The sequence below is a fragment of the Streptomyces sp. NPDC056835 genome (assembly GCF_042789485.1).
GTDB lineage: Bacteria > Actinomycetota > Actinomycetes > Streptomycetales > Streptomycetaceae > Streptomyces.
In genome coordinates this window covers 55,919-111,103 of sequence record NZ_JBHUBB010000016.1, presented here as the reverse complement: position 1 = coordinate 111,103, position 55,185 = coordinate 55,919, and the positions used below count along the sequence as shown (strand labels likewise).

Annotated in this window: 52 protein-coding genes and 5 tRNA genes (2 of these 57 only partly in view); 40 read left to right on the top strand and 17 right to left on the bottom strand. The window is 71.2% G+C overall.

Annotated features, from left to right (window positions below; genetic code table 11):
- Nucleotides 1-479, bottom strand: partial view of a universal stress protein gene (locus ACFRMN_RS20170; protein WP_383021309.1) — the 5' portion only. Its footprint begins 43 nt before the window's first position; the window shows 479 of its 522 coding nt (coding positions 1-479); its start codon is at nt 477-479; the stop codon falls past the left edge of the window.
- Nucleotides 480-769: 290 nt separating this feature from the next.
- Here ACFRMN_RS20170 and ACFRMN_RS20165 point away from each other — a divergent pair, with 290 nt between their 5' ends.
- From ACFRMN_RS20165 to ACFRMN_RS20110, 12 genes are all read left to right on the top strand, one after another.
- A complete protein-coding gene (locus ACFRMN_RS20165) occupies nt 770-1,225 on the top strand; it encodes a hypothetical protein (protein ID WP_383021307.1) in 456 nt (151 codons plus the stop codon).
- A 386-nt stretch (nt 1,226-1,611) separates the two neighbouring features.
- A complete protein-coding gene (locus tag ACFRMN_RS20160; protein WP_383021304.1) occupies nt 1,612-2,832 on the top strand; it encodes a GlxA family transcriptional regulator in 1,221 nt (406 codons plus the stop codon).
- Nucleotides 2,833-2,842: 10 nt separating this feature from the next.
- On the top strand, nt 2,843-3,445 hold the full coding sequence (gene orn, locus ACFRMN_RS20155; protein ID WP_383021301.1) for an oligoribonuclease: 603 nt from the start codon (nt 2,843-2,845) through the stop codon (nt 3,443-3,445).
- Nucleotides 3,446-3,588: 143 nt separating this feature from the next.
- A tRNA-His gene (locus ACFRMN_RS20150) sits at nt 3,589-3,661 on the top strand.
- Nucleotides 3,662-4,028: 367 nt separating this feature from the next.
- The gene (locus ACFRMN_RS20145; protein ID WP_383021298.1) at nt 4,029-4,193 is read left to right on the top strand and encodes a hypothetical protein; all 165 of its coding nucleotides are present in this window, start codon (nt 4,029-4,031) and stop codon (nt 4,191-4,193) included.
- 131 nt (nt 4,194-4,324) lie between these two features.
- A complete protein-coding gene (locus ACFRMN_RS20140) occupies nt 4,325-5,536 on the top strand; it encodes a helix-turn-helix domain-containing protein (RefSeq protein WP_383021296.1) in 1,212 nt (403 codons plus the stop codon).
- A 168-nt stretch (nt 5,537-5,704) separates the two neighbouring features.
- Entirely contained in the window at nt 5,705-6,187 is a 483-nt protein-coding gene (locus tag ACFRMN_RS20135; protein WP_383021294.1) for a hypothetical protein, read from the top strand.
- Nucleotides 6,184-6,549 (top strand): DUF6415 family natural product biosynthesis protein, encoded by a 366-nt coding sequence (locus ACFRMN_RS20130; RefSeq protein WP_383021292.1) that lies wholly within the window; start codon nt 6,184-6,186, stop codon nt 6,547-6,549. The genes ACFRMN_RS20135 and ACFRMN_RS20130 overlap by 4 nt, the downstream gene beginning before the upstream one ends.
- A gap of 191 nt (nt 6,550-6,740) precedes the next feature.
- Nucleotides 6,741-6,866 carry a hypothetical protein gene (locus ACFRMN_RS20125; RefSeq protein WP_383021289.1) on the top strand — a complete coding sequence of 42 codons (126 nt, stop codon included), beginning with the start codon at nt 6,741-6,743 and terminating at the stop codon, nt 6,864-6,866.
- The gene (locus tag ACFRMN_RS20120; RefSeq protein ID WP_383021287.1) at nt 6,863-7,108 is read left to right on the top strand and encodes a hypothetical protein; all 246 of its coding nucleotides are present in this window, start codon (nt 6,863-6,865) and stop codon (nt 7,106-7,108) included. Before ACFRMN_RS20125 ends, ACFRMN_RS20120 begins: the two co-directional genes overlap by 4 nt.
- Nucleotides 7,109-7,275: 167 nt before the next feature.
- Nucleotides 7,276-7,947, top strand: a complete 672-nt coding sequence (locus ACFRMN_RS20115; RefSeq protein ID WP_383021284.1) for a hypothetical protein — start codon at nt 7,276-7,278, stop codon at nt 7,945-7,947.
- A 243-nt stretch (nt 7,948-8,190) separates the two neighbouring features.
- A tRNA-Asp gene (locus ACFRMN_RS20110) sits at nt 8,191-8,267 on the top strand.
- 35 nt (nt 8,268-8,302) lie between these two features.
- Here the strand turns inward: ACFRMN_RS20110 and ACFRMN_RS20105 are convergent.
- Nucleotides 8,303-9,436, bottom strand: coding sequence for a LacI family DNA-binding transcriptional regulator (locus ACFRMN_RS20105; RefSeq protein WP_383021282.1), 1,134 nt, complete (start codon nt 9,434-9,436; stop codon nt 8,303-8,305).
- Nucleotides 9,437-9,645: 209 nt separating this feature from the next.
- Here ACFRMN_RS20105 and ACFRMN_RS20100 point away from each other — a divergent pair, with 209 nt between their 5' ends.
- The 4 genes from ACFRMN_RS20100 to ACFRMN_RS20085 all read left to right on the top strand — a co-directional run bounded on the left by ACFRMN_RS20100 (nt 9,646) and on the right by ACFRMN_RS20085 (nt 14,525).
- Nucleotides 9,646-10,980, top strand: a complete 1,335-nt coding sequence (locus ACFRMN_RS20100) for an ABC transporter substrate-binding protein (RefSeq protein ID WP_383021280.1) — start codon at nt 9,646-9,648, stop codon at nt 10,978-10,980.
- A gap of 3 nt (nt 10,981-10,983) precedes the next feature.
- Nucleotides 10,984-12,003, top strand: a complete 1,020-nt coding sequence (locus ACFRMN_RS20095) for a carbohydrate ABC transporter permease (RefSeq protein WP_383021278.1) — start codon at nt 10,984-10,986, stop codon at nt 12,001-12,003.
- Nucleotides 12,004-12,054: 51 nt separating this feature from the next.
- Nucleotides 12,055-12,945, top strand: coding sequence for a carbohydrate ABC transporter permease (locus ACFRMN_RS20090; RefSeq protein WP_383021430.1), 891 nt, complete (start codon nt 12,055-12,057; stop codon nt 12,943-12,945).
- Nucleotides 12,946-13,106: 161 nt separating this feature from the next.
- The gene (locus tag ACFRMN_RS20085; protein WP_383021275.1) at nt 13,107-14,525 is read left to right on the top strand and encodes a GH1 family beta-glucosidase; all 1,419 of its coding nucleotides are present in this window, start codon (nt 13,107-13,109) and stop codon (nt 14,523-14,525) included.
- A 213-nt stretch (nt 14,526-14,738) separates the two neighbouring features.
- Here the strand turns inward: ACFRMN_RS20085 and ACFRMN_RS20080 are convergent, their stop codons facing one another.
- Entirely contained in the window at nt 14,739-16,154 is a 1,416-nt protein-coding gene (locus ACFRMN_RS20080; RefSeq protein WP_383021272.1) for a sensor histidine kinase, read from the bottom strand.
- Nucleotides 16,151-16,954: a response regulator transcription factor gene (locus ACFRMN_RS20075; RefSeq protein WP_383021269.1), complete on the bottom strand. Its 804-nt coding sequence runs from the start codon at nt 16,952-16,954 to the stop codon at nt 16,151-16,153. Before ACFRMN_RS20075 ends, ACFRMN_RS20080 begins: the two co-directional genes overlap by 4 nt.
- A gap of 112 nt (nt 16,955-17,066) precedes the next feature.
- Here ACFRMN_RS20075 and ACFRMN_RS20070 point away from each other — a divergent pair, with 112 nt between their 5' ends.
- Nucleotides 17,067-17,657, top strand: coding sequence for a hypothetical protein (locus ACFRMN_RS20070; RefSeq protein WP_383021267.1), 591 nt, complete (start codon nt 17,067-17,069; stop codon nt 17,655-17,657).
- Nucleotides 17,658-17,743: 86 nt separating this feature from the next.
- Here the strand turns inward: ACFRMN_RS20070 and ACFRMN_RS20065 are convergent, their stop codons facing one another.
- On the bottom strand, nt 17,744-18,613 hold the full coding sequence (locus ACFRMN_RS20065) for a spermidine synthase (RefSeq protein WP_383021264.1): 870 nt from the start codon (nt 18,611-18,613) through the stop codon (nt 17,744-17,746).
- A 101-nt stretch (nt 18,614-18,714) separates the two neighbouring features.
- Nucleotides 18,715-19,131 carry a hypothetical protein gene (locus ACFRMN_RS20060; protein ID WP_383021428.1) on the bottom strand — a complete coding sequence of 139 codons (417 nt, stop codon included), beginning with the start codon at nt 19,129-19,131 and terminating at the stop codon, nt 18,715-18,717.
- Between the two features lie 304 nt (nt 19,132-19,435).
- On the opposite strand from ACFRMN_RS20060, the gene ACFRMN_RS20055 reads away from it, so the two are divergent.
- Nucleotides 19,436-20,872 (top strand): tetratricopeptide repeat protein, encoded by a 1,437-nt coding sequence (locus ACFRMN_RS20055; protein ID WP_383021262.1) that lies wholly within the window; start codon nt 19,436-19,438, stop codon nt 20,870-20,872.
- Nucleotides 20,873-20,965: 93 nt separating this feature from the next.
- Here the strand turns inward: ACFRMN_RS20055 and ACFRMN_RS20050 are convergent, their stop codons facing one another.
- On the bottom strand, nt 20,966-21,562 hold the full coding sequence (locus ACFRMN_RS20050; protein ID WP_383021259.1) for a histidine phosphatase family protein: 597 nt from the start codon (nt 21,560-21,562) through the stop codon (nt 20,966-20,968).
- A gap of 215 nt (nt 21,563-21,777) precedes the next feature.
- On the opposite strand from ACFRMN_RS20050, the gene ACFRMN_RS20045 reads away from it, so the two are divergent.
- The 7 genes from ACFRMN_RS20045 (at nt 21,778) to ACFRMN_RS20015 (ending at nt 28,535) form a co-directional block, all read left to right on the top strand.
- Nucleotides 21,778-22,785: a phosphatase PAP2 family protein gene (locus ACFRMN_RS20045; protein ID WP_383021256.1), complete on the top strand. Its 1,008-nt coding sequence runs from the start codon at nt 21,778-21,780 to the stop codon at nt 22,783-22,785.
- Entirely contained in the window at nt 22,703-23,980 is a 1,278-nt protein-coding gene (locus tag ACFRMN_RS20040) for a hypothetical protein (RefSeq protein ID WP_383021254.1), read from the top strand. Before ACFRMN_RS20045 ends, ACFRMN_RS20040 begins: the two co-directional genes overlap by 83 nt.
- Entirely contained in the window at nt 23,971-25,614 is a 1,644-nt protein-coding gene (locus ACFRMN_RS20035) for a hypothetical protein (protein WP_383021252.1), read from the top strand. The genes ACFRMN_RS20040 and ACFRMN_RS20035 overlap by 10 nt, the downstream gene beginning before the upstream one ends.
- 113 nt (nt 25,615-25,727) lie before the next feature.
- Nucleotides 25,728-27,011 carry an AAA domain-containing protein gene (locus tag ACFRMN_RS20030; protein ID WP_383021426.1) on the top strand — a complete coding sequence of 428 codons (1,284 nt, stop codon included), beginning with the start codon at nt 25,728-25,730 and terminating at the stop codon, nt 27,009-27,011.
- 89 nt (nt 27,012-27,100) lie between these two features.
- Nucleotides 27,101-27,448 (top strand): hypothetical protein, encoded by a 348-nt coding sequence (locus tag ACFRMN_RS20025; protein ID WP_383021249.1) that lies wholly within the window; start codon nt 27,101-27,103, stop codon nt 27,446-27,448.
- Between the two features lie 280 nt (nt 27,449-27,728).
- Nucleotides 27,729-28,376 (top strand): bifunctional DNA primase/polymerase, encoded by a 648-nt coding sequence (locus ACFRMN_RS20020; RefSeq protein ID WP_383021246.1) that lies wholly within the window; start codon nt 27,729-27,731, stop codon nt 28,374-28,376.
- Nucleotides 28,377-28,461: 85 nt separating this feature from the next.
- Nucleotides 28,462-28,535 (top strand) — tRNA-Lys (locus ACFRMN_RS20015).
- An 87-nt stretch (nt 28,536-28,622) separates the two neighbouring features.
- On the opposite strand, the gene ACFRMN_RS20010 is transcribed toward ACFRMN_RS20015, so the two are convergent.
- Nucleotides 28,623-29,903, bottom strand: coding sequence for a M6 family metalloprotease domain-containing protein (locus tag ACFRMN_RS20010; protein WP_383021243.1), 1,281 nt, complete (start codon nt 29,901-29,903; stop codon nt 28,623-28,625).
- Nucleotides 29,904-30,217: 314 nt separating this feature from the next.
- Between ACFRMN_RS20010 and ACFRMN_RS20005 the strand changes: the two genes are divergently transcribed.
- The 3 genes from ACFRMN_RS20005 to ACFRMN_RS19995 all read left to right on the top strand — a co-directional run bounded on the left by ACFRMN_RS20005 (nt 30,218) and on the right by ACFRMN_RS19995 (nt 33,762).
- The gene (locus ACFRMN_RS20005) at nt 30,218-32,185 is read left to right on the top strand and encodes a putative bifunctional diguanylate cyclase/phosphodiesterase (protein WP_383021240.1); all 1,968 of its coding nucleotides are present in this window, start codon (nt 30,218-30,220) and stop codon (nt 32,183-32,185) included.
- A gap of 223 nt (nt 32,186-32,408) precedes the next feature.
- A complete protein-coding gene (locus tag ACFRMN_RS20000) occupies nt 32,409-32,549 on the top strand; it encodes a hypothetical protein (RefSeq protein ID WP_383021237.1) in 141 nt (46 codons plus the stop codon).
- Nucleotides 32,550-32,553: 4 nt separating this feature from the next.
- On the top strand, nt 32,554-33,762 hold the full coding sequence (locus tag ACFRMN_RS19995) for a methyltransferase domain-containing protein (protein ID WP_383021235.1): 1,209 nt from the start codon (nt 32,554-32,556) through the stop codon (nt 33,760-33,762).
- An 83-nt stretch (nt 33,763-33,845) separates the two neighbouring features.
- Here the strand turns inward: ACFRMN_RS19995 and ACFRMN_RS19990 are convergent, their stop codons facing one another.
- From ACFRMN_RS19990 to ACFRMN_RS19980, 3 genes are all read right to left on the bottom strand, one after another.
- Nucleotides 33,846-34,928 (bottom strand): LLM class flavin-dependent oxidoreductase, encoded by a 1,083-nt coding sequence (locus ACFRMN_RS19990; protein ID WP_383021233.1) that lies wholly within the window; start codon nt 34,926-34,928, stop codon nt 33,846-33,848.
- A 118-nt stretch (nt 34,929-35,046) separates the two neighbouring features.
- Complete coding sequence (locus tag ACFRMN_RS19985; RefSeq protein ID WP_383021230.1) at nt 35,047-35,781, bottom strand: decarboxylase; 735 nt, start codon at nt 35,779-35,781, stop codon at nt 35,047-35,049.
- Nucleotides 35,778-36,680, bottom strand: a complete 903-nt coding sequence (locus ACFRMN_RS19980; RefSeq protein ID WP_383021228.1) for a decarboxylase — start codon at nt 36,678-36,680, stop codon at nt 35,778-35,780. The genes ACFRMN_RS19985 and ACFRMN_RS19980 overlap by 4 nt, the downstream gene beginning before the upstream one ends.
- A gap of 298 nt (nt 36,681-36,978) precedes the next feature.
- On the opposite strand from ACFRMN_RS19980, the gene ACFRMN_RS19975 reads away from it, so the two are divergent.
- Both ACFRMN_RS19975 and ACFRMN_RS19970 read left to right on the top strand, forming a co-directional pair.
- The gene (locus ACFRMN_RS19975; protein ID WP_383021225.1) at nt 36,979-37,929 is read left to right on the top strand and encodes a D-2-hydroxyacid dehydrogenase; all 951 of its coding nucleotides are present in this window, start codon (nt 36,979-36,981) and stop codon (nt 37,927-37,929) included.
- A complete protein-coding gene (locus ACFRMN_RS19970; RefSeq protein ID WP_383021223.1) occupies nt 37,922-39,418 on the top strand; it encodes an amidase in 1,497 nt (498 codons plus the stop codon). Before ACFRMN_RS19975 ends, ACFRMN_RS19970 begins: the two co-directional genes overlap by 8 nt.
- Here the strand turns inward: ACFRMN_RS19970 and ACFRMN_RS19965 are convergent.
- The gene (locus ACFRMN_RS19965) at nt 39,399-39,896 is read right to left on the bottom strand and encodes a DUF3830 family protein (protein WP_383021220.1); all 498 of its coding nucleotides are present in this window, start codon (nt 39,894-39,896) and stop codon (nt 39,399-39,401) included. The two genes, ACFRMN_RS19970 and ACFRMN_RS19965, sit on opposite strands and share 20 nt — an antisense overlap.
- A gap of 119 nt (nt 39,897-40,015) precedes the next feature.
- Between ACFRMN_RS19965 and ehuB the strand changes: the two genes are divergently transcribed.
- From ehuB to ACFRMN_RS19935, 6 genes are all read left to right on the top strand, one after another.
- A complete protein-coding gene (gene ehuB / locus ACFRMN_RS19960; RefSeq protein WP_383021218.1) occupies nt 40,016-40,918 on the top strand; it encodes an ectoine/hydroxyectoine ABC transporter substrate-binding protein EhuB in 903 nt (300 codons plus the stop codon).
- Nucleotides 40,915-41,589 carry an ectoine/hydroxyectoine ABC transporter permease subunit EhuC gene (gene ehuC / locus ACFRMN_RS19955; protein WP_383021215.1) on the top strand — a complete coding sequence of 225 codons (675 nt, stop codon included), beginning with the start codon at nt 40,915-40,917 and terminating at the stop codon, nt 41,587-41,589. The genes ehuB and ehuC overlap by 4 nt, the downstream gene beginning before the upstream one ends.
- Nucleotides 41,586-42,239, top strand: a complete 654-nt coding sequence (gene ehuD, locus ACFRMN_RS19950) for an ectoine/hydroxyectoine ABC transporter permease subunit EhuD (RefSeq protein WP_383021212.1) — start codon at nt 41,586-41,588, stop codon at nt 42,237-42,239. Before ehuC ends, ehuD begins: the two co-directional genes overlap by 4 nt.
- Entirely contained in the window at nt 42,229-43,020 is a 792-nt protein-coding gene (ehuA, locus tag ACFRMN_RS19945) for an ectoine/hydroxyectoine ABC transporter ATP-binding protein EhuA (RefSeq protein ID WP_383021209.1), read from the top strand. The genes ehuD and ehuA overlap by 11 nt, the downstream gene beginning before the upstream one ends.
- A 166-nt stretch (nt 43,021-43,186) precedes the next feature.
- Nucleotides 43,187-43,945, top strand: a complete 759-nt coding sequence (locus ACFRMN_RS19940; RefSeq protein ID WP_383021207.1) for an IclR family transcriptional regulator — start codon at nt 43,187-43,189, stop codon at nt 43,943-43,945.
- 81 nt (nt 43,946-44,026) lie between these two features.
- Nucleotides 44,027-44,100 (top strand) — tRNA-Lys (locus ACFRMN_RS19935).
- 54 nt (nt 44,101-44,154) lie between these two features.
- Here ACFRMN_RS19935 and ACFRMN_RS19930 read toward each other — a convergent pair.
- Both ACFRMN_RS19930 and ACFRMN_RS19925 read right to left on the bottom strand, forming a co-directional pair.
- Complete coding sequence (locus ACFRMN_RS19930; RefSeq protein WP_383021205.1) at nt 44,155-44,643, bottom strand: phospholipase; 489 nt, start codon at nt 44,641-44,643, stop codon at nt 44,155-44,157.
- A gap of 329 nt (nt 44,644-44,972) precedes the next feature.
- Nucleotides 44,973-46,289 (bottom strand): sensor histidine kinase, encoded by a 1,317-nt coding sequence (locus ACFRMN_RS19925; protein ID WP_383021202.1) that lies wholly within the window; start codon nt 46,287-46,289, stop codon nt 44,973-44,975.
- Nucleotides 46,290-46,421: 132 nt separating this feature from the next.
- Between ACFRMN_RS19925 and ACFRMN_RS19920 the strand changes: the two genes are divergently transcribed.
- On the top strand, nt 46,422-47,264 hold the full coding sequence (locus ACFRMN_RS19920) for an ABC transporter ATP-binding protein (protein ID WP_383021199.1): 843 nt from the start codon (nt 46,422-46,424) through the stop codon (nt 47,262-47,264).
- The gene (locus ACFRMN_RS19915) at nt 47,258-49,783 is read left to right on the top strand and encodes an FtsX-like permease family protein (RefSeq protein WP_383021197.1); all 2,526 of its coding nucleotides are present in this window, start codon (nt 47,258-47,260) and stop codon (nt 49,781-49,783) included. Before ACFRMN_RS19920 ends, ACFRMN_RS19915 begins: the two co-directional genes overlap by 7 nt.
- 162 nt (nt 49,784-49,945) lie before the next feature.
- Here ACFRMN_RS19915 and ACFRMN_RS19910 read toward each other — a convergent pair whose 3' ends face one another.
- The 3 genes from ACFRMN_RS19910 to ACFRMN_RS19900 all read right to left on the bottom strand — a co-directional run bounded on the left by ACFRMN_RS19910 (nt 49,946) and on the right by ACFRMN_RS19900 (nt 53,694).
- A complete protein-coding gene (locus ACFRMN_RS19910) occupies nt 49,946-50,533 on the bottom strand; it encodes a lytic polysaccharide monooxygenase (RefSeq protein WP_249949588.1) in 588 nt (195 codons plus the stop codon).
- Between the two features lie 156 nt (nt 50,534-50,689).
- Complete coding sequence (locus tag ACFRMN_RS19905) at nt 50,690-52,258, bottom strand: SPFH domain-containing protein (protein WP_383021194.1); 1,569 nt, start codon at nt 52,256-52,258, stop codon at nt 50,690-50,692.
- Between the two features lie 11 nt (nt 52,259-52,269).
- Nucleotides 52,270-53,694, bottom strand: a complete 1,425-nt coding sequence (locus ACFRMN_RS19900; protein ID WP_383021192.1) for a peptidoglycan-binding protein — start codon at nt 53,692-53,694, stop codon at nt 52,270-52,272.
- Between the two features lie 183 nt (nt 53,695-53,877).
- Here ACFRMN_RS19900 and ACFRMN_RS19895 point away from each other — a divergent pair.
- A tRNA-Lys gene (locus ACFRMN_RS19895) sits at nt 53,878-53,951 on the top strand.
- 580 nt (nt 53,952-54,531) lie between these two features.
- On the top strand, nt 54,532-55,185 hold the 5' end (the start) of the coding sequence (locus ACFRMN_RS19890) for a glycosyltransferase (protein WP_383021189.1). The gene runs 1,341 nt beyond the window's last position; 654 of the gene's 1,995 nt are visible here — the first part of the coding sequence; its start codon is at nt 54,532-54,534; its stop codon lies beyond the right edge, outside the window.

Here is a 55,185-nt window from a genome sequence, read left to right as displayed (position 1 = left end):
CGCCCCGCCACCGAGCCGAAGATCCGCCCGACGATGCCGTGCGTGGATCCGACGACGATCGCGTCGGCGGAGTACTCCTGGCCGACCTCTTCGAGTTCATGGCAGATGTCGCCGCCGCGCTCGACCAGGATCCACGGCACCTCGGCGAGATAGTCCGCGCAGGCCAGTTCGAGGCCGAGCACTTCCGTGCGGTGATCGGGCACGTCCACGAAGACAGGGGGCTCGCAGCCCGCCCAGACCGTGGTGGGCAGCCGGTTGGCGACATGGACGATGATCAGACCCGAGCCCAGCCGTCTGGCCATGCCGATGGCATAGGCGAGGGCCCGCTCACTCGACGTCGAGCCGTCGAAGCCGACAACGACTCCGTGCCGGAAGGCGGGATCGCAGGAAGCGCGCGTCTGTTCCGCCGCTTGCAGGTCCGACAGCGGGTCGGCTACCTGCTCGCGGTCTACGGGTTCTGGCATTTCGTGACCGGCCATGAGTGTCTCGGCGAAGAAAGTCCTCTTGAGAAGGATCAACAGGTGGCGTGACAGGGGGAGCTGTGTCCGGGAATCATCTTCCCAAGCCCATACCCCAAAGGGTACGGCGGCACTCCTCTCCTGCCCAGAGCGCGGCGCCCCACACGCGGCGTTCCAGGGAGCATGCACGAGGGCGCTCCGGATGGCAATGCCGGATGGTCACTACAGCCGTCCCCGCGCGGACCCGGAGTGACCGGACGACTCCGCTCCTCGTTGGCCACCGGCCATGTCCCCGGCCCCAGGGAGGCCCCGTGCCCGCACCACCCGCCGCTCGGGCCCCCGCTGTCGCCGCGGGGCTCGCGCGCCACGGAGCGCACCCCGGGGCGCATCATGGGGCGCACCGCGCGGAGCCGCACCGGCGCCCACCGGCCCCCGTCGCGCCCGCCGCGCGGCCGGCCGCGGAACCGGCGGAACCGGCGGACGAAGTGGTCGGCCGGGCGGCGTTCAGCTGTCCGCTGGTCCGAGTGGTCCTCGCGGTGTACGGCGCGCCCTTCGGCGGCACGGCGGCGGACGCGGCCGGCCTCGTCGCGGTGACCGCGATCCGCCGGCCGCCGCCGCGCCGGTCCGAGCGCGCCGCCACCCGGCGGCGTGCGAAGGAGGCCAGGATGTACGTAACGTACGCAACGTCCGGAAGCCATCACTCCCAAAGTCGCCAAGGGGCGTGCAAGGGCTCGCGCGTACACGGAAGATGTGCGCCGGGAGACTGAGTGCGTCACACCGACGCACCCATCGCTTTTCAGCCAACTTCGCACTTGAGTAGAACCCTTGGTGAAATGGCCTGCCAACCCCCTTGCCACCAGGGAAGAAAGGACCGCACCGGTCCTTGGCACCCTACGGGGACGGGCCATGCATGCGAGGCCCACTTCCACTCTCGGCTTCCGAGTGGAACGCTTCGTGATCGAATGCTTCGCGCCAAGTTGCCTTGTCGACATAGCGCCGGTTGGAGAACTTGTCACGCCGGCACCACGGGACACAGTAGATTCGATCATGAGTATCGAAGGCTGGGGACCCGTGCAAAACCGAGGGGAATCGTGCAGGAGCGAGAGGCCCGACAAGAACGGGGAGACGCGAACACCGAGGGGGGCTTAGCACCATGAGCCAGGACTCCACTGCCGCACCGGAGTCAGTACGCAAACTTTCCGGGAGACGTCGCCGGGAAGTTGTCGCTGTGCTGCTCTTCAGCGGTGGCCCCATCTTCGAGAGCTCCATCCCGCTCTCCGTGTTCGGAATCGACCGCCAGGACGCCGGGGTTCCCCGCTATCGCCTGCTCGTCTGCGGCGGGGAGGACGGGCCGCTGCGCACCACCGGCGGCCTCGAACTCACCGCGCCGTACGGCCTGGAGGCGATCAGCAGGGCCGGCACGGTGGTGGTACCGGCCTGGCGGTCGATCACGTCGCCGCCACCGCCGGAGGCACTGGACGCGTTGCGCCGTGCCCATGAAGAGGGCGCGCGGATCGTCGGTCTGTGCACCGGCGCGTTCGTGCTCGCCGCGGCCGGACTGCTGGACGGCCGGCCGGCCACCACGCACTGGATGTACGCACCGACGCTCGCCAAGCGTTATCCGTCCGTCCATGTGGATCCGAGAGAGCTGTTCGTCGATGACGGCGATGTGCTCACATCCGCGGGGACAGCGGCCGGAATCGATCTGTGTCTGCACATAGTCCGGACGGATCACGGCGCGGAGGCGGCGGGCGCGCTCGCCCGCAGACTGGTCGTACCACCACGGCGCAGCGGCGGCCAGGAGCGCTATCTGGACAGGTCTTTACCAGAAGAAATCGGCTCCGACCCGCTCGCCGAGGTCGTGGCCTGGGCGCTGGAGCATCTGCACGAGCAGTTCGACGTGGAGACGCTCGCGGCCCGCGCGTACATGAGCCGCCGTACGTTCGACCGGCGGTTCCGCTCGCTCACCGGGAGCGCGCCGCTGCAGTGGCTGATCACCCAGCGGGTGCTTCAGGCACAGCGACTGCTTGAGACCTCCGACTACTCGGTCGACGAGGTCGCGGGCCGCTGCGGCTTCCGCTCCCCGGTGGCACTGCGCGGCCACTTCCGGCGCCAGCTGGGTTCGTCCCCGGCGGCCTACCGGTCCGCCTACCGGGCCCGTCGGCCGCAGGGCGATTCCATGCCTCACGGGGTCATGGAGTCGGTCGTCCCCGCCCAGGCGTCCCCGCACTCCAGGCGGGCGGCGGCAGCCGCCAGTACGCCCGGCCAGGCGGCGGCGTCGGCGTCGGTGGCGGAGCATGGAAAGACCGCCTCCGACATGTACGCGACAGGTCCGGGCCGTCCGAGTCTGCCCGGCCAGCGGAGCGCCCCGTAGGGTAAGGCGCATGAACGATCGAATGGTGTGGATCGACTGCGAGATGACCGGGCTCTCGCTGACGGACGACGCACTCATCGAGGTGGCCGCGCTGGTCACCGACTCGGAGCTGAACGTGCTCGGCGAAGGGGTGGACATCGTGATCCGCCCGCCGGACGCGGCGCTGGAGACCATGCCCGAGGTGGTGCGGCAGATGCACACCGCCTCGGGACTCCTCGACGAGCTGGCGGGCGGCACCACGCTCGCCGCCGCCGAGGAGCAGGTCCTCGCGTACGTGCGCAAGCATGTGAAGGAGCCCGGCAAGGCCCCGCTGTGCGGAAACACGGTCGGCACCGACCGCGGCTTCCTGCTCCGCGACATGCCGACGCTGGAGGGCTACCTCCACTACCGCATCGTCGATGTCTCCTCGATCAAGGAGCTGGCCCGCCGCTGGTACCCGCGGGCCTACTTCAACAGCCCGGAGAAGAGCGGCAACCACCGCGCGCTGGCGGACATCCGCGAGTCCATCGCGGAGCTGCGCTACTACCGCGAGGCGGTCTTCGTACCCCAGCCGGGCCCGGACTCGGACACGGCGAAGCAGATCGCCGCGAAGCACGTGCGTCACGGGGAATGACCACCCCCGGGACGGGGTCCGGCCCCGGCCCCGGGTCAGGGCCCCACGCCGGCCCCTGACCCGGCCCCGGAATCCGGGCGCGAGCACCCTCGCGGACCCTGTACACTTTTTCTCGGCCGGTAGGGAACGAAGACCGGCCCTTGGTGGGTATAGCTCAGCTGGTAGAGCACCTGGTTGTGGTCCAGGATGTCGCGGGTTCAAGTCCCGTTACTCACCCTCATTGATCAAGGCCCGACCTGCGGAAAGCAGGCCGGGCCTTTTTCATGCCCGGACAGGGGTACCCCGTTGGGACGAGCCCCGCGCCATCAGTTCCGTCGGCGACACCGGCGCCGCCGCGACGTGTCCCCCCCGCAGCCGCATCACCTGGAACGCGCTGAAGGTCCCGGACATCTGACCCGACCGTGACCTGTGTCGTACACGTCAAGGCCTCTGACCTGCACCGATGAGGAGATTCGTCAACGCCGGAGACGCCACCGTGAGGGTTGGAACGAAGGGACCGGGAGATGCTTACACCAACTTCCGGATCTCGCCCCCCACGATCCCATGCCCCCCTCCGACAGAACGAGATCAGCAGGAGGACAGCATGCAGACACCGACTAAAGCGCCGCTGATCTGCATCGCCGGCAGCCTCGCCGCGGTAGCCGCTGCCACGGTCGCGGCCGGCGCACTGCCGTGTCTCTGCGCGGCCTGGGCGGTACTCGCCGCCGTGACCGCCGTAGTGGCCGCGCTCGACATCCGGCGGGCCTGACGAACACCGCGCCCCCTGCCACTCCCCCGGGAGGGCAGGGGGCGTTTTGATGCGTCCAGGGGATCGCGCCCTCCGCATGCCGACCTTTTCGGCAGTAGCGTGGACCCACAAAACCTTCCGGCGGGGGTCACATGAAAACCGCGTCCATCGGCGACCGCATCAAGGAACTCCGCGAGTTCCGCGACATCACCCAGGAACAACTCGCCGAGCGTGCTCACGTCCACGTTGACACCATCCGCAAGCTGGAACAGAACGTCCGGCGCTCCGCCCGCATCGACACTCTGCGTGCCCTCGCCCGGGCCCTCGACGTGCAGCTTGAGCGTCTACTGGGACAACCGACTGTGACCCAGGAACTTTCCGAGGACGGGGGCCTGATCGCGTTGCGGGATGCCATTCAGGACATCTCCGCTCTGCCCGGCGTCCTCGCAGATGACAACCTTGAGGACCCGCCCCGGGCAGATGCCTGGATCTCCTCGGTGAAGGACGCCACCAGTCGTTACTGGGCGGGGGACTACTCGCAGTTGTCCAGCACGCTGCCGCTCATCCTGCGCGACGGCCGTGCGGTCGCCCGGGAGGCGGGTACCGACCGGGTTTGGCAGCAACTCGCCCTCGCCTACCAGCTCGCCGCCTCCCTCTCCGCGCAAGCAGGACATCCGGACTGGGCATTCGCCGCCGTCGAGAAGCAACTCGCCGCCGCTCAGCGCGCGTCTGATCCACTCATGGAGGGAATGGGGATCTCGACGCTCTCCTGGGTCCTGCTGCGGCAAGGACGCTGGGAGCACGCACAGGACGTCGCCGAGCGAAAGGCCGACGCCCTCGAACCGCCGTCGTTCCGCCGCGCTACCCCGGCGCAGCTCGCTGTGTACGGCAACCTGTTGGTCGCCGCCGCCACTCCAGCTGCACGTCGGGACAATCGTGCCGTCGCGGTGGAGCTTCTGAACGCGGCCGAGACCGCAGCCACCCGATCGGGCCCAGTTCGAGCCTACGGATCGGCGTTCTCCGTGGTCGACGTCCGAACGCAGCAGGTCAACATCGCTCTCGCCGGGCAGGAGCCCGAACCCGCCGAGGCTCTGAAGCTCTCCCGCAAGGTTGACGTGGACGAAATCGCCCGGCCCGTCCACTCCGCCGCCCACCGCGTAGACGTTGCTCAGGCTCGCTACCAAACCGGGGACCACGACGGAGCGTTGGAAAAGCTCCTTGAGGTAGAGAGCGATCAGCCCGAGTGGATCCGATTCCAGACGCTGGCCGCCTCCATGGTGCGCGAAATGCTGGAGGCCGAGCGCAGGCGCAACACCGCTCTACGATCCCTTGCCGCCCGCCTGGGAGTGGACCCGACTCTCTGAACGGGTAGGACAACATGTCCCACCCGGACGATAGTTGATCTGCCGAGTAGGACATTCTGCCACTGGGCTGTAATCACATGGATTCGTAGCGTGATCTGCGTAGGTGGCGCTGTCCAATCCCCTTCAGGAACGGTCGGCGTCGCACCCCCTGCAGCCCAGGAGCCGACCATGCCCACACCGACCGCCATCGAGAGCGCAATCGCCCGGTGGCTCACCTCCTCCAGCCCGCACCGCGCTGTCGCCCACGAGGCGTGGCAGGGCGGCCGCCCTGCGATGCTGCGTACCGGCGGCGCCTACGACGCCGTGAAGATGCCGCTGACGCTGGTCCACGCGGCGGCGGAGAGCAGTGCCCCGGACGTTGTAGCGGGGGTCCTGGCCGAGGTTCTCAACGGGCCGGTGATCTGCCACCCGCGCCACTGGTATTACGCGTTAGTACCACCGGGGACCTGCGAGACCTGGCGGTCGGCGGAGGCCGTGGTCCGCGGCCGAGGTGGCTGGCTCGGGATCCCGAACCCGGACCACACGGAACCGACACCCGTCACCCCGTACTGGGCCGTCCCCGTAGAGCAGGTCGGAAAGCTGTGCACCGCCGAGGCCGTAGCCGAGCTGCTCCGGGTCAGCCGGGCCCGCCTCGAAGGCGCCACGTCGTGACCGCAGACGAAAAGATCCGGCAGACACTCACTCTCAGCGCCGTGCGGGCAACCATCGACCAAGCCGATGCTGCTGGCCGCGGGGTCGGCTCCCGCGCCGACCTGGCGGGTATCGCCGACCAGCTCCGGGCCCACATCGAAGAGCTGCTTCCCATCGGCCGCGCGCACGCCGAGCAAATGTGGCGCGGCGATACCAGCTGGTACAGCCTCACGGCGCGGCTCGACCGGATCCAGAACCAGATCGGCGAAGGCCTCGGGGTGGAAGTGCTCGGCGCGCATGTCCAAGTCCGACTGCTCGCTGTCGACTGCCAATGGCTCCTGGAACGCTACGGCTCGGAACGGGCCGAATCGGAGTCCCGATGAACCTGGTCTGCAACTGGCCGCCCATCGCCGAGGACGACGTCCCCAACCTCGTCGTCCCGTGCGAGCCCTGCCTGCTCGCTCGCGTCTTCGGCGGCGAACACGAATGCGTCAACCCGGGACCGCGCCCCTGCCCATGCCGAAACCCCGACACCCGCACGGGACCAGCGTGCAACAGCGACCGGGAGGGACAAGTGAGCGGACGCACTCAGCAGTTGCTGTACGTCGTCGTCCTTGCCGTGCTCCTGGTCGTGCTCGCGATCGCCATCGGTCACAGCGGCGACTACGGCTCGGCTGGGCCCCGGAGCGATAGGCCGTGAACATCCGACTCTGGATCGACCCGACGGCCGTCGCCACGCTGGGTTTTTGCTTTATGTGCGGGCGCGGCCATCTCGCCGTGGTGGCGGTCGGTGAGATAGCCAGCAATGACGGCCCCGGCCATCAGGCCCTCCAAATCCCTCTGGACGCCTGCCGGCCCTGCGAGGGACGGCTACTGCTGCTGGGCGCCGACGCCCAGCGAAGTTCTGTCCGGCCCTACGTAGCCGCCGGGCACTCCCATTGACTCCCTGTCTGCCCCCCCGTTGGCGGGCAGGGTGCGGGCCCTCGGGCTCGGGCGTGAGCCCGGGGGCCACGCAACCCGATTGATCACCGCTCCGGCCGGCGTATCCCAGCCAGGAGACCGGCCGGAGCGGCTGCACCCCCCATCCACCAGAACAGGAGGCACCACCCATGAGTATCACCACCGAGGCACCCGTCACACGGGACGCCCGCGACCTGCTCACCGCCGAGGAACTTGAGGCCGTCACCGCCACCGTCCAGCTCAACAACCCCAGCATGGCGCTGAGGGTCGCAGAGTCGATCACCCTGGAGGCCCTGAAGTTCGAGGCCGCCTGCGCCTTCAACCCCGGCGCTCGCCTCAAGCCGAGCAGGGTGGTCGATGAGGGCTGGCACTCCCTGATCCTCCACACCCGCATCAAGGCCCGGCTCGCCAAGGCACTGGGCATCTTCGTGCACCACGTACCCGAGGCCCCGGACACCGGCCGCCACGACCCGGACGCGCTGGCCCGCACGCAGAAGGCGATCGAGGCCGCTGGCTACATTCCCCAGCCCGCGATGTGGGTCGGCCCCAGCGACACCAGCATCCCCGTCGCCGCCGGCTGCGAGCACTCCCCGCCGCCGCCCGAGGGCACCTGCACCGGCGACTGCTCCAGCACCGGCCCGAACTACCGTCCGATGGCGCCCTGTTCCCCATCGGCTCTACCGTCAGAGAATGGAGAACAGGCCCATGGGCGAGTGGATCGACCCGCGGTATGCCGAGGTGGTGACCCGCTACCGGACCGCGAGGGCTGCGGCCGGGGAACCGAAGCGGCGCCGAGGATGGCGGAAGCGACCGTACGGTGACGCGTTCGTCATCGTCGTCGACCCTGCGACGCTGACCCCGTACACGACGGGCCGCTGAATGCCGCTCCGGCCGGTGTCACGGCGCCGGCCGGGGCTCTTCTCTCAGGAGATGCGCGAGGGGCACACGCCTTGGTCGTCTCCGGACCTGGGAAACACGGCATCCTCTCCGCATGACCGAGGGCCGAGGGCCGAGGGGGGAAAATACCGCGCCCCGGCCCGCATCGTGTGGATATGATCATCAAAGGTGAGGTCGTAGCACAGAGGTAGTGCGCCTACACGTCATGGAGGAGGACGCCGGTTCGAATCCGGCCGCCCCACCGCGCCCCTGCTCTCCTCCGGGAGGGCAGGGGCCCCCTCAGGACGAGCCCCGCACCACCAGTTCCGTTGGCAGCACCAGCTGTTGCGGGCCTCCCCCGGACCCCGCCTCCACGGCCTCCGCCTCGCCGACCCCCGCCTCCCCGGCCGACCCCGGTGCCCGTCGCGCGATCTCCGACAGGACCACCCGCGCCATCGCCCGGCCCATCTCCTCGATCGGCTGGCGGACGCTCGTCAGCGGCGGGTCCATGTGGCGTGCTATCGCCGAGTCGTCGAAGCCGACCAGCGCCACGTCCTGCGGTATGCGTCGGCCCGCCGCGCGGAGGGTCTGGCGGGCGCCGGCCGCCATGACGTCGGAAGCCGCGAAGACCGCGTCCAGGTCCGGGCTGCGGGCCAGCAGTTCGCGCATCGCGCGCCGGCCGCCCTCCTCCGTGAAGTCGGCCACGGCGATCAGCGACTCGTCCGGCGCGTGGCCGGCCTCGGTGAGGGCGCGGCGGTAGCCGTCGAGGCGGCAGGCCGCGCCGTAGACCTCCAGCCGTCCGGTGATCGTCGCGATCGTACGGCGGCCCCGCGAGAGCAGATGCGTCACCGCCGTACGGGCGCCCCCGGCGTTGTCGGAGTCGACCGAGGGCAGCGACTCGGCCGCCGAGCGGCGTCCGCTGATCACCGTCGGGATGCCTGTCCCGGCCAGCAGGTCAGGCAGCGGATCGTCCGCGCGGACCGAGACCAGCAGCACCCCGTCGACCCGGTGCGCGGCCAGGTACTGGGCCAGTCTGCGGCGTTCGCGCGCGCCGCCCGCGAAGGTGAGCAGCAGCTGCATCCCGGTCTCGGCGAGCGCCTCGCCCACCCCGCTGACGATGTCCGAGAAGTACGGCTCGGCGAAGAACCGCGCCTCCGGCTCGGGCACCACCAGGGCGATCGCGTCGGCGCGGTTCGCGGCGAGCGCGCGGGCCGCGCGGTTCGGTACGTACCCCAGCTCGGCGATCGCCGCCTCCACCGCGGCCCTGGTCCGGTCGCTCACCCGCGGCGAGCCGTTGATCACCCGGGAGACCGTGCCCCGTCCCACCCCGGCGCGCGCGGCCACCTCTTCGAGCGTGGGCGGCTTCCCGCCGCGCGGACGGGCGACAAGGGCCGTACGCGGCGTACGGGCCTCACGGGCCGTACGAGCTGTCATCTCCGCCTCCCAATGAATCCGTCCCGAGTCCAGCCCGGTCCCTTGACACCCCCTACAGGGACCCGCGACGCTTCAACACATCAAAAGTGGGAGCGCTCCCACCGTACCTGACCCATACATGCCCCGCACGTTGCCCGATCACGCCCGACCACGCCCGGCAAGGCCGCGGCGCCGGAGGGCGGACACGGTCGGTGCACTAGGAGGACGTCATGCGTACACGTACTCGCCCGTCCCGGATGGCGGTCCTCGCGACCGTCGCCGCGCTCGCCGCCGGAGTCCTGGCAGGCTGCGCCCAGGACAGCGAAGGCCCCTCCGGCAGCGCCACGGGCGGGGGCGGAGACGGCGGCAAGGGGAAGACCACGCTCACGGTGGGGGTCTTCGGGGCCTTCGGCCTGAAGGAGGCCGGGCTCTACGACCAGTACATGAAGCTCCACCCCGACATCGCCATCAAACAGACATCCATCGAGCGCAACGAGAACTACTACCCCCAGTTGCTCACCCACCTCGGCAGCGGCAGCGGACTCGCCGACATCCAGGCCGTCGAGGTCAACAACATCGCCGAGGTCGCCTCCACCCAGGCGGACAAGCTCGTGGACCTCGGCAGGACCGAGGGCGTACGGCAGGACAGCTTCCTGCCGTGGAAGTGGTCGCAGGCCACCAACAAGGACGGCCGGACCATAGGGCTCGGCACCGATATCGGGCCCCAGGGCATCTGCTACCGCAAGGATCTCTTCGCCGCGGCGGGGCTCCCCACCGACCGCGCGTCGGTCGGCGCGCTGTGGGCGGGTGACTGGCGGAAGTATCTGGACGCCGGGAAGAAGTTCAAGGCCAAGGCGCCCAAGGGAACGGCCTTCGTGGACTCGGCGAGCGGTGTCATGGCCGCCATCACCGGCAGCGAGGCGAACCGGTTCTACGACAAGGACGGCAAGGTCGTCTACAAGACCAATCCGGCCGTACGGAACGCGTGGGACATCGCCGCGGAGTTCGCCGGGGCGGGACTGACCGCCAAACTCCAGCAGTTCACCCCGGCCTGGGACCAGGGATACGCGAACGCCGGCTTCGCCACCATCTCCTGCCCGGCCTGGATGCTCGGCTATATCCAGGACAAGTCCGGCGCCGCGGGCAAGGGCAAGTGGGACGTGGCCGCCGCGCCGAAGCCCAGCAACTGGGGCGGATCCTTCCTGGTGGTGCCCGAGGCGGGCAAGAACAAGAAGGAGGCGGCCGAACTCGTCGCCTGGCTGACCGCGCCCGAACAGCAGGCCACGCTCTTCGCGAAGCGCGGCAGCTTCCCCAGCTCCCAGGCGGCGTACGCGCTGCCCGCAGTGTCGGGTGCCAAGCACGAGTACTTCGACAACGCCCCCATCGGAGAGATCTTCTCCGCCGCCGCCCAGGGCGTGCCGGTCCAGATCGTCGGCCCGAAGGACCTGATCATCGCGCAGAACCTGGCCGATGTCGGCATGCTCCAGGTCGACCAGAAGGGCACATCCTCCAAGGACGGCTGGGACGCGGCCGTCAAGGCGATCGACAACGCACTGGACCAGTGACCGATGGCAAGCAGTGACGCGACCGCCGTCCCGGAGACGGGCGTCGGGGACACGGCGCCCGTCTCCGGGTGGCAGGAACAGCGAGGGGACGGGGAACGGGACGAGCGGCGCCGGGAGCGGCGCAGCCGCCGGTACCGCCGCGACGTGCGGTGGAGCCCGTACGCCTTCATCGCCCCGTTCTTCGTCTTCTTCCTGGCCTTCGGCCTCTTCCCGCTCCTCTACACCGGCTGGGCCTCGCTCCACCGGGTGGAACTGACCGCGCCCACCGATATGGAGTGGGTGGGGCTGCGGAACTTCTCCCGGCTGCTGAGCGACGACTTCTTCTGGAACGCGCTGAAGAACACCGTCACCATCGGGGTGCTCTCGACCGTTCCGCAACTGCTGATCGCGCTGGGGATCGCGCATCTGCTCAACTACCGGCTGCGCGGCTCGATGTTCTTCCGGGTCGCGGTGCTCACTCCGTACGCCACTTCGGTGGCCGCCGCGACGCTCGTCTTCGTCCTCCTTTTCGGCCGCGACTACGGAATGATCAACTGGGTGCTCGGACTGGCCGGTATCGACCCGGTCGACTGGCAGAACGGCACCTGGACCTCACAGCTCGCGGTGTCCACGATCGTCATCTGGCGCTGGACCGGCTACAACGCGCTGATCTATCTGGCGGCGATGCAGGCCATCCCGGACGATCTGTACGAGTCGGCGGCGCTGGACGGGGCCTCGCGGTGGCAGCAGTTCATCCATGTGACCGTCCCTTCGCTGCGGCCGACGATCCTGTTCACGTGCGTGGTCTCGACGATCGGCGCGACCCAGCTCTTCGGCGAGCCGCTGCTGTACAACGGCGGCGCGGGCGCGACGGGCGGGGCGGATCACCAGTTCCAGACGCTCGGGCTGTATCTGTACGAGCAGGGCTGGGTGAATCTGCATCTCGGCCGGGCCTCGGCGATCGCCTGGACGATGTTCCTGATCCTGCTGGTCATCGGCGCGGTGAACTGGATCATCGCCCGCCGTCTCCGCAAGAGCGCGTAGGGGAGAGAGATGGCGACGACGACTTCACAGACCGGCGACACGACCGGCGACATGACTGGCGACACGACCGCCGACGCGACCGGCGACATGGCCCGCGGCAGGAACAGGAAGGGCGCGGGCCGGCAGCTGCACGGCGGGCGGATCACCCACGCCGTACTGATCCTCTTCACCGTCGGCTCGCTCTTCCCCCTGGTGTGGACGGCGATCGCGGCCTCCCGCAACAACACCCGGCTCGCCCAGACCCCACCGCCCTTCTGGTTCGGCGGAAACCTCTTCAAGAACCTCGAAATCGCCTGGACCGACGCCAACATGGGCACGGCCCTGCTCAATACGACGATCGTCGCCGGGGCGATCGCGGCGGGCACGGTGATCTTCTCCACGCTCGCCGGTTTCGCCTTCGCGAAGCTGCGCTTCCGGTTCAAGAATCTGCTCCTGCTGCTGGTGATAGGCACGATGATGGTGCCGCCGCAGCTCAGCGTCGTACCGCTGTACATGCTGATCGCCGAGCTGTCCTGGACCGATCAGCTCCAGTCCGTCATCCTGCCCACCCTGGTCAGCGCGTTCGGTGTGTTCTTCATGCGGCAGTATCTGACCGGGGCGCTGCCCACCGAGCTGATCGAGGCGGCCAGGGTGGACGGCGCGAGCAGCTGGCGGGTGGTGTGGCATGTGGTCTTCCCGGCCGCGCGGCCCGCGATGGCCGTGCTCGGGATGCTGACCTTCGTGATGGCCTGGAACGACTTCTTCTGGCCCATCATCGCGCTGACCCAGAACGGCAACCCCACCGTGCAGGTGGCGCTGACCGGGCTCGGCCGCGGCTATATCCCCGACCAGTCGGTGATCATGGCCGGCGCGCTGCTGGGCACCCTGCCGCTGCTGCTCGCCTTCGTGATCTTCGGCAGACATATCGTCGGCGGCATCATGCAGGGCGCGGTCAAGGGCTGAAAGGGCCAAGGGCCGCAAGGGCCACAAGGGCCGAAGGCCTTACGGCCGGTCCTCGTAGGGCCCGTGCCCGCGCCCGTACCCGTGCCCGCGCCCGTACCCCGGCACCCCTCTCGTACTCGTACCACCCCATCCCCCATCCCTATGTCAACGGGAGCCGCACCATGTCCGACACCTTTCCGCCCGGGTTCCTGTGGGGCACCGCCACCGCCGCGTACCAGATCGAGGGCGCGGCCCGGGAGAACGGCCGTACGCCCTCCATCTGGGACACCTTCAGCCATACCCCCGGCAAGGTCGAGAAGGGAGACACCGGCGACATCGCCGTCGACCATTTCCACCGTAGGGCCGAGGACGTCCGGCTGATGGCGGACCTCGGCGTGAACGCGTACCGCTTCTCGGTCTCCTGGCCGCGCGTCCAGCCCACCGGCCGCGGCCCGGCCATACAGCGCGGTCTCGACTTCTACCGCGGTCTGGTCGACGATCTGCTCACCCATGGCATCGAGCCCGTCCTGACGCTCTACCACTGGGACCTGCCGCAGGAGTTGGAGGCCGCGGGCGGCTGGCCCGAGCGCGAGACGGCGTACCGCTTCGCGGAGTACGCGCGGACGGTCGCCGAGGCGCTGGGCGACCGGGTGACACGCTGGACGACCCTCAACGAGCCCTGGTGCAGCGCCTTTCTGGGATACGGATCCGGTGTGCACGCCCCCGGCCGTACGGACCCGGTGGCCGCCCTGCGCGCCGCGCACCATCTCAACCTCGGCCATGGGCTCGCGGCCCAGGCGCTGCGCTCCGTACTCCCGGCGCTCGGCAAGGTCTCGGTGAGCCTCAATCCGGCGGCGGTCCGGGCCCGTACGCAGTCGCCCGCGGACCTGGACGCGCGCCGCCGTATCGACGCCCTGGCGAACCGCGTCTTCACCGGCCCGATGCTGACCGGCGCCTACCCCGCGGACCTTCTGGCGGACACCGCGCGGCTGACCGACTGGGCGTTCGTCCGCGCCGGCGACGAGGCCGTGAGCCGGCAGCCGCTGGACTCGCTCGGCATCAACTACTACCAGCCCTCGGTGGTCTCCGCCGCCGACGGCCAGGACGCGGGCCAACGGGCCCGTCAGGACGGCCACGGCGCGAGCGAGTACTCCCCCTGGCCGGGCGCGGAATCCGTCGTCTTCCACCAGCCACCGGGCGAACTGACCGAGATGGGCTGGTCGGTGGATCCGAGCGGACTGTACGACCTGCTGCTGCGCTATACGCGCGAGGCGCCCGGACTGCCCCTGATGATCACCGAGAACGGCGCGGCGTACGCCGACAAGCCGGACGCCGACGGCGCGGTCCACGACCCGGACCGGATCCGCTATCTGCACGGCCATCTGTCGGCGGTACAGCGCGCGATCGCCGACGGGGCCGATGTACGCGGCTACTTCCTCTGGTCGCTGATGGACAACTTCGAGTGGTCGTACGGCTACGGCAAGCGCTTCGGCGCGGTCCATGTGGACTACGAGACACAGCGCCGCACGCCGAAGTCGAGCGCGCGCTGGTACGCCCGGCTGGCGGGGACGGGGGTGCTGCCCGAGGTGCCCGTCGGCTAGGGCGTGTCCGGCTCCAGGACGTGTCGCGGGGGTGCGCGCCCCGGCCGGGTGGGGGGTTATGTATCGGCCGGAGCGCGCGGTCCCGGGGGACGGTGGAGAGACGGGTGGCGGGTGCTGATGCCCGTACCTTAGCCGCCCCGGTCCGGACGAAAGGCCCGTTCCGGGCGGGTGGTGGTCTTCTTAGGGCGCGCTTAAGGGGCGCATCGGAAGCCGTTAAAGGTCGGACAGCCGCTGAAGGTCCAGGCAGCCGCCGCGGCGTCGGCGCCGCCGCAGCCGGTGGCCCCGGCGCGGTCCGTCCGCGGCGCGCCATCCGTCCAGGCCGATCCAGATCCGTACCTCGGTGCCGCCGAGCACCGAGCGTCCGATCCGTACATCCCCGCCCGTCGACTCGGCGACCCTGCGCACGATGTCCAGGCCGAGCCCGGTCGAGCCCTCCCGGCCGCCGCTGTTGCCCCGGGTGAGGGCGGCCTTCGGGTCGGCGATACCGGAGCCCGCGTCCGAGACGAGGACGATCACGGCGTCCTCCCCGTTGTGCACATCGACGGAGAAGGCCGTGCCCTCCGGGGTGTGGCGGAAGACATTGCCGAGCAACGCGTCGAGGGCGGCGGCCAGTTCGGCGCGGACGACCGGGATGCGTACGGGACGGCCGATACCGGCGACCCGTACCGTACGGCCCTCGTCCTCCGCCAGCGCCGACCAGAAGTCCATCCGCTCCTTGACGACCTCCGAGACGTCGCACCCGCCGGCCGGACCCGCCGCCACCGTCTGCGGTTTGGCCTCGCGCGCGGTACGGATGATCGTGTCGACCTCGCGCTCCAGCTGAGCGACGGCGGCCCTGGTCTGGTCAGCGGCCGGTCCCTCGCCCAGGGACGCGGCGTTGAGGCGCAGTACGGTCAGCGGGGTGCGCAGCCGGTGGGAGAGATCGGCCGCGAGTTCCCGCTCGTTGGCGAGAAGCCCGACGACCTGGTCGGCCATGGAGTTGAAGGCGATCGCCGCGGACCGCAGCTCGGCGGGGCCCTCCTCCGGGACCCGCGCGCCGAGCTTTCCCTCGCCCAGCGCGTGCGCGGCGCCCGCGAGCCGCTGGGCGGGCTCGACCATCCGCACACCGAGCCGGTCGGCGACGGCGACGGACCCGACGATCAGCGCGAACCCGACGCCCGCGAGTACCAGCCAGGCGGTGGTGACGCCCTTGGAGACCTCGTTCTGGGGGACGTAGATCTCGACGACCGCGATCTGGCCGGAGCCGAGGGCGGTCGGCTGGAGCAGTACCGAACCGCCCGCGACCTCGGCCATGGCCGCGCGGGGGACGCGCTGGACGGTCCGCAGATCCTTCTCGGCGGCCCGGCCGCGCCCGATGTCCAGCCGACCGGCCTCCGGCCCCGTGCCGGCCGGGACATGCACGGCCATCCGCCCGTCGGCACCGGCGTTGGTGGAGGCGATGGCCCGCTCCAGCTGCTCGCGGTCGGTGGTGATGGAGAGGGTGGGGGCGATGGCGGCCGCCTGCCGCTCCGCGTTGGAGAACGCGCGGTCCCTGGCCATCTCCTTGATGACCAGTCCGAGCGGGACGGCGAAGGCCACGACGACCATGACCGTGACGGCCACGGCCACTTTGACCAGGGCCCATCTCATACGGGCGGTTCCGCGACGGGCGCTCCGGACGCCGGTGCTCCGGCCGTCGGCGCCCCGGACGCCGGTGCTCCGGGAACGGGCGGCTCGGACAGGGGCATCTCGGGGACGGGCGGCAGGGGCGGCTCCAGCTTCACCCCGACGCCCCTCAGCGTGTGCAGATAGCGCGGCCTGGCCGCCGTCTCGCCGAGTTTCCTTCGCAGCCACGAGAGATGGACGTCGATGGTCTGGTCGTCGCCGTACGACTGCTGCCACACCTCCGCGAGCAGTTCCTTGCGCGCCACGACCACCCCGGGGCGCCCGGCGAGGAACGTCAGCAGGTCGAACTCCCGCCGGGTCAGATCCAGCCTGGCCCCGTCCAACTCGGCCTGCCGGCGCAGCGGATCGATCGCGAGCCCGCCGACCCGGATGACGCGCGGCGGCGTGGCCTCGCCCGCGGTGGCGCGCGAACGGCGCAGTACGGCCGCCATCCTGGCGGCCAGATGCTCCACCGAGAACGGCTTGGTGAGGTAGTCGTCGGCGCCGTCGTTGAGAAGCCGTACGATCTCCGCCTCGTCGTCCCGCGCGGTGGCGATGATCACCGGTACGTCGGTGATGCCACGCAGCATCTTCAGCGCCTCCGCGCCGTCCAGGTCGGGCAGGCCGAGGTCGAGAATGACCACGTCGAACCGGAAATGGGCCACCTCGCGCAGCGCCTCCAGAGCCGTGCCGACGCTCCGTACGGTGTGGGAGGCCTCGGTCAAGTGCCTGATGAGGGCGGAGCGTACGAACTGGTCGTCCTCGACCACGAGCACACTGGGCATGGGCGGCACCGTACGCCATCCACGGGGTGCGGGAGGGCCGGTCTCCAGGGTCGGCCGTGACCGGTTTCCCTTATCGGCGCTCACGGGACAGCCGTGGCGCGGGTGGTGCAGTATGGCCCGGATGCGCATGGGACTCGTACACACCCTGGCGTGGTCGCTCGCCACGGGCGCGGCGGTCACGCTGTCGTGGTGGGGCGTCCACTCGGTCATGTCGGGGACGGCGTACGACCCGCCGCGCGCGCTCCCGCTGCCCGTGGACAGCGCGACGGAACAGGCGGCGAGCCCCGTCGCCTCGTCCACCTGGCGTCCCCCGAGCCCGTCCGCGAGGCCGTCCTCCTCGGCGACGGCGACACCGAGCCACAGCGGGCGGCCCTCGTCGCATCCGCCGGCCGAGGGGACGAGGCACACGGGCGGGAGCACGGGCGAAAGCGCGAACAAGGGCGCGGGCGCGGGCTCGCAGGCTGATCCGTCCGGCTCCTCCGGTGAGGTGAAGAGCTATACGGTCGACGGCGGCCGGGTCGTCTTCGACATCCACAGCGCCTCGGCCGAACTGGTCTCGGCCACGCCCGACAGCGGCTGGCAGATGCAGGTGTGGACACAACCGACCTGGATCCGGGTCACGTTCACCCAGGGCGGCCGGGAGGTCTCGGTGTTCTGCACCTGGAACGACCATCCGCCGATGGTGCAGTTCGACGACCGCTGAGCTGTCCGGTCCGACGAAGCGGGCTGCTTGGAGGCCGCTCGGACAGGTGAGGCGGCGTCACGTGCCGATGGGCGGCGCCAACCCGCCTATCCGCGCGGCCCCTTGAACGCGTCGGCCGGGGGTGGCGGCGACGCCTTCGCGCTCGCGTCGGTCACCACCGCCGCGCCGCCGGTGAAGTCGGCCAGCGCCCGGCCGTGTTCCACCCGCCCCGGATGCGGATCGCTCGCGACCCGGCGGGTCAGCTCGGCGACGGGCAGCTCACGGTCCGAGGCGAGCAGTACGGCGTTCCCGAAGCGGCGGCCCCGGAACACCGCCGGATCGGCGGCGAGCGCGAGCCGGCCGAAGACGGTGGCGGCGGTGGCGATCTGGCCGCGCAGATGCGCCAGCGGCGGACCGTCCGCGAGATTGGCCGCGTAATGGCCGTCCGCCTTCAGGACCCGGCGTACGTCCCCCAGGAACTCCGCGCTGGTCAGATGCGCCGGGGTACGGGCGCCGTCGAACACATCGGCGATCACCAGATCCGCCCAGCCGTCCGGCACTTTCGCGAGCCCGGCCCGCGCGTCGGTGGTACGGACGCGGATACGGGCGTTCGGGTCCAGCGGAAGCCACTCGCGTACGAAGTGGACGAGGGGACCGTCCACTTCGACGATCTGCTGGGTGGAGCGGGGGCGCGTGGCGGCGATGTAGCGGGCGAGGGTGAAGGCCCCGCCGCCGAGGTGCACGACATGCAGCGGCCGGCCCGCGGGCGCCACGAGATCCGCGACATGGCCGAGCCTGCGCTGATACGCGAAGGAGAGATACGCGGGGTCGTCGAGGTCGACATGGGACTGCGGGGCCCCGTCGATCAGCAACGACCAGGCCCGCGCCCGCTCCCGGTCGGGCACCAGCTCGGCGCGACCGCCGTCGACGTCTTCGGCCTGGACCGCACTCGGCGCCCGGCGCTTGTTCTTTGCCACACACCTATTTTGCGGTCTCGTTCGCCTGCGATCGTGCGCGGCCGGAACGTCTGGTCACCGTGAGAGGCGAGGGATGGAGTGCCCGGAGGGCATGAGTCCGGTTATCTACATCGGTCGGCGGCCTCAAGGAGCCGCGCCGCCTCGCCCAGCGCCTCCCTCAGCAGCGCCGGATCCGTGACCGGGCCCGTCGTGTCGGGGTGGAGCAGCCAGTCCGAGCCGATGACCGGGGGTTCGGCGGGGAAACCCGGGGGTTCGGCGGGGAGACGCAGCCCCCGGCCGCCGTTCGTCTGCGTACAGGCGCTGCCCGGCATGTCCCAGCCCGCGGCCGTACCCGGCGGGACCAGAAAGCCGAGGATGTCGCACGGACCGTCGTGGAACACCGGCCCCACTTTGGGAGTGGCGCCCCCCCGGCGCAGGATGTCCACCGCTTCGAGGCCCTGCCTGGCCGGCACCGTCACCAGGTCACAGGGCTCCCCGGCGTCGTCCCCGCGACGCACGCCGCACTCCTGGCCGGGCATGCGCCGAGCAGTCGTCCGCGAGCCACCACTGGTGTCCATACCGACCTCCACGTTGAGCGTCTCCCGAGCGGTTCAACGCATGGCCGCGTCAACAGCTACGGCGGCGCACCGTCGAAAAAGATGGCAGTTCATGGCAGATCATGGGCGAGAAATCCGGTTTGTGGGCAAACTCTATGTGTCACGACCGTCACAGCCGGTACGTTCTGCCCGTCGGAACAACCGGAGTTGGGCACCGCGCCACACCACACCGCACGCTCCGGGTGACCCGCGGGCACCAACGGCTGTACCAGGAGAGGGCTCGGCCATGGCGTCGTCTCGGGCAGTTCCCAACCTCGCCTTCCGCCGGCTGCGCGCGCGGCGCTCGCCGGGGGAGTTCGCCGCCGCCGTGCGCAGGGCCGCGCGGGAGATCGGTGAACAAGTCGCCTGTGACGCGCGTTATATCGGACGGGTGGAGGCAGGCGAGATCCGCTGCCCCAACTACGCGTACGAACGGGTCTTCCTGCATATGTTTCCCGGACTGACCCTGGAGGACCTGGGCTTCTCTCCGCGTGAGCACGTACGCGGCAGAGCGGCGCGGGCCACGGTGACCGCCACCACGGACAGGGCAGACAGAGCAGACAGAGCGAACAGGGCGGGCGCCGCCAACAGCCGGAGCGACACCGGCAATCCCAGCGATACGAGCGATACGGGCGATACCAGCGATACCGGCGAGGAGAGCGACGTGCTGCGTCGCGCGTTCATGACGAGCGGCCCCGTCACGGTGGTGGCCGCCTCCCTCGGTCTCGGCGGTACGGCCGTCGCGGCCGTACCCACGCCGCGGCGGACACCGCGGCTGGTCGGCGACGCCGAAGTGATCGCCGTCGAGGCGGCCGTACGGCGGATCCGGCTGCTGGACGACCGGCACGGCGCCGACGGGATCTACCGGCAGGCCGCCCAGCCGCTGCGCGCCGCGTACGCGCTGCTCGACACGGGCACGCCCGCCCGCCAGTCCACCGCCGACCGGCTCTACGCGGGCGCCGGCGAGCTGTCGATCTCGGTGGGCTGGCTCGCCCATGACTCCGGACGCTTCGACGACGCGCGCTCGCACTACGCGGAGGCGCTGGCGACCGCGCGGATGGCGAACGACCCGGAGGTGGAGGCGCACGCCTTCGCCAACACCTCGTTCCTGGCCAAGGATTCGGGCCGGTACCGGGAAGCGGTACGGACCGCGCAGGCCGGCCGGCGCGCCGCCAGGCATCTGGCCTCGCCGCGGCTGCTGTCGCTGCTCGCCCTGCGCGAGGCGGCCGGCTGGGCCAAGCTCGGCGACCGTACGAACTGTGAGCAGTCGCTGGCCCGGGCCCATCGCCTCTTCGACCGCGGCCCCTCGGACGCCGACCCCGAGTGGATGTCCTTCTTCGGTGAGCCCGAGCTGGAGTCACAGGTGGCGCTGTGTCACGCGGCGTTGGGCGACTGGTCGCGCGCGGCCCGGCACGCCCATCGCGCGACGGCGCTCCAGAATCCGCACTTCGCCCGCAATCTCGCCCTCTACCGGGTGGAGCTGGCCACGGACCTCGCCCGGGCCGGCGCGCCGGACGAGGCGGCGGCGGCCGGCCATCAGGTGCTCGATCTGCTGGACGTCGTCCAGTCGTCCCGTATCCATACGAGACTCGCGGCCACGGCACGGGTGCTGCTGCCGCAGCGGCGGCTGCCGGAGGTGGGCGCTTTCCTGGACCGCCACGCCTCGACGAACAGCCGGGCCTGAGGGGAGCGCCGGGCCTGAGGGGAGCGCCGAAGTGGCGTCGTCCGCCCGGAGCCAGGAGCGCAAAGCCAGGAGCCCGGAGTCAGGAGCCCGGAGTCAGGCCGTGAGATGCGCCGTGTCGTTCCAGATCTGGATCGCCGGCAGGTCGTACGCCCAGCTCAGCACCGACACCGATGTCGGGTCGAGCCGGATGCGCGCCGCGAACGAGATGTCCTCGCCCAGCCAGCGCGCGCCGATCGCGCGCAGGATGTGCCCGTGGGCGAAGACCAGCACGTCACGGTCCGCCTCGCGCGCCCAGGAGACGACCTCGTCGGCGCGGGCTGAGACCTGCTCCAGGGTCTCGCCGTCCGGGACACCGTCGCGCCAGATGAACCAGTCGGGGCGGTCCGCCTTGATCTGCGCCGGGGTCATGCCCTCGTACGCGCCGTAGTCGAACTCCATCAGCGCGTCCCACTCCTCGGCCCGGTCGCCGAAGCCCGCCAGCGCGCAGGTCTCGGCGGCGCGCGCCAGCGGGCTGGTGCGTATCGCCACGCCGGGCAGCCCCGACCAGGGCGCGTGATGGAGCCGTTCGCCCAGCAGCTTGGCGCCGCGCCGCCCCTCGTCGAGCAGCGGGATGTCCGTCCTGCCCGTGTGTTGGCCGGACAGCGACCAGGCTGTCTGACCGTGCCTGGCGAGCAGGATGCGCGGTGCCATGAAGGTGCTCCCTGAGGTTCACAACTGGTGCCGTTCCATCATCGCGCACCTGAACGGAGGGCCACGTCCAGGGGCAACCTCCCGGAGGATCCGCGCGTCCCTCACTCCGTCGGGGGGTGATGTTGTCGAACATTATTCCGCAGATACACCCGATCGAAGGGCGGCACCGCTTACACCGTACGGTGAACGTCGGCCGAAAACCGCATGAAAATTCGATGGAGACCGTCCGGATGCCGTACAGCGCGCACAGCGCCAGCACGCCGCGGAGCCCTCGCCCCCGGCCCCGCTGGTGGACCGAGCTGACGCTGCTCGTCCTGGTCTACGCGGCGTACTCACTGGGCCGGCTGCTCGCACGCGGCGATGTGTCGACCGCGGTCGACCACGGACTGGCCATCCTCCGGGTGGAGAAAGCGCTCCTCCTCAATGCCGAGCACCCGCTCAACCGGCTCTTCACCAGCACCCCGGCCCTCGGCATACCAGCCGACTTCGCCTATGCCTCGCTGCACTACCTCGTCACCCCGGCCGTCCTCGTCTGGCTCTTCCGCCGCCGCCCCGCCCGCTACCGGGCCGCCCGTACCTGGCTGATGATCTCCACCGTCCTCAGCCTGGCCGGCTTCACCCTTCTGCCCACCTGCCCGCCCCGGCTGCTGGAGGCCGGGTACGGCTTCGTCGACACCATGGCGCGGTACAGCTCGTACGGATGGTGGGGCGACGAAGCGAGCGCGCCACGCGGTCTCGGCGGGATGACCAACCAGTACGCGGCGATGCCCAGCCTGCATGTCGGCTGGGCCCTGTGGTGCGGGGTGCTGCTGTGGCGGCACGGCCGTAACCCGCTGGTGAAGTGGGTGGGCGTCGGTTATCCGCTGCTCATCACCGTGGTGGTGATGGGGACCGCGAACCACTACTTCCTGGACGCGGTCGCGGGCGCGGCGGTGATGGGCCTCGGGGCGCTGCTGACCCGGCCGGCCATGCGCGCGGCCGAGCGTGTACGGGTCGCGGCGGAGGCGCGCTTCGGACGGTCGCCGGCACCGGCCGCCGTGTCCCCCGCCGCCGCCTCCTCAGCCCGCTCAGCCCCCGCGCCGTCCCGTACCTCACCCCGTCAAGGCCCGATTGTCAGCGGCGGATGCGAGACTTCCGCGGGTGAGCGATTCCCTGGGCAGCGGACCCGCACCAGCACCCCCGGCACCACCTCCGCGGACGACACTCCGGCGACGGCTCGCTGAGCTGCGCGGCGCCGCCGCCGCGCCGCATCCGCTCGACGCCCGCGCGCTGGCCGCCCTCGCCGCCAACCCCGGCTGCCGGCGGCGTGCCCTGCTGGACGGCGCCGGGGTCGACAAGGCGGCGCTCGCGTCGGCGCTCGGCTCGCCCGCCCCGTTCGGCCAGTCGCAGTTCGCGTTCATGCGCGGCAACGCCTTCGAGGCCAAGGTCAAGGCCGACGGCGGTACGGAGCTGATGCGGCTGCTGTCCGAACGGCTCGGCGGGCAGTCACCCCCGCCCGCCCCCGCTGACGTCCTCGTCCCCGATCTGTCGGCGGCCGGCCCCGAGGGTCGTACGGCCCGTACGGCACTGGCCCTGCGCGAGGCCACGGAGGCGCGGGCGTGGGCGCTGCTGGACCATCCGCTGCTGGCCCTTGAGGTGGCGGGCTCCCCCGCGTATCTGGAGCCGGACGCGGTGGTGGTGCATCCGGACGGCCGGTGGACGGTCGTGGAGATCAAGTCCTTCCCGATGATCGACGGTTCCGCGGACGCGGCGAAGGTGGGCGCGGCGGCGCGGCAGGCCGCGGTGTATGTGCTGGCGCTGGAGCGGGTCGCCCTTCACACGGCGGGCGCGGAAGTGGCGGACCGCGTTCTGCTGGTCTGTCCCAAGGACTTCTCCAACCTGCCGGCCGCGTCGGTCGTGGACGTACGCAAGCAGCTGTCGGTGACGCGCCGTCAGCTGGCCAGGCTGACCCGGATCGAGGACATCGCGGCCGGGCTGCCCGAGGGCACCACCTTCGATCTGGACCGCTGCTCGGGCGAGGAGCTGACGGCCGCGGTCGAGTCGGTCTCGGCGGCTTACGCGCCCGAGTGCCTGTCCGCGTGCGAACTGGCCTTCCACTGCCGCCACCGGAGCCGCGCCGAGGGCGCGGTGGAGGCGCTGGGCCGTGGCGTGCGGGGCGAGCTGGGCGGTCTGACCACGGTCGGCGCGGTGCTGGCGGCGGCGCACGGCGGGGCGGGCGACCCGACGGACCCGACGGTCGTCGCGCTGCGCAGGGCGGCGGCGCTGCGGGCGGAGGCGCTGGCGGCGGCCGGGGCCTCCCGTGAAGCGGCCGCGGCTTCCCGGGAAGCGGTTGGGGACTCCCGGGAAGCGGCCGATGGCGCGGACGACGGAGCCGGGCCGGTCTCGGTGGCCGCGCATGAGGCGGTCACATGTCGCTGATCAGTACGCTCGCGCGGCTGGAGGCCGTGGAGAGCGGACGGGCCCGGCCGCTGGCCACCGTCAGGCACCGCAGGATCTCGGACGAGCCACTGGTGCTCGTACCGCTCACCACGGCGGGCGAGGCCGGTGCCCCGCTCGGCGCGCTGGTCGGGACGGACCGGGACGCGCCCCGGCTGCTGACCGTCGCTCAGCCACGCGACCGCGATCTGCGGTTCGCGTTCCTCGGCGAGCTGGCCGAGGCCGTGCTGCCGTATCTGGACGCGTACGCCGAGGTGATCGAGCGCGCCGAGCGCAACGAGACGGACCCGGAGACCGGAAAGCGGGTCAAGGTCGAGGTCGAGCTGTGCGTGGACGCACCGCAGTTGATCGTGCCGAGCAGGCCCGGCGTCGACTTCGTACGGCTGCTCGGGCGGTCGATGCGGTTCCGGCGTACGGCCGAGGACGATCCGGACACGCCGTATCCCGCGCCGCCGCGCGTGCCGCTGCTCGGACGCTGGCTGACGCACTACGGCGAGCGCGCCCGGGTGCCGGGGTCCTCGCTGCTGCTCGCGGCGACCGATCTGCTGAACCGTCACTGGGCGACCGGGCAGTCCAGCCTGGAGGACCAGCATCTCGGCGCACTGCTCTCCTGGATCGATCCGCCGGAGGGCTTCTCGGGCGCCGAGGCGGCGCTCCGGGCCGAGCTGGACCGGGACCGCGGCGGACAGTTGCGCTGTCCCCCGGCGGGGCCCGCCACCGACCCGGCGTTCGACAACAGACTGCTGGCGCCCGCCATCGAGGGGTACGACCGGGCGCGCCAGGCGCTCGCGGCGGCCGAGGACGGGCCCGGCGCGGAGGAGCAGCTGGCCCGGCTGACCGCGGCGGAGCGGGAGATCCGCGAGCTGCTCACGGGCGTCATGCGACCCACCTGGGACGCGGTGTGGCGGGGTCTCGACCTGCTGCGCGCGCTGCCGGAGGGGGAGCGCGTCACCGATCGCTGGACGCGCGACCGCTGGTCGTTCACCGGCCATCGCGACCGGGTGCGCGCCGGGGAGCCGCCGCAGCCCCGGCGGGACGACGCGGTGACGGCGGCGCGGAAGCTCGCCTCGCGCGAGACGGCGCAGGCGCAGCTGGAGGCCCAGGAGGCGCTGGACGATCCGCTGGTGTTCGCGGGGCGCAGGCTGTCCGGCGAGGCGTTCCTGAGCGAGGTGACGGAGGTGGCGATGGCGTACAGCGAGGGCAAGCGGCCGACCCCGCGCCCACTGGTCACCGTCCGCACCGACGACCGGCCGCATCTGGACGCGGGTACGAAGGTGTTCCGCTCGCTGGACGGCAAGCCGCAGTCGGCGGAGTTCGTACGGTCGTCCACCGACGACGCCGACGGTGTGCTGGTGCTGCGGCTGACCGACCGTATGGGCCGCGGCAAGGAACCCGCTCCCGGTTCCGTACCGGAGAAGGGCGACCGGATCGCCTGGACACTCTTCGAGCACGACCAGCGCGGCGGCCCGAAACTGCCCGACCCGGAGGAGACCCCGTGGACCCATGGCGGGCCCCCGGGCGCGGAGGACGCGACCCCGACCCTGCCCGAGGCCGAGGCCGAGGCCGGGCCCCGGGCCGAGGCTCCGGACCCGATCACCGAGGAGGACTTCCTGTGACGGACACCGCCGCGTCGGGTCCCGCCACTTCCGACAGCACCGCCAACACCGCCACCGCCACCGGGCGGGCGGCCTTCGATCCGGGCGCCGCCGCCGCGCGTGCCACGGACGCGATCCTGCGCGACACGCTGCACGGCACCCACCGCGGAGTGGTCGTCGACTCGCCGCCCGGCGCGGGCAAGTCGACGCTCGTCGTCCGCGCCGCTCGCGAACTGGCCGCCGCCGGGCGGCCGTTGATGGTCGTCGCGCAGACCAACGCGCAGGTGGACGATCTGGTCGCGCGGCTCGCCGAGAAGGATCCCGAGCTGCCGGTCGGCCGGCTGCACAGCAATGACCCCGACCCGTACGACAAGTCCCTGGACGCGCTGCCCAATGTCCGCAAGTCCGCGAAGGCGGCGGATCTGGCGGGGCTCGATGTCGTGATCTCGACGGCGGCGAAGTGGGCGCACGTACAGGGCGTGGAGCCCTGGCGGCACGCCATCGTGGACGAGGCGTACCAGATGCGTTCGGACGCGCTGCTCGCCGTCGCCGGGCTCTTCGAACGCGCCCTGTTCGTCGGCGACCCCGGCCAGCTGGACCCGTTCAGCGTGGTGGGCGCCGACCAGTGGGCGGGGCTTTCGTACGACCCGTCCGCGAGCGCGGTCTCCACGCTCCTCGCGCACAACCCCGAGCTGCCCCAGCACCGGCTGCCCGTGTCATGGCGGCTCCCCGCGTCCGCGGCGCCGCTCGTGTCGGACGCGTTCTATCCGTACACCCCGTTCCGCAGCGGTACGGGCCACGGCGACCGGGGGCTCGCGTTCGGGGTGCCGTCCGACGGCTCGGGTCCCGACCGGGTGCTCGACGAGGCGGCCGAGTCCGGCTGGGGCCTGCTGGAGCTGCCCGCCCGGCGTACGCCCCGTACGGACCCGGAAGCCGTACGGGCCGTGGCGCTGGTCGTGCGCCGGGTGCTGGACCGCGGCGGCGCGGCCACCAGCGAGCGCTCTCCCGATCCGGTGCCGGTCACGGCCGACCGGATCGCGGTCGGCACCGCCCACCGCGACCAGGCGGCGGCGGTCCGCGCGGCCCTCGCGGAGCTGGGGGTGAGCGGGGTGGCCGTGGACACCGCGAACCGGCTCCAGGGCCGCGAGTTCGATGTCACGGTGGTGCTCCACCCGCTCTCCGGCCGGCCGGACGCCACTGCGTTCCATCTGGAGACGGGCCGGCTGTGCGTCCTCGCGTCCCGGCACCGGCACGCGTGTGTCGTGGTGTGCCGCGCGGGCGTGGCGGAGCTCCTGGACGAGCACCCGTCGACGGAGCCGGTCCAGCTGGGAGTGACGGTGAAGTTCCCGGACGGCTGGGAGGCGAACCACTCGGTCCTGGCCCGGCTCTCGGAGCACCGGGTGAGCTGGCAGCCCTGAGAAACAGCGCGCAGGGAGGCCCCCTTGCGCGGCGCGGGACAATGGACGGTGGCCGTGAGGCCGTACACGCACGAGCAGGAGGAAAACCGATGCCGGATCCCGAGCGGAGCGAGCGGCGGCTGCGGCCGGCACCGCTGCTCTTCGAGCCCTCGGAGGCGGTCGCCGACCCCGAGCACTTCTTCGACCTCGAATCCATCGACGACCCCGCCCATCTGCTGGTCAGAGCCACGGAGCTGACTCTCGCGTTCCGGGCGGCGACCGACCGGGCCGTCGAGTTCCAGGCGATCGCCGCCGCGCAGCTCGCGGATCCCCGCCGTTTCGACCGGCTGACGACGGCGGACATCGCGCTGCGGGCGCAGTGGACCGAGGACTACGCGAAGAAGATGGTCGAGTTCGGCCGGGACCTGCTGAGCGGCGAGGGCATGGCGAGCCAGTGAGCACCGGCCCCGCGAGCACCGGCCACTGAGCACCGGCCACTGAGCCCGGGGTGGGACGGGAGGAGCCGGCGGGCCGGGTGAGCCGGACGGGGCCAGGCGGGCCGGATGGGCCGGATGGGCCGGATGGGCCACCCGTGTGGCATATGCGGTGCGCAGGTTACGCCTCCCCCCGCCGCCCTGTCCCGTCTTTCGCGAACTCTCGGGAATGGGTTCATTACTCCCGGTAGATCTGACTGTCATGAGCGTATGGCTGCGAGATGAATCCCCGCTGAGTCCCGGCATGAGCGACGACGAGCGCCGCACCGACATCTTTGGCCTTCTCCATGACGAGGACGCCCATCACAGCGCGCGGGTCACCCCCGCCGGCGCGGAATGGCTCGTCTCCGCCGGACCGTACTCCCGGTCCACGCTCTCCCTCTGGTCCGCCAGTCCGACCGCTCCCGCGGTGTTGCCCTGCGGCTCCGCCTTCGATGTGGTGAACGCCCCCGCGATCTTCGGCCGGCGCATGCTCGACCGGCTCTGGCGGGACGGTCCCGGCTCGGGGCCGGTCGCCGTGTACCGCGGCCGTACGCTCCTGTTCGCCGCGCCGGGCACCGCCCAGCGGCTGCCGTCCCTGCTCTCCTGGGAGGAGTGGGGCGGCCCGGGTTCCGACGGGCGGGAGACGGCGCCGCCGCCCCTGCTCTGCCACGGCACCGGCGACGCGGTGACCGTACCGCCGCTGACGCCGGTACCCGGATCGGGGCCGCGCTGGGTGGTCGCGCCGGACACCCGCCACCCCTGGCTGCCGGGGCCCGATGTGCTGCTCTGGGCCTGTGTACGGGCGGCCCGCGACCAGGCGGCGTCCGGGACCGGCTCCGTACCGCGCCCCAGGACGGCGGCGGAATCGTCGGCGGGAGTGGCCGCCCGGCTGCCCCGGACGCGCTCCTGACCACGGGAAACGCCTCCTGGACGGGTCCGCGTATATCGATTTTTCTTCGCGCCGATCCGGGTGCTAAGGTCTACGACGTCAGCAGGCGCCGCTAGCTCAGTTGGTTAGAGCAGCTGACTCTTAATCAGCGGGTCCGGGGTTCGAGTCCCTGGCGGCGCACAGACATGAAGAAGCCCCTCGCGTGAGCGAGGGGCTTCTTCGTTTTCCCTCCCCGGTACCCGTCCACCACCGGACAGGGCCATACAGCTAGTGCCGGACCTCCGGGGTGATCTTGACGGTCCAGGCCCCCGTGGGCGTACGGTCCGCCACCTGCACCCGCGTGTGCTCCCCCTCCACCGTGAAGGTCTCGCCGACCCCCAGCGGCGCGTCCGCCAGCGGCGGATAGACCGACCGGTCCCAGCAGGCCTCACCGTCCGGATGGGTGTCCACCACCTCGACCGGACCGCCGCCCGACGCCATCTCGCCGCGTACCCGGTAGATCAGCACCCCCTCGGTGCAGGTGTGCAGATCATTGCCGGTCGCCGCGCGCGCCTCGATGGCCAGCGCGGTGTTCCGGCCGGTCCTGACGACCGCGAGGCGGGTCCCGGCGCTTCCGCCGGGGACAGGTTCCGCGGCGATGGGCTCCAGCGTGAGCAGGCTCGTGCCCGTGGGCGGCACGCACCGCACCTGCCGCTGGTCCAGCCAGCCGAGCTTCCACTTGTGCCAGCCGAAGAGATCGGGCGCCATCCCGAACTGGCTCCCCATCACATCCCAGTCGCCGACATAGGTGTCCCAGTCGCCCTTGCCGTCCGTGGGCCGGTGGTAGAGGTCCGCCAGGTCGAAGACATGCCCGGTCTCGTGGGCCAGCACATTGCGGTCCGGCGGGTGCCGCTCGAAGACGGTGACGATACGGCGGATGTCCGTGCCGTCCGCCCTCATCGGCCGGTCGAAGTTGACCACTTTCGTGGCATCCGAGTCGACACCGGGCGCGTCCGGATCGGCGACCAGATAGACGACGTCGTAGCGCGAGAAGTCGACCGCCGGATCGGCCGCGGCCAGCGCGTCCCGCAGATAGGCCGTGCGCCGGGCGGGCTCCCAGTCACGCCGTATCCCGTAGTCGGTGGAGGCGTGCGGCATCCGGAACCACTGGAGCTGCGGGTGGGCGCGCAGCGCGAACTTCCCGTACGAGGCCTGTTCGTAGAAGCGACTGGTGGCCGGGAAGTGATCGGCCGCCAGTTCGGCGGGGTCGGCCAGCGGCGCCGAGTCGGGGAAGGAGAGGAAGATCATGACCGCGTCGAGGGCACGGTCCGGGCGTGGATAGGCGGTGTTCCAGGTGTCGAGGCCGAGAGAGTGGTGGGCGGCGGTACGCGGCAGGGCGCAGGGCCCTTCGGGGGCCGAGGCCCCGGCGGGACCGGCGATCAGCGATGTGGCGGCGAGCGCCACGAGAGAGGTCACGGCGGCCGCGGTCCTGCGCAGGCGGGGCCGTTCCACTCCCCCGGGTGGCTGCGGACGCTCCACATCGACCTCCGTTTCCGGATTGGGGGACACCACTCCCACCTTGGGTCGTTTTGTACGACTACGCCCTGTTCCGCTGCACCAGATGGGTGAGAGGGCTTGGATCACGGCGTCGGTGACCCGACACCCCGGCGCATCACGGAAAGTCACAAGCGATCACGGCGGGCTCTTCCGGTGCCACAGACGTGCAGAAACGATCGCGCGGTGGCAAGCCGACGGGATTCCGCGGGCTCTTCGCCGTCCCGGAGCTGGAATGGCCGCCCGGCCTGCCTCTATGATCGGCACACTTTCCCTGGCAGACCGTCCCGACCACTCTGTACGACCACGACGCACCGCGGGAGCGAGCCGTGAGCGGAACCTCCGAAGGGCCGCGTCCAGCGGCGGTCGCGGCGGCCGGCATCGCACGGCCACCCATCACGGAGCGTCATACCTTTGGCGGAACAGCAGCCGAGGCTCCGGACGGGCGTGCCGCACACGCGCCGGGCACCGCACACGCATCGGGCGGCGCATACACACCGGACGACGCGCAGGACTTCCACGGCGCCCTTCACGGTGCCTTCCACGGCGCCTTCCGGGCCGCCGAACTCGCGATGGCCGTGATCGACCACGAGGGCGCGGTCGTCAGCGCCAACGACGCGCTCGCCGTGCTTCTCGACACCGAGCCCGCCGCGCTCACCGGCCGGTCCGCGGCCGATCTCGTCGACCTCGCCTCCGACAGCCGCACCTGGGACGCCTACAGCGCGGTGCTGGAGCGCCGACGCGCCCGCTTCCGCTGCACCCGCCGGCTCAAGCACCCCGACGGACGGACCCTGTGGGCCGAGGTCACCGTCGTCCCCGTTCCGGAGAGCCGCGGTGCGCTGCTGTCGATCGCGGACATCAGCGACCGGCGCGAGCTCCAGGCGCGGCTGCGCCATCTCCAGATGCACGATCCGGTGACCCGGCTGCCCAACCGCACCCTGTTCTTCGAACGGCTCGCCTCCGCGCTGGAGGCCTCGACGTACGACGGCGTGGCGTACGGCGGGTCCCCGGCCCATCCGGACCGCCGGCCGTACGGCGATGGCAGAACAGGGCGGATCGGGCTGTGCTACCTCGATCTCGACGGCTTCAAGGCCGTCAACGACACCCTCGGCCACCGCACCGGCGACCGGCTGCTCGCCGCCGTCGCGACCCGGCTCACCGAATGCGCCGACCAGGACGGCTACACCCGCAGCGGCGGCCATCTGGTCGCGCGGCTCGGCGGGGACGAGTTCGCGATCCTCGTCGAGGACTCCACCGGTACGGAACAACTCGCCGATCTGGCCCGCTCCGTACTCACCGCGCTCCAGCGCCCCTTCGACCTGGCCGGGCAGCGGCTCTCGGTCTCGGCGTCGATCGGGGTCGTGGAGCGGGCCGCGGAAGGCACCACCCCGACCGGTCTGATGCAGGCCGCCGACACCACGCTGTACTGGGCGAAGGCCGACGGCAAGGCCCGGTGGACGCTCTTCGACCCGGAGCGCAACGCCCACCGGATGACCCGCCAGGCGCTCACCTCGACCCTGCGGCCGGCCGTGGAGCGCGAGGAGTTCGTGCTCCAGTACCAGCCGCTGGTGGGGATGGCCGACGGGGTCGTACGGGGGGTGGAGGCGCTGGTGCGCTGGAACCACCCGCAGTTCGGGACTCTGGCGCCGAATCGGTTCATCGGGATCGCCGAGGAGGACGGCTCGATCGTGCAGCTCGGCCGCTGGGTGCTGCATACGGCGTGCCGCCAGGCGAGACGGTGGCAGCTGGACCATCCGCACACCCGGCCGCTCTTCGTCAGCGTCAATGTCGCCGTACGCCAGGTCTGGGACTCCGATCTGGTCGCGGACGTGGCGGAGATCCTCGCGGAGACCGGTCTCGCGCCGCAACTGCTCCAACTGGAGCTGACGGAGTCCGCGGTGATGGGCTCGGCGGGGCGGCCTCTCCAGGCGCTCCAGGCGCTGAGCGACATGGGCGTACGGATCGCCATCGACGACTTCGGCACCGGCTACTCGAACCTCGCGTATCTCAGCCGGCTGCCCGTCTCGGTCCTCAAGCTGGACGGCTCGTTCGTCCGCGGTTTCCGCTACGACGAGGGCGTCCATCCGAGCCCGGCCGACGAGACGATCGTGGAGGCCCTGATCCAGCTCGCGCACCGGCTGGGGCTGACGGTCACCGCGGAGTGCGTGGAGACCTCGGGCCAGGCGGCCCGGCTCCAGCGGATCGGCTGTGACACGGGGCAGGGCTGGCTCTTCTCCCGTCCGGTGGCGCCGGAACGGATCGCGGAGATGGTCGCGGTCAGCCCGAGAGACGTGTGACGACCGCTCACGCCCTGCGTAACGCCCGTACGTGACACACCGACGCGACACCCCTACGCGACGCGCGTACCCGAACGGATGGGCCCCTGGCTGGCGGGGACTCGCCATTCGTTCGGGCGGCCTTGCCGGTGATCCGGACGTTGGGTGATCGTGGAAGTGCGTCCCGGCGTCTGTCCCGCCGGGACGCTGGACCACGACCGCAGCGACTACGGGGGCGAGAGGCATGAGTTGGGCAACGGGCAAGACCGCCGGCGGGGGCGAAGGCGAGGGCGAGGGCAAGCACGCGGGGGGCAAGGATCCTGGTACGGCGAAGCCGTCGCCGGACACGGCTCAGCCCAGGCCCGGGCCGAAGCACGGCAAGTAGCGCGGTGACGGATGCCGGGCCGGGCGCGCCCCGTACAGGCGCCGTCGAGCGGGCGGCCATGCGGGGGCTGCTCGACGGGCTGCGCGGTGCCCTGGCCGGGCCGCTCGCGCCGGAGTGGGAGCGTGCGTTCTGGGCGGTTCCGCGGCACCGGTTCCTGCCGGAGAGGGTCTGGGTCGACGACGATCTGACGGCCTGTAGCCGAGGCGCGGCGCCGGACCACTGGCTCCGCGCCGCGTACGCGAACGGGCCGGTGGTGACGCAGATCAATGACGGCCGGGATCCGGGCGACGGCGAGCGCCGGGCCTCGTCCTCGGCGTCGGCACCGTCGATCGTCTTCCGTATGCTGCGCCTGCTGGCGGTGGAGGACGGCCATCGCGTGCTGGAGATCGGCACCGGGACCGGCTGGAACGCCGGGCTGCTGGCGCATCGGCTGGGCAGCGAGCGCGTGACCTCCGTCGAGCTGGATCCCCGGCTCAGCGCGCGGGCCGGGCGTCATCTTCGCGAGGCCGGCCTGGAGCCCCGGATCGTCACCGGTGACGGCACAGCTGGGTACGCGCCCGGCGCTCCGTACGACCGGGTCGTCGCCACCTGCTCCGTACGGCGGGTGCCGCGCGCCTGGCTGGAGCAGACCCGGCCGGGCGGGGTGATCCTGACGCCCTGGGAATCGCCCTGGCTCTGCTTCGGGCTGCTGCGGCTCACCGTCCGGGACGACGGCAGCGCGTCCGGCAGGTTCTCGCCGCACTCCGCGTTCATGCTCATCCGCAACCAGCGCACGGACCTGCGGATCTACCGCGATGTCGTGGAGGACGACCAGATACCGGAGCGGTCCGCCACGGAGCTGTGCCCCTGGGCGCTGGCGGGCGACGACCCGGCCGCGCGCTTCGCCATCGGGCTGCGGCTCCCGGACATCTGGCGCGTCTGGCACGACAACCCGGATGTGCATGGCGTGGCGTCCAGGCTCTGGCTCGCCACCACCGACACCACGTCCTGGGCGGCCGTCGACTGGGACGGCCGGACGGACAAGCGGCTCACGGTCTGGCAGTACGGCCCCCGCCGGCTGTGGGACGAGGTCGAGGCCACGTACCGGTGGTGGCTCGGGGCCGGGAGTCCAGGCCCGGAGCGCTTCGGTCTGACCGTCACCCCCGACGGCCGGCAGACACCGTGGCTCCACACCCCGGCCGGGGTGCTCACGTCGGGGGCGGACACGACGTAGTCACCACAGCGGTGCTCACGTCGTGTCCGCCCCCGGAGCCCCCGGACCGTGTCAGGTCCCGAAGTGTGTTCGGTGCCCGATCGTCAGGCGGGCAGGCCGTACGCGTCCGCGATCAGCTCGTAGCTGCGCAGCCGCTCCTCGCCGCTGTGCGCGTGACTGGTGATCATCAACTCGTCGGCGCCCGTACGCTTCTGGAGGTCGTTGAGGCCGTCGCGGACCGTGTCCGGGGTGCCGTGCACGATATTGACCAGCCAGTTGTCCACGAACTCCTGCTCCATCGAGCTGAACCGGTACGCCTCGGCCTCCTCCGGTGTCGGGACGAGCCCCGGCCGGCCGGTGCGCAGCTGGACCATGGAGAGGGCGCCGGTCATGACCTGGCGGCGGGCCTCGCGCTCGCTGTCGGAAGCCAGGGCCGAGACGCCGATCAGCGCGTACGGGGCATCGAGGACCGCGGAGGGGCGGAAGGACTCCCGGTACAGATCGAGCGCCGGGATGGTGTTCTGCGCCGAGAAGTGGTGGGCGAAGGCGAAGGGCAGCCCCAGCACCGCGGCCAGCCTGGCGCTGAAGCCGGAGGAGCCGAGCAGCCAGATCGGCGGCCGGCCGGCTGGGCCCTGGACCGGGCCCGGTACCGCGTGGATACGGGAATACGGGTGGCCGTCCGGGAAGTCGTCGTCCAGGAACCGGGTCAGCTCGGCGAGCTGCTGCGGGAAGTCGTCGGCGCCTTCGTTCAGCCGGTCGGAGCGGCGCAGCGCGGCGGCCGTCGCCCCGTCGGTGCCGGGCGCGCGGCCCAGGCCCAGATCGACCCGGCCCGGGGCAAGCGCCTCCACCGTGCCGAACTGCTCGGCGATCACCAGCGGAGCGTGGTTGGGCAGCATCACACCGCCCGAGCCGAGCCGGATGCGCTCGGTGTGGGCGGCGAGATGGGCGAGGATCACGGCCGGGGAGGACGAGGCGACGCCCGGCATGGAGTGGTGCTCGGCGACCCAGTGCCGGTGGTAACCCCTGCGCTCGGCGAGCTTCGCGAGCGCGACGCTCGTCCGGAGCGACCGGGTGGCCGTGGAGCCGTTGCCCACCGTGACCAGATCCAGTACCGAGAGGGGTACGGGCGCGGTGCCGTGCGCCGTGCCCCTGATGCCGTCCGTCGTGCCTCGGCTCGCGTCGTCCACCGGTCAGACCCTCCTGCGTATCGAATACGTACGGAAGGGCTACAACAGGAGGCTATCTCCGTTTATTCCCGCGCCGGGCTCGGGATTCCCGGGCCGGGTCCCGCGCATTCCCGAGCCGTCAGCGCGGAGCCTCGTACTCGCGGCCTTCGAACAGCTTCCCCAGCCGGGGCCCCCACGCCCTGCGCCGCGCGAGCCGCAGCCCCTCCCAGACCGTCACCTGGTTCGCGGTGAGGACCGGCTTGCCAAGGGTCTCCTCCAGCTCGGGCAGATACGCGATCGTGTGCAGGGCCGTGTCCGGGAGCAGAACGACCTCCGCGTCCGGATGATCGCCCGCGCGGGCCAGTTCGAGGACCTGCTCCCGCTCCCAGGTGCCGACCTCGGCCGCGGTGATGATGCCGCTCGCCCGGTCCGAGACGACCTCGATCCCGGCCGCCTTGAGGAAGGCGGCGAAGTACGCGGTGACATCCGCCGGATAGGTGGCGGCGATGGCGACCCGTGCGGCGCCCAGCGCGCGTACGGCGTGGGCGAAGGCGAACGAGGTGCTCGACGCCGGCAGTCCGGCGGCGGTGGCCAGGGCGCGGGTCTGCTCATGGGCGCCCTGCCACCCGTAGATGAAGCTTCCGCTGGTACAGGCCCAGACCACGGACTCGGCACCGGCGAGGCGCAGCTCCTCCACCCCCTCGGCGAGCCGTTCATCCGCCCCCATCCGGAGCAGCGCGTCGACGCGGTGGGCGTCCTCGCCGATATCGGTGTGGACGACGGGCAGCCTGATGTCGCTGCCGAACATCATCTCGATGCGGGGGTAGTCGTCCTCGGCCGAATGCCCGGGGTAGAGGAGTCCGATGGTGGTCATGTCCATCCTTCCGTATCTTCCGGCAGCGGCTCCGCCGACGGGGCGGCCTGCCCCTGCGGGGCGACCCCGACCGGGCCGACCGGCCCGATCGGTGCGGCCGGTGAGACGGGCGCGACCGGCGGCAAGGGCTCCACCGGCGGCAGCGTCGGGACCTCGTGCGTCGACGGCCGGTCGAGCAGCAGTGCCTGGTACGGCCCGACGGCGTGCGCCCCGAGCCTGCGCAATGCCGCCCACATCGTCACCTGGTTGGCGGACAGGACGGGCATCCTCAGCTCGGCCTCCAGCTGCGGAATCGCGTCGTACGTCGGCAGATTCGTACAGCTGATGAAGAGCGCGTCGGCCGCCCCTACGACGGCCTGCCGCGCCATGTCCACGACCGAGCGGTACGGCACCTTCCAGATGTGCCGGGTCAGCCCCAGAAAAGCGCGACCCGTCACAGTTACCCCGACCTCGCCCAGATAGTCCTCCAGCGACTGGGTGACCGACTCCGTATAGGGCGTGACCAGCGCGATACGGCCGACTCCCAGCTCCTCCAGCGCCTCGACCAGGGCGCCGGAGGTGGTGAGCGAGGGGACCTCACCGGCGCGGTTCATCGCCTCGCACATGGCGCGCTCTCCGGCCGCGCCGCCGACGAAACTGCCGGAGGTGCAGGCGTAGGCGATGACCTCGGGCTCCGAGGCGCCGAGCGCCCTGACCGCCTCGCCCAGGGTCTCGTGCTCGCTGACCAGCCGGGCGAGGTCGAGGGAGACCTCGACCGGCACGTACGGCGTACGGGTGACGCGCAGGGAAATGTCGTCCGGCACCCACCGCCACAGCTCACGGTCGAGTGCGAAATCGAAGGGAGCCACCACGCCGACACCACGCTGCGGCTCCGGACCACCCAGAAAGGAGACTTCCATGGCATTGCCCCCTTATCGGGTATCAGGCTCTTGTTGACGACGGTAGGAGCAAGGTGCGAGCGTGGTCAATCAGCCCATCTCAGACGTTGCACGGAATTTTCCCGAGGGAAATCCCGAGGGAACCCCGCCCGGCCCGATCCTCGGCAGACTCCCGCCCGGTAGACGACGGTTTCCCGCCCGGTACCCAGCGGATTCCCGCCCCGTACCCAGCGGATCCCCGCCCGGTACCCGGCGGACTCCCACCCGGTACTCGGGCGAGCCCGCCGGCGGTCCGGCCCCGGCAGAAGGGCTCCTCCTCATGCCAGCACCCACGCTCCTCGTCCTGGAAGCGGACCCTCCGCCACGGTTGGGCCGACTCACCGGCAAGGCACGGATCCGCTCCGTCGACGAAGCCGCTCTCGCGGCCGAACTCCCAGCCGCGGACGCCCTGCTGGTCTGGGACTTCACCTCCGACGCGGTACGGAACGCCTGGCCGGGCGAAGGGCCGCGGCCCCGCTGGGTGCACACCGCGAGCGCCGGGGTCGACCGGCTGCTCTGCCCCGAGCTGGTCGCCTCCGACACGGTCGTGACCAATGCCCGGGGCATCTTCGAGGGGCCGATCGCCGAGTATGTGGCGGGGCTGGTGCTCGCCATGGCGAAGGATCTCCCCGGCACGCTGGAGCTCCAGCGCCAGCGCCGCTGGCGCCATCGCGAGGGCCTTCAGGTCGCGGGCAGCCGGGCGGTCGTGATCGGCGCGGGCCCGATCGGCCGGGCCGTGGCCGGGACGCTGCGGGCGCTGGGCGTGACGGTGGCCGTCACCGGCCGTACGGCACGCCCCGGCGTGCACGCCGCCGACCAGCTGGACCGGCTGGTGATCCGGGCCGACTGGGTGATCTCAGCGGCGCCGCTCACGGACGCCACACGCGGCATGTTCGACGCACGGCTCTTCGGTCTGATGCAGCCCTCCGCCCGCTTCATCAATGTGGGCCGCGGTCAGCTCGTGGTGGAGGACGATCTCGTCGCGGCGGTGTCCAAGCGGTGGATCGCGGGGGCGGCGCTCGATGTCTTCGCGCGGGAGCCGCTGGACGCGCACGACAGGCTCTGGGATGTCCCCGGTCTGATCATCTCCCCGCATATGAGCGGGGACACGGTCGGCTGGCGCGACCGGCTGGGTGAGCAGTTCGTGGATCTTTATGAACTTTGGGCCGCCGGAAAGCCTCTGCCGAACGTGGTGGACAAGAAACGTGGGTACGTCCCCATGCATGACTGATCTCACGACCGACCCCACGCGCCTCACCGACCTCACCGCACGCCGGCTCCTGGCCGGCTACGAGAGGGGCGATTTCTCGCCGCTCGATGTGACCCGTGCCGTACTGGACCGGATCGAAGTGGTGCAGCCGCTGGTCAACGCCTTCGTACGGGTGGACGCCGAGGCGGCGCTCGCCCAGGCGGAGGCGTCCACCGCCCGCTGGCGCGGGAGAGAACCGCGGGGGCTGCTCGACGGGGTGCCGGTCTCGGTGAAGGACATCTTCCTCCAGCGCGGCAGCCCCACCCTGCGCGGCTCCCGGACCGTACGGGCCGAGGGTGCCTGGGACGAGGACGCGCCGGCGGTGGCGCGGCTGCGGGAGCACGGCGCGGTCCTCATCGGCAAGACCACCACCCCGGAATTCGGCTGGAAGGGGGTCACCGACTCACCGCTGAGCGGGGTGACCCGCAATCCGTACGATCCGTCCCGGACGTCGGGCGGGTCCAGCGGCGGCAGCGCGGCGGCCGTGGCGCTGGGCGCGGGCCCGCTCTCCATCGGTACGGACGGCGGCGGCTCGGTCCGTATCCCGGCCTCCTTCTGCGGGATCTTCGGGTTCAAGCCGACGTACGGCCGGGTGCCGCTCTATCCGTCCAGCCCGTTCGGCACGCTCGCGCACGCCGGGCCGATGGCCCGGGACGCGGCGGACGCCGCGCTGCTGATGGATGTGATCAGCGGCGCCGACTGGCGGGACTGGTCGCAGCTCGCCCCCGCGCCGAGTCTTTCCGCCGCGCTGACGGAGGGCGCGGGGGGCACAGGTGGTACGGGCGGCACGGGTGGCGTCAAGGGGCTGCGGATCGCGTACTCCGCGACCTTCGGCAATCAGGTCCCGGTGCGCCCGGAGGTGGCCTCGGCCGTACGGCGCGCGGTGAGCCGGCTCGCCGAGCTGGGCGCGTATATCGAGGAGGCCGATCCGGACATCACGGATCCGGTGGAGGCCTTCCACACCCTGTGGTTCAGCGGCGCGGCCCGGCTGGTGGAGCCGTTCGGCGCCGAGCAGCGGGAGCTGCTGGACCCGGGGCTGCGGGAGATCGTCGCGGTCGGTGAGCGCTACAGCGCGCTGGACTATCTGGCCGCGGTCGACGCGCGGATGGAGCTGGGCAGGCGCTTCGGCCGGTTCCACGAGTCGTACGACCTGCTGGTCACGCCGACGCTGCCGATCACGGCGTTCGAGGCGGGCCGGGAGACGCCGCGGGGCTCTGGCCAGCGGCGCTGGACGGGGTGGACGCCGTTCACGTACCCGTTCAATCTGACGCAGCAGCCCGCCGCGAGCGTGCCGTGCGGGGTGGACGGGGACGGGCTGCCGATCGGCGTGCAGCTGGTCGCCGCCCGGCACGCGGACGCGCTGGTGCTGCGCGCCGCGCACGCGCTGTACGAGTCGGGGGCCGCGCCCGGCCTTCCCGGCCCGGGGTCGCCCGGCCTTCCCGGGGCGGCGTCTACTCCCGCCGGAAACTGAGCGTTTCGCCGATGGCGCCCGCGCGCCACAGGTCCTGGCAGGCCTCGGCCATCCGGTCGAGGCCGTCCACCACCGTTCCCCAGACGATGCCCGGGATCCAGCCCATGTCCCCGTTGATGAGGAGATTGTTGCGCTCGTAGAAGAGCGCCAGGTCCACGACGGTGCGCCGGCCGCGCACCGTCTTCTCGTCGTAGCCGTACGACGACGTGCCCAGCTCCGTGTCGGAGAAGGTGAAGTAGCAGAGGTCCCCGGGGATCGGGGTCACGGTCGGATTCTCCAGCGGTGGTTCCTCGGCGGCGAAGGCCGGAAAGAGCGCGTAGATCTCATTGCGCGCGTACTTCGCGTGATACACGTCCGAGCCCAGCGGCAGCGCCTCCCATACCGCCGCGCAGGTCACCGGAGCCCGGTCGTCCAGGAGTTTCGCGGTGCAGCGCACCCCGCGCTTGTCGAGCGACACAGTCACAAATCGGTCGGCCATGACCCCATGGTCCTCATCTGATCCACTGAGTCAAGGGCACCCGACCGGACGCGGGACGATCTCAAGATCGGCTCGAATCGATGTGCATAACCCGTATGGAGTCGGGTAGCCGCGCGCCCATGGCTTCACCACCAGAGCACGACAAGGAAAGAACCGCGAAACGCCCTATAGGCCGCCGGTCCCTTCTGCTGGGTACGGCGGCGCTGGGCGCCGCCGTGACGCTGGGCGCCGCCGGCTGCGGCAGGATTCCCTCCGGTGACACGCTCGCCCGGCTGAAATCGCAGCGCACGGTGCGGCTCGGTATCGCGGGCGAGGCACCGTACGGATTCATCGACGACCAGGGCGATTTCACCGGTGAGGCGGTGGAACTGGCGAAGGTGATCTTCAAGCGGCTCGGTATCGGTTCCGTACAGCCCGTGGCCACCGATTTCTCCTCGCTGATACCCGGCCTCAACTCACAGCAGTTCGATGTCGTCTCGGCCGGGATGTACATCAACAAGGAGCGCTGCGCGCAGGTCATCTTCGCCGATCCCGAGTACCAGATGCTCGACTCGTTCATCGTGCGCAAGGGCAACCCCAAAGGGCTGCACTCGTATCAGGACGTGGTACGGACCAAGGCGAAGATCGCCACCGGCACCGGCTACGCGGAAATCGACTACGCGATATCCGCCGGGGTCCCGGAGAAGGAACTCGTCATCCTCCAGGATCCGGTCGCGGGGCTGAACGCGGTCGAGTCCGGCCGGGTGGACGTATTCGCGGGCACCGCGCTCACCGGCCGCGATGTGGTGAAGAAGAGCAAAAAGGCGGAGGCCACGAAGCCGTTCGCGCCGATCGTGGACGGAAAGAAGAAGATCGACGGCGGCGGATTCGCCTTCCGCCCCACGGATTCCGCTCTCCGGGACGCCTTCAATGTCGAGATCCACAAGATGAAGAAGAGCGGCGAGCTGTTCCGCGTCCTCAAGCCGTTCGGCTTCACGGAGGCGGAGATGACCACCCTGACCGCAGAGGAGCTGTGCGCATGACAGCCGGCCTCTGGACCCACTGGGTGCTGCCCGGTATCTGGATCACGATCCAGCTCACGCTGTACAGCGCCGCGCTCGCGACCGCCGTGGCCTTCACCGTCGGTACGGCCCGTACGCACAGCTCGCGCTTCGTCCGATTCCTCGCGGGCCTGTACACCGAGATCTTCCGCGGCACCTCGGCACTGGTGCTGATGTTCTGGCTGTTCTTCGTCATGCCGGGCCTGTTCGGCTGGGCCCTGGTCCCGATGTGGGCCGCCGTACTGGCGCTGGGCCTGTCGTACGGGGCGTACGGCGCCGAGGTCGTACGCGGCGCCCTGAACTCCGTGGCGCCCGCGCAGCGCGAGGCCGGCATCGCGCTGAACTTCTCCCCCTGGCAGCGCATGCGGCTGGTCCTGCTGCCCCAGGCGGTCCCGGAGATGATCCCGCCGTTCTGCAACCTCCTCATCGAGCTGCTGAAGGGCACCGCTCTGGTCTCCCTGCTCGGCGTCGCCGATGTGTCCTTCGCCGCCTATCTGGTGCGGCTGGCGACTCAGGAGAGCGCGCAGATCTACTCGGTGACGCTGGTGATCTATTTCGTACTCGCGTTCGTCCTGGCCCGTGGAATGCGGGCACTTGAGCGCAGGACCAAGGCCGGGATCGGCATCACGGCGACACCGGGAGGCACCCGATGAACAACTGGGACTGGTCCGCCGTCGCGGACTTCATGCCACGCTTCTGGGACGGCCTGCTCCTCACCCTCCAGGTGCTGGTGCTCGGCTCGCTGCTCTCCTTCACGCTCGGTCTGGTCTGGGCGATCGGTTTCCGGGCGCCGACACGTTTCGTCCGGTGGCCGGTCAATGCCATCACCGAGTTCATCAGGAACACTCCGCTGCTCGTGCAGCTGTTTTTCTTCTTCTTCGTCCTGCCCGAATGGGGTGTGCAGTTCTCCGGGCTGACCACCGGCACGATCGCGATCGGTCTGCACTATTCGACGTACACCGCCCAGGTCTACCGCGCCGGTATCGACGCGGTGCCGCTCGGGCAGTGGGAGGCGGCCACCGCGCTCAGCCTGCCGGCCGGCCGTACCTGGACGGCGGTGATCCTGCCGCAGGCGATCCGGCGGATCGTGCCCGCGCTGGGCAATTACGTCATATCGATGCTGAAGGACACGCCCCTGCTCGCCGGGATCAGTGTGCTGGAAATGCTCCAGCAGTCCCGGCTGGAGAGCGCGGCCACCTTCCAGTACACCGAACCGCTGACCGTGGTCGGTGTCGCCTTCATTCTCATCGCCTACCCGGCTTCTCTTCTCATGCGAGCCCTGGAGCGTCGTCTTGTCCGCTGACATATCCACCCCCGAAATCACCGATCCGAAAACCATCGATCCGGCGGGCGAGCTGATCCGTTTCGAGAATGTCACCAAGCGGTTCGGAAAGAACACCGTGCTGGACAATCTCTGTTTCTCCGTGCGGCCCGGAAAGCATGTGACCCTGATCGGCCCGTCCGGCTCCGGCAAGACGACGATCCTGCGGCTGCTGATGACCCTGGTCAAGCCGGACGAGGGCGTCATCACCGTCAATGGCGACAAACTTTTCCCCGCCGACAACAAGCATGTCCGTGAAGCGCGCAAGAACATCGGCATGGTCTTCCAGCAGTTCAATCTCTTCCCCAATATGAACGTCCTGCGCAATGTCACCGAGGCCCCGGTCAAGGTGCTGGGGCTGAGCAAGGACGAGGCGGAGGAGCGCGGCCGTGAACTGCTCGATCTGGTCGGACTCGGCGACCGCTGCGCGGCGAAGCCGACCCAGCTCTCGGGCGGCCAGCAGCAGCGGGTGGCGATCGCCCGCGCGCTGGCCATGCGTCCGAAGATCCTGCTGCTCGACGAGGTCACCTCGGCGCTCGACCCCGAGCTGGTCGCGGGCGTACTCGACGTGCTCAGGGACATCGCCCGCACCACGGACATCACGATGCTCTGTGTGACCCACGAGATGAACTTCGCCAGGGACATCTCCGACGACGTCCTGATGTTCGACGCCGGCAAGGTCATCGAATCGGGCCCGCCGGAGAAGATCTTCTCCGAGCCGGAGCACGAACGTACGCGCGAGTTCCTGGGCGCGGTGCTCTGACCTCGCGTCCCTGCTGAGTAGTATTCCGCTGGCATATGCCAGAGCGATACATCCCAGCCCAGAGCGCCGGCCCGCCCGCCCCTTATGGGTAACCGCCGCCCCGGTAAAGGCTCTTGACGGCTATCGTGGTGTGTGAGCTTGCGGTCACAACCTGCTGGGGGGAACCGTGGTGCTGAAGCCGGAGCCGACGGCGCCGTTCCATTCGGTGCGGTACGCGCTGCGTGTCCTGGAGGCCGTGTCCAAGTACGGCGGCGGGGTGACCGAGGCCCGGATAGCCCAGGAGAGCGGGCTGCCGGCCGGTCATCTGACTCCCCTGCTCTCCCTGCTGCGCCGCGAGGGATACGTGGAGCAGGTCACGGACGGCGCGTATGTGATCGGCGACTCGCTGGCGCTGCTCGGCTCCGGCGCGGCCCGGCAGCCGGCCCTGGAGGACAGGCTGCAGAGCACGCTGGACGAGCTGCGCGACTCGGTCGGGGCGGCCGTCTATCTCAGCCGCTACATAGACGGTGAGATCAAGGTCACTCAGGTCGCCGACGGCCCGCTGACGCCCGCGGTCAATGAGTACGTGGACTTCCGCGCCACCGCCCACGCCAGCGCGATCGGCAAGTGTCTGCTGACCCAGCTGGACAGGGACGGCCGCCGGGACCATCTGGACCGCCACAAGATCGCCCGGTTCACCTCCCGGACGATCACCAGCGAGCGGCTGCTGTTCTCCCGGCTGGACAGCCAGGCGCCGACGGTACCGGTGCTCGATCTCCAGGAGTACGCGCTGGGGACGGTCTGCGCCGCGGTCCCGCTGACGGCGGGCTCCACCGTGGGCTGTCTGGCGCTGTCGTTGCCGGTCGAGCACGCCCACCGGCTGCGGGTGGCGGCGGAGACCCTGAACCGCGGGGCGGCGCCGCTGGCCCTCTCGCTGACGATCTAGGTGTATTGACCCGCGTGCCTCTCCCGGCAGGCGGTGGTTCTGAGCACCCCGGACCACCGGGTATTATTTTCGAGTCAGCGGGCGCCGCTAGCTCAGTTGGTTAGAGCAGCTGACTCTTAATCAGCGGGTCCGGGGTTCGAGTCCCTGGCGGCGCACAGACACGGGAAGGCCCCTCGCGAAAGCGGGGGGCCTTCCCGCTTTCAAGATCCTCAGGCCACGGACCTCGAACCGTCCACCATCGGGCTCACGCCGAAGATGTCGACCGCGTGGTAGTACGTCCACGCCAGCCCGTCGCAGGACGTCTTCGTGGCGCCCGAGTACCCCGAGCACACCCGCTTCAGGTCCGCGTAGAACGCGGAGTCGAGGCGTGCCTTGTTCGCCGGGAACTGACCGGCCGCCTTGTAGTTGCGGTAGCCGAAGTCGTGACGGGCACAGGCGGTCTGGAACGGGAACCCGAAGGGGTTGTCCGGGGAGGACGAGCAGTAGTCCGTGGACCAGTCGAAGCCATAGGCCGACCACGCGCCCTGGTTCCCCCGGGCCGAGACCCAGGAGTTGTAGCTGGCGGCGGACTCCTGGGTCCAGCCGCTGAGGACCTGCGGCTTGTCGGCCGGGGCGGCGGCGGCCTGAGAGGCCGTCACCAGGGAGGCGGCGAGGGCGAGTACGGCTGAGGCGAGCGGAAGTGCCAGACGTCGACGCATGACGGTGATCCTCCGGGCGAGGTATGGGGGGACATGGGGGGACAGACGCTCCGCGACCGGGTGGGCACGGAGCGTCCATAGCGTGAGCGGCGCGGCTGTCGCATGGGTCTACGCGCGATGACCGACGCGGGAATGGTCCCCCAAATCCCGGCGTCGGCAAACCCCCTGGGCGGCGAACTCCCGGCGGACGGAGTCCAGTTGACGCTTCCGTCCCCCGTTGACCGATCTGCGCCCAGGCCGCTGGGGCGGACGGGACGTCCGAACCAGGACGTGCTGCGAGAGCCCCGGAAAGCCCCGGCCGGCTCGCGACGCCCTGCGGGCGCACGGCGCTAATTCCGCGACACGCCCTCGTCGACTCCCTTGAGCAGGCAGGGGATTTCGACCCGCAGGACGGTCGGGCCGCCGGCCGGGCTGGACAGCGAGAGCCTGCCGTCCAGTACGGAGACGCGGTCGGCCAGTCCGGTCAGTCCGCTTCCCCCGCCCGCGCGGGCGCCGCCGTCACCGTCGTCCGCTATCTCCAGCACCAGCCGCCCGTCGCCATACCCGCCCGAGACGGTGACACGGCTCGCCCCGCTGTGCCTGCCCGCGTTCGCCAGCGCCTCGCACACCACGAAGTACGCGGTGGCCTCCACCGCGTCGGAGAACCGCCGGGCCCCTTCGATCCGTACGTCCACCGGCAGCGCCGAGCGGTCCGCCACGTCCGCGACAGCCGCCGCGAGTCCGTAGTCGGTGAGGACCTTGGGGTGTATGCCCCGGATCAGTTCGCGCAGCTCCGCCAGCGCCTCGCCGGCCTCCTGGTGCGCCGCGTCGATACGGTCGGCGACCGGGCCCGGCGGGGCGTCCAGCCGGGCCAGACCGAGTGTCATGGTCAGCGCGACCAGCCGCTGCTGTGCACCGTCGTGCAGATCTCGTTCGATCCGGCGCCGCTCCGCCTCGAAGGCGTCCACCAACCGCACCCGGGAGCTGGTCAGTTCGGTGACCCGTCGGCCCAGCGCGGTTTCCCGGGGCGCTATCAGGATCCGGGTCAGCTCGGCGCGGGCGCCGGCCAGCACGCCCAGCGCGTAGCAGCAGACGGCGAGGAAGAGCAGCCCGAGCACGGCGAACACGCACGCCATGGGCCAGGAGGTGACCGTCCACACCTTGACGACCTTCACCTCCTCGCCTTCCCCCACGGTGGCCAGCAGGACCGGTGTGGCGACCATGGCGAGCGGCAGCAGCAGACAGAGGACGACGGCGATCGCGTCGAGCGGCCACAGCACCAGGGCGAGGAGCACGGCGTACCCCAGTTCCCGCCAGGTCGACCGCTCCTGGAAGCGGGTCCGCAGCCAGGGCCACAGCCCCGGTTCGGCCGGCCGCCGGTGCGGATCGGCGGCGGGCCGCTCATCGATCAGCCGCGTCCTGAACCGCTCCAGCCGGGCCACCGGCAGCCCGCCGAGCGCCGCCAGGGCGAGGAGCGGCAGCCCGATCAGTACGAGGGAGAGCACCCCGCCGACGGCGACGACGGCCACCGCCACCAGCAGCACGGCGATCCCGGCCGGTACGCCGCTGACCAGATACGCCGCCGCGCGCCACGGCCAGGGCGAGAGCGGGAAGTCCGGCCGGGCCAGGGCCTGCCACAGGGTGCGGGTGCGGGAGCGGGAGTGCATGGGAGGACCGTAGAAGGCGAACCGGACAACGGGCCATCCATGCAGACGGAGTATCCGGGGTAGTGCCTGCCCTACCCCAGGACTACGTCCTGCACTGGTGTGCCGGGCGGCGCGCGACGGTGGAATTGTCCCATGACTCACGACATGGCCGACGACACACATCGCGACAGACGCGACGCGCACCGCGACGCACACCGCGATGTGCACGGCGACGCGCTCGGCGACGCGCTCGGCGACGCGCTCGGCGACGCGATTCAACTGCGCTCCGTACGCAGGATCCACGGATCGGGGGACAGCGCCGTCGCCGCCCTCGACGAGGTCTCCCTCTCCTTCCCCCGCGGCACCTTCACCGCCGTGATGGGCCCCTCCGGCTCCGGCAAGTCGACGCTGCTCCAGTGCGCGGCCGGTCTCGACCGGCCCACCTCGGGGTCCGTGTCCATCGGCGGGACCGAACTGACGGAGCTGACCGAGAGGAGACTGACCCTGCTGCGCCGCGACCGTGTCGGCTTCGTCTTCCAGTCCTTCAATCTGCTGCCCGCGCTGACGGCCGAGCAGAACGTGGCGCTGCCGCTGCGGCTCGCGGGGCGCGGGATCTCGCGGGCCCGGGTACGGGACGTACTGGACCGCGTCGGTCTGGCCGACCGCGCCAAGCACCGGCCCTCCGAGCTGTCGGGCGGCCAGCAGCAGCGGGTCGCGCTCGCCCGCGCCCTGATCACCCGCCCCGAGGTGCTGTTCGCCGACGAGCCGACCGGGGCGCTGGACTCACGGACCGGCCGTGAGGTGCTGGCCATGCTGCGCTCCCTGGCGGACCGGGACGGCGGCACGATCGTGATGGTCACCCATGACCCGGTCGCCGCCTCGTACGCCGATCGCGTCGTCTTCCTGGTCGACGGACGGGTCAGCGGCGAGCTGCCGGCGCCGTCCGCCGAGGAGATCTCCGCCCGGATGACCGCGCTGGAGGCCGTGCCGTGCTGAGCGTCGCCCTGCGTACACTGCGCAGCCGCTGGGCCACCTTCGTCGGCGGTTTCGTCGCGCTCTCCTTGGGCGTCGGGCTGATCGCGACCATGGGGCTCGCCCTGGCCGCGAGTCTGGACGCGCCCGAGCGCCGCCCCGAGCGGTTCGCCGGGGCCCCGGTCGTGGTGAAGGGCGCGGACACCCTGCGCGTACCGACCCGGATCGGGGACCGGGTCGCGAAGCTGGACAGTCCGCGTCCCGTACCGCCGTCCCTGGCACGGGAGTTGGCGGCACTGGGCCGTACGGTCGAGGACCGTACGTTCCCGGTACGGGCCGCGGGCGGTCCGGCCGGGCTGGTGGGGCATCCCTGGTCCACGGCCGCCTTCGCGCCGTACCGCGTCGAGACGGGCCGGGCGCCGAGGGCGGCGGACGAGGCCGTGGCCACCGGCGACTGGACCGCGCCGGGCCGACGGGTGCGTACCGACCGGGGGACGGTGACGATCGTCGGTACGGTCCGGGATCTCGGCTTCGAGCGGGCGCTCTTCTACACCGACGAGCGCGCGGCCCAGCTGTCGCCGCGAGTGGACCAGTTGGTGGTGGACGCCGATCCACGGGCGGTACGGGCGAAGGTGGCGGGCTCGGCGGACGCGGCGGGCGTACGGGTGCTCACGGGCGCCGGCAGGAAGGACGCCGACGCCGATCCGGAGCGCGACAGCGAGGCCCTGGTCGCGGTGAACGCGATGCTCGGCACGGCGGCCGGAGTCACCGGTTTCGTCTCGGTGTTCGTGGTCGCGTCGACGTTCGCCTTCGCTGTCGCGCAACGGCGCCGGGAGTTCGGGCTGCTGCGCACGGCCGGCGCCACCCCCGGCCAGATCCGGCGCATGGTGCTGACGGAGGCGATGGTGGTGGGGGTGGCCGCTTCGGCGGCGGGCTGCGCGCTGGGCGCGCGGGGAGCGCCCCTGCTGGCGGCGTGGCTGGTGGACGGCGGGCTCGCGCCGCGCTGGTTCGCCATCGGGTCGTACACCTGGCCCTACCAACTGGCCTTCTTGACCGGTCTGTTCGTGGCGCTCTCGGGTGCGGTGGCCGCGTCGCGGCGGGCCGGGAGGACGGGGCCCATGGAGGCGCTGCGTGACGCGGCGGTGGACACCGGGACCATGACCCGCGGCCGGTGGCTCTTCGGCGCGGGGCTGCTGCTGGTGGGGATCGGGCTGCCGGTCCACGCCCTGCTGACCGAGCCGGGCGGCCTGCTCGGCCGTAAGTCGTACACAAGCGGTCCGATGCCGCTGATCGTCGCGTGCGCGCTGCTCGCGCCGGTTGTGGTGCCTCCGCTCGCCCGGCTGCTCGCCTGGCTGCCCGCCCGGCTGCCGGGCGCGACCGGCCTGTTGGTACGGGAGAACGCGGCCGCCGGGGTACGGCGCACCGCGGCCGTCGCCGCGCCCGTGCTGGTGACGGTCGCGCTGACGGGCTCCCTGCTCGGTGCCACGGCGACGCTGGACGGGGCGAAGGCCGACGAGATCCGGCAGCGGACCACGGCGGATTTCGTGATCTCCGGTCCTGGCGGGGAGGCCGCGGCCGGGCAGGACTCGGGCGGACCGGCCGCGGGCGGACCTGCTGCGCGCGGACCGGGCTTGGACGCTGCGACGGTGGAGCGAATACGGCGGGTCCCCGGCGCCGTGGTCTCCCCCACCGCCGCGAGCGCCGTCCACGTACTGGAGGACGGGGTCGCGCTGATCAGGTCCGACGCCCGCGCGGCCGATCCGGCGGCCCTCGCCGCGACGGCCCGACTGCCGCTCGCCACGGGCCGGGTGACCGATCTGGACGACCGCTCGATCATCGTCACCGAGGAGTGGGAGCGGCATACGGTCGGCGAGTCCGTGGACGTATGGCGGGCGGACGGTACGCGGACCACGCTGCGGATCGCCGCCGTCATGCGCGTCGGGACCGGCGGCAACGGGGTGTACGTGACGCCGCGCAACGCCCCGGGCGCGTCCGTCGACCGGATCGACGTGAGGCTCGCGGAGGGCGCCGACGCGAGTGCCGTGGCGGCCGGTCTGCGCGCGGCGGCCGGGCGCTCGGGCGGGCAGGTGTTCACCAAGGACGCGTGGGTGGCTGCCAGTTACCCCGAGACCGACGGCAGAACGCGGACGGGGTTCCTACTGGTCCTGGGCATCGCGCTGCTCTACACCGGGATCTCCCTGGCGAACACCCTGGTCATGGCGGGTTCCGACCGGGTGCGGGAGCTGGCCGCGCTCCGGCTCGCGGGCGCCACCGTGCCTCAGGTGCTACGGCTCGTCGCGGCGGAGGCGCTGCTGGTCGTGGCGGTCGGGACCGTGCTCGGCACGCTGGTCGCCGGGGTCGGTCTGGCCGGGTTGTGGGGCGCGCTGGGCATCCTCCACGCGGGGTCCCCGCTCGTACTGCCGTGGAACGCGCTCGGCGCGGCGGCGGGCGCGTGCGCGGTGCTCGCCACGGTCTCGGCGGTGGTCCCGGCCGCGCTCTCCCTGCGCCGGCGGCCGGTGGAGTACGCGGGCGCGCGTGAGTGAGTGAAGGGATACGCGGGCGCGCGTGAATGACGCGAGCCTCGGAGAGCGCGGACCGCACGGCGGCGGACCGGGAAGAGCCGCGCTCCCCGAGGTTCCTACCGTTTCCTACTGGTTCCTACTGGTTCCTACTGGTTCCTCTGGGTCCTACTGCTGAGGCATGCCTCAGAACTGGACGTCGGAGCAGGCGTAGAACGCGTTCGACGTGTCAGCGATGGTCCAGACAGCCACGATCAGGTGCCGGCCCGACTTCGACGGCAGCGTGCCCGAGTGCGAGAGCGTCGCGGGCGGCTGCTGGTTGTTGTACGGCACCGTCAGGAACGGCTGGGAGTCGAGGGCCGCCCGGGTGACCGGTGCGTTCGAGTTCCATCCGTTCTTGGTGATGTAGTACTTGAAGTCGGTCGTGGCGTGCCGGGCGGTGAACTGCCAGCGGAAGTTGTAGCTCTGGCCGCTCGATACCTTGGTGGTGGGCCAGGCACCGCCGCGCGGGTCGTCGAGCTGCGCGAACTGGCCGAGACCGCCGGAGCAGATCTTGCCGTCGGCGGGACCGCCGGCCGGGAAGCCCTTGGGCCCCTCGACGCTCTGCGGTTCCCACTGGATGTTGCCGCAGTTGGTGACCGTGCCGTTGGCACAGAGCTTCTGGCGGCTGATGGGGGAGTCGGTGTAGCCGTGGCTGCTGGCGCTGCCGGTGGCGAGCAGGGAAACGCCCGCGACCGCGAGGCCGACCACGGCCGCGCCAATCTTCTTTCGCATGCTTCGCTCCAGAGAACGTGGGGAGTTCGGTGAGCCGTGCTGCGCGCGTGCAGGGTGAGCACATCTGCGGTCTAGACCAAGTCCTAGAGTATGGACAGAACTTGACCGTGTCCATAACAAGTACAGACAAGGTCCAGACCAATTACCGCCAGCCGGTCACCAGTTCTCCGTGGCCCCCTGACGGCCCGTGTAGAACGCGACGGTGAGGTCCTTGACCAACGCCTTGCGCTCGTAGTCGTCCAGCTCCACCAGTCCCCGCGAGGTGAGCCGGTTCACGGTGTCGTCCACCGCGTCGACCACCGAGGTCAGCACGGTGTCCCGGTGCTTGGCGTCGATCGCCGCGATCCGGCTGCGCTGCATCGCCACCGCGATCTCCGGCGCGTACTCGATCCGGGTCGGCTGCGCCGAGAAGACATCGACGCCGACCGGCCGGCACTCCGCCGACAGCATCCTGGTCAGGGAGTCGCCGACGGCCTCGGCGTTGCGCAGCGTCGGCGCCTCGTCGTGGAACGCGTCGGCCGGCAACTGCGAGAGCACCCGCGCCATCGCCGCCTCCACCTGGTCGCGCAGATATTCCTCGTGGTCCGGGACGCCGAGCGCCGCGCGTACGGTGTCCCGCACCCGCCAGACGACCAGCACGACGACCCGCAGCGCGGTGCCGTTCGAGTCGACCGCCGGCATCGGCTCGCTGCGCCAGTGCCGCAGCCGTACGTCCACTGCGCGGCGCAGCAGCAACGGGCTCACCCACAGCAGTCCCGTACGGCGCACGCTGCCCCGGTAGTCACCGAAGAGCGTCAGCACCCACGCCTGGCCGACCCGGCCCCGGCCGAGCCCGCCGAAAGCGAAGAGCACGACCGTCACCCCCAGCACGAGCAGGGCCCACCGACCGAGCCCGATGCCGTGGTACGGGCGCCACGGCAGCCCGAGCACCCTGGACGCGCTGTCCGGTACGGCACCGGTCGTCCACAGCACCACCGCGCAGGCGATGAGCGCCACGCACCCGACGAGGGCGGCGACCCAGCCGGGCAGGGCCGGCCCCGGCCGTTCGGCGAGCTTGGGGTCCGCGGGCGGCGCGGCGCGCGTCGGCACGACGGGCATGGGCGCGGGCCCTGGCACCCGGCGGACCCGGGGCTGCTCCCCGGTCCCCCACCGGCGTCCGACGACGGTGGGCCTGACGGCTTGTCCGGCGGGGTGTCCGACGAGGTCTCCGGCATCGGGGTGTCCGGTGGCTTCGAGCGCGTCGGCCTCGTCGCGGAAGAGCAGATGGACGGGGATCTCCTGAGTGCTGTCGCCCACGATGAGCGGGCTCCACCGGGGAGTACCGGCGGTACGTACGAACGGAGCGGCCCCCGCGCCGGGCGCGTGGGCACCGAAGGCCGCGAGGACCGGTCGGCCGCCGGGCGCGTCCTCTCCGACGGGGCCGGCCGCGGGACCGGTCGCCATGGGCACGCTCACGGCATCGTCGTGAACGGCATCGTCGTGAACGGGATTGTCATGAACGGCATCGTCCTTCCCGAAGAACACCGGCTCCGGTACGAGCTCCGCCGTGTCCTCGACCGACGGCTCGACCGTCGGCTCGGGCACCTGCTCGGGCACCTGCTGGGGCGCCCGCTCGGGCTGGGGGTCGGGCTCGGACGTGTGCTCAACCGGCGGCGGTGTGCGCCGTACCGTGAACACGCCCCTCAGCTCGTCCTCGTCGTTGTTCGGCCGCCAGGTCGTCGTCATCCTTGCCTCCGTCATGCGAAGAGTCGCCGCCAGGTTTCCGGACCCGGGTAGCCGTTGGCCGTGCTGCCGCGCCAGCCCTGCGCGAGCTGGAACGCCTCGACATTGCGCCGGTCGGCCTCGGTCCAGAGCCTGCCGGGACCCGAGGTGTAGTGCTTGCCGAAGCCCTTCCTCACCAGCTGCCTACCGAGCTGCTCGACGTAGGCGCTGGACTGGCCCGGCCGGAAGAACTCGACGCCCGGAAACGCCCCCGCCTTCCCCGTACCGTTCCCGTTCCCGTTCCCGTTCCCGCCGCCTTTTCCGTTCCCACCGCCGCCACTGCCGCCACCACCGCCACCGCCGCTGACGGAGCCGCCGGGGCGCACGCCCGCGTCCCCGGCCGGGATGCTCTTGCCCAGGCCCCGCACCAGCAGACGCCAGGTCCCGGGCCCCGGCCGGCCGTCCGCCTCCGCGCCGCGCCAGCCCTGCGCGAGCTGGAACGCCTGAGTGGCCCGCCGGTCCGCCTCGCCCCACTCGGGTCCGGGGCCCTGGCTGTAGAAGCGCTTGCCACCCCGCTGGATCAGCAGCCGACCGAGCCGGGTGACGTGCGCGTTGCGGGCGCCGGGCCCGAAGGAGCGCGCCCCCGGATACGCCGCCGACGCCCCGGCCCCCTTGCCCGTGGCCGAATTCGACCCCTTGCCCTCCGATACCTCGGTCAGCCCTTTGTAGCGGTACGGCACATAGCGGTCGGAATTGCTCCAGTACCCGATCGGCGTGGACTCCGAACGCGTATACGGCTTGGTCTGCTCGTAGGCCAGGTAGTAGGAGTGCGTGTAGTCGGTCCAGCCGCCGAAGAGCGTGACATGCGACCCCTTGTTGGGGTCGGCCGGATTGTGGAAGAGCAACATGTCCCCGGGCTCCAGCTCGTCCCGCGAGATCCGTACGCCGAAATCCGCCAGGCTGCCCGTCCACTCGTTGTCGAAGAGGTTCCAGGCCATCGACACATAGCCGGAGCAGTCCTGGCGATACCCGTCCGACCAGTACTTCTCCATGCTGTACGGCACCTGCTCCCGCACCCACCGCTTGGCGCGGTTGATGATGTCGGCCCGGGTGGTCGCGCGCAGCTCGCCCGGCGGCTTGCTCGTCCCGGGGCCGGGCAGTGGCCGCCCGTGCAGGGGGCCGCTGCCGCCCTGCGGGGTGGTCGGATTCGGATCGACGGAGGTGCCGGCCGCCGTACCGGGTGGCGCGGCGGCCCGTGCCGTGTCGGTGCCCGCACTCGTGGCGCCCAGGGCGACCCCCGCGGCGGTCACCAGCACCACCGCGCGCCGGGCACCGTGCGCGGCCGGATGACCACCGGCCCGTACCGGCAGCCCTCTGGCCAGATCGCGCCGGTGGTCGGCGCATCCCGCACAAGGGCAGTCGGGAGCGGGCTCGTACTCCTCGAAGACCGGGACGGTCATGCGATCCCCTCCACACTCATCAAGATCTTTGGGCGCGGTCACAAGGGCGCCGACGTGTCAACTGTCCAAACAAATCGCATTTTGACGGATCAAAGGGAAGAAAGGACAATCCGACAGGCCGCAACACCCATCAAATGGTCGGGGCCACCCAAGCCGATCGGGTAGAGTTGGCCAGGTCAGCAGGCGCCGCTAGCTCAGTTGGTTAGAGCAGCTGACTCTTAATCAGCGGGTCCAGGGTTCGAGTCCCTGGCGGCGCACGCACGGTCGAGGCCCCCTCACTTCACGTGAGGGGGCCTCGCTTGTTGTTTCACGCGCCCGCTCACGCGCCCGTTCATTCGCCTCTTCGCGCATCCGTCCACGCATCAGCGAATTCGGATACTTGGCCGGTCAACTACACAGTGTCTTCACGTCACACACCGTTGGACAGCCAACACTCCGAGCGCCCCACGAGCCCATGAAGTACCGCCTGAGCTGGGAAGTTCTTCGAAACAATACGGTGACGCCCCGCACCGCGCCGCTCACGATACGATTCCCCTCGGGGCGGATGCCCCAAGGTTCTTCACATGATCAGACTGACCCTGTGAACGCCAATGGGGCATGCGGTCCGAACAGTTGGACGCGGTACGAGGGGATGTCCCAGCGGTGGGTCCGCGGGGGGCGGGGGCCCCGTCCGCGCCCGGTGGCCATGACCGGCGTCATGCAACCGAACGGCCGCCGTTTCCTCTCCATGAGGACGGGGAGCGCAATTCACGCGTCCGGGGCGATGGTCGAGGAAGACCACTCCGGATGAATCGATCGACCTATCACGCGACGAGCGTGCGTGCGGGGGGATGGCTCATGACGTCGACGCCAGGCGGCGACCAGCGGAACGACGACGTTTCCCGGACCACCCAGCTCCGGATCCCCTCGCATCTCAGAAGGGGCGGGAGCCGGCCACGGCCGAAGAAGGACGTCCTGCCGAAGTACGACTACGAGCACTACAGTCGGCTCGCCGGGCCCCTCACCAGGCCCGACCCGGGCAAGCCGTACCGGGTCCAGTACCGTTCGCTGCTCTCCCAGGAGCCGCACCGCATCCGCGCCGCCCTGCTGCTCGGCGCGGCTCCGCTGCTCTCGCTCGGTCTCTTCGTCTGGCTGATGCAGCCGCAGCACTGGACGGAGCGCGACCCGAACCTCAAGAACGATCTCCTGCTCGTCCTCGACATCGTGATGCTCGTCTCGATCGGACTGATCGAGCTGTTCCGTACGATGAATGTCCTCTCGAACGCGCACGCGACGCTGGTGGCGCGCGACCCGATCCCGGTCGTACCCGAGGCCAATACCCGCGTCGCCTTCCTCACCTCCTTCGTACCGGGCAAGGAGCCCCTGGAGATGGTGACGAAGACGCTGGAGGCCGCGGTGAGGATCCGGCACCGCGGGCCGATGCACGTATGGCTGCTGGACGAGGGCGACGACCCCGCCGTCAAGGAGGTCTGCGCCCGCCTCGGCGTATAT

What these genes read in the sequence shown, in the direction of transcription:
- ACFRMN_RS20045 (WP_383021256.1), top strand. Translation starts at nt 21,778, where the DNA reads ATGGAGACCGTCCGGATGCCGTACAGCGCGCACAGCGCCAGCACGCCG.
- ACFRMN_RS20025 (WP_383021249.1), top strand. Translation starts at nt 27,101, where the DNA reads ATGCCGGATCCCGAGCGGAGCGAGCGGCGGCTGCGGCCGGCACCGCTG.
- ACFRMN_RS19985 (WP_383021230.1), bottom strand. Translation starts at nt 35,781, where the DNA reads ATGACCACCATCGGACTCCTCTACCCCGGGCATTCGGCCGAGGACGAC.
- ACFRMN_RS20035 (WP_383021252.1), top strand. Translation starts at nt 23,971, where the DNA reads ATGTCGCTGATCAGTACGCTCGCGCGGCTGGAGGCCGTGGAGAGCGGA.
- ACFRMN_RS20050 (WP_383021259.1), bottom strand. Translation starts at nt 21,562, where the DNA reads ATGGCACCGCGCATCCTGCTCGCCAGGCACGGTCAGACAGCCTGGTCG.
- ACFRMN_RS19900 (WP_383021192.1), bottom strand. Translation starts at nt 53,694, where the DNA reads ATGACCGTCCCGGTCTTCGAGGAGTACGAGCCCGCTCCCGACTGCCCT.
- ACFRMN_RS19970 (WP_383021223.1), top strand. Translation starts at nt 37,922, where the DNA reads ATGACTGATCTCACGACCGACCCCACGCGCCTCACCGACCTCACCGCA.
- ACFRMN_RS19920 (WP_383021199.1), top strand. Translation starts at nt 46,422, where the DNA reads ATGACTCACGACATGGCCGACGACACACATCGCGACAGACGCGACGCG.
- ACFRMN_RS20105 (WP_383021282.1), bottom strand. Translation starts at nt 9,436, where the DNA reads ATGACAGCTCGTACGGCCCGTGAGGCCCGTACGCCGCGTACGGCCCTT.
- ACFRMN_RS20060 (WP_383021428.1), bottom strand. Translation starts at nt 19,131, where the DNA reads ATGCCCGGCCAGGAGTGCGGCGTGCGTCGCGGGGACGACGCCGGGGAG.
- ehuB (WP_383021218.1), top strand. Translation starts at nt 40,016, where the DNA reads ATGGCTTCACCACCAGAGCACGACAAGGAAAGAACCGCGAAACGCCCT.
- ACFRMN_RS20055 (WP_383021262.1), top strand. Translation starts at nt 19,436, where the DNA reads ATGGCGTCGTCTCGGGCAGTTCCCAACCTCGCCTTCCGCCGGCTGCGC.
- ACFRMN_RS20020 (WP_383021246.1), top strand. Translation starts at nt 27,729, where the DNA reads ATGAGCGACGACGAGCGCCGCACCGACATCTTTGGCCTTCTCCATGAC.
- ACFRMN_RS20100 (WP_383021280.1), top strand. Translation starts at nt 9,646, where the DNA reads ATGCGTACACGTACTCGCCCGTCCCGGATGGCGGTCCTCGCGACCGTC.
- ACFRMN_RS20070 (WP_383021267.1), top strand. Translation starts at nt 17,067, where the DNA reads ATGGCCCGGATGCGCATGGGACTCGTACACACCCTGGCGTGGTCGCTC.
- orn (WP_383021301.1), top strand. Translation starts at nt 2,843, where the DNA reads ATGAACGATCGAATGGTGTGGATCGACTGCGAGATGACCGGGCTCTCG.
- ACFRMN_RS20095 (WP_383021278.1), top strand. Translation starts at nt 10,984, where the DNA reads ATGGCAAGCAGTGACGCGACCGCCGTCCCGGAGACGGGCGTCGGGGAC.
- ACFRMN_RS20135 (WP_383021294.1), top strand. Translation starts at nt 5,705, where the DNA reads ATGCCCACACCGACCGCCATCGAGAGCGCAATCGCCCGGTGGCTCACC.
- ACFRMN_RS19905 (WP_383021194.1), bottom strand. Translation starts at nt 52,258, where the DNA reads ATGACGACGACCTGGCGGCCGAACAACGACGAGGACGAGCTGAGGGGC.
- ACFRMN_RS20145 (WP_383021298.1), top strand. Translation starts at nt 4,029, where the DNA reads ATGCAGACACCGACTAAAGCGCCGCTGATCTGCATCGCCGGCAGCCTC.
- ACFRMN_RS20000 (WP_383021237.1), top strand. Translation starts at nt 32,409, where the DNA reads ATGAGTTGGGCAACGGGCAAGACCGCCGGCGGGGGCGAAGGCGAGGGC.
- ACFRMN_RS20160 (WP_383021304.1), top strand. Translation starts at nt 1,612, where the DNA reads ATGAGCCAGGACTCCACTGCCGCACCGGAGTCAGTACGCAAACTTTCC.
- ehuD (WP_383021212.1), top strand. Translation starts at nt 41,586, where the DNA reads ATGAACAACTGGGACTGGTCCGCCGTCGCGGACTTCATGCCACGCTTC.
- ACFRMN_RS19910 (WP_249949588.1), bottom strand. Translation starts at nt 50,533, where the DNA reads ATGCGAAAGAAGATTGGCGCGGCCGTGGTCGGCCTCGCGGTCGCGGGC.
- ACFRMN_RS19930 (WP_383021205.1), bottom strand. Translation starts at nt 44,643, where the DNA reads ATGCGTCGACGTCTGGCACTTCCGCTCGCCTCAGCCGTACTCGCCCTC.
- ACFRMN_RS20085 (WP_383021275.1), top strand. Translation starts at nt 13,107, where the DNA reads ATGTCCGACACCTTTCCGCCCGGGTTCCTGTGGGGCACCGCCACCGCC.
- ACFRMN_RS19925 (WP_383021202.1), bottom strand. Translation starts at nt 46,289, where the DNA reads ATGCACTCCCGCTCCCGCACCCGCACCCTGTGGCAGGCCCTGGCCCGG.
- ACFRMN_RS20090 (WP_383021430.1), top strand. Translation starts at nt 12,055, where the DNA reads ATGACTGGCGACACGACCGCCGACGCGACCGGCGACATGGCCCGCGGC.
- ACFRMN_RS20115 (WP_383021284.1), top strand. Translation starts at nt 7,276, where the DNA reads ATGAGTATCACCACCGAGGCACCCGTCACACGGGACGCCCGCGACCTG.
- ehuC (WP_383021215.1), top strand. Translation starts at nt 40,915, where the DNA reads ATGACAGCCGGCCTCTGGACCCACTGGGTGCTGCCCGGTATCTGGATC.
- ACFRMN_RS19975 (WP_383021225.1), top strand. Translation starts at nt 36,979, where the DNA reads ATGCCAGCACCCACGCTCCTCGTCCTGGAAGCGGACCCTCCGCCACGG.
- ACFRMN_RS20080 (WP_383021272.1), bottom strand. Translation starts at nt 16,154, where the DNA reads ATGAGATGGGCCCTGGTCAAAGTGGCCGTGGCCGTCACGGTCATGGTC.
- ACFRMN_RS20075 (WP_383021269.1), bottom strand. Translation starts at nt 16,954, where the DNA reads ATGCCCAGTGTGCTCGTGGTCGAGGACGACCAGTTCGTACGCTCCGCC.
- ACFRMN_RS20140 (WP_383021296.1), top strand. Translation starts at nt 4,325, where the DNA reads ATGAAAACCGCGTCCATCGGCGACCGCATCAAGGAACTCCGCGAGTTC.
- ACFRMN_RS19965 (WP_383021220.1), bottom strand. Translation starts at nt 39,896, where the DNA reads ATGGCCGACCGATTTGTGACTGTGTCGCTCGACAAGCGCGGGGTGCGC.
- ACFRMN_RS19980 (WP_383021228.1), bottom strand. Translation starts at nt 36,680, where the DNA reads ATGGAAGTCTCCTTTCTGGGTGGTCCGGAGCCGCAGCGTGGTGTCGGC.